This window comes from Pseudomonas delhiensis (assembly GCF_900187975.1).
Taxonomy (GTDB): domain Bacteria; phylum Pseudomonadota; class Gammaproteobacteria; order Pseudomonadales; family Pseudomonadaceae; genus Pseudomonas; species Pseudomonas delhiensis.
Window position 1 is genome coordinate 1 of sequence record NZ_FZPC01000009.1, and the last position, 55,242, is coordinate 55,242.

The window sequence follows — 55,242 nt, forward strand, 5'->3', positions numbered from 1 at the left end:
GTGTTACTTGTGATGCTGATAATCTTGCGATCACCAGTCTTAGCTCACAAGCACCCACACGAATTGCTTGATTCAACTTGTTAAAGAGCAGTTGGCTGATTCTTTCGTCTCAACCGAGGCCGCGCATTCTACAGCAACCTCTCTTTCCGTCAATACCTAATTTAAAAAATATTTTCTTTAAATTCAGCGTCTTAAGCAAAACCCCATGGGCTTTGCCAGTTGACGGGCGGCGAATTATATAGACACCGGAACAGCTGTCAATACCCTCTTTCAAAACGATGTTTCTCGACAGAGACCGAACCGGTTCAGACGCCCACTCCATATAGAGCACTGGCGTTGCAGCACAGATGGTCGCCTGCCCCTTGCCTGATCGCCGGCGCCCCGGCAGCATGCCCGGCGGCACCGCCAAGAGGGACTCCGGGCGGCTGCCACATCTCTATCGGCTTTTCCAAGGAACATTGGATATGGATATCAAGATCATCGCGTTCATCTGCCTGGCAGCCCTGGCACTGGAACTGCTGCGCGTCTACCGCAGCTCCACCGACAGGCGCCGGGGCCAGCGGGAAACAGGGCCGCAGGGCTGATTCCCCCACCCCACCGCTGAAGCATCGCCCGATGCCGGCGAGGCGGGGGAACCGCTTCTGTAGACAGCGCGACGGCAACAAGTTCCCCCTCCTCATATCCGCATATCCATGCGAAGGCGCATTGGCTCCGGCCCGTCTCGGGGCATATGGGTGTCACCGCCCCGGTGAACGGCGGCCGACTGCCGACCTCAGCCCAGCGGCCGCTCCACCCCGCGCAGGTGGGCCAGCACCTGGTCCGCCGCACGGTCCAGGCAGCCCTTGAAGAAGTGGTTGGCGCCGGCGAACAGGCTCACCGCGCGCTGTTCCGGGCGCGCCCAGTCCAGCAGGTTGGCCAGCGGCGCCATCTCGTCGGCCTCGCCATGCAGCAGCAGGCAGTCCGCCGGCAGCGCCATGGGCTCGTAGTGGCGGCCGCCAGGCACCGTGCCCACCGGCAACCCCATCAGTACCGTGGCCGCGGGTGGCTGCGCCAGGTCGCGGGCGGCGCGGGCGAACACGTAGGCGCCGAAGGAAAAGCCCACCAGCGCCAGCGGCAGGTCCGGGTAGCGTTCGCGCAGGTAAGCGGCCACCGCCTGGCTGTCCTGCGCCTCGCCGATGCCCTTGGCGTATTCGCCCTCGGTGCCGTCCACCCCGCGGAAGCTCGGCCGCACCGCCAGCCAGCCGGCCCTGCTCAGGCGCCGCGCCAGGGTCAGCGGCACCAGATGCCGCGGGCTGCCGCCGAGCAGCGGTTGCGGGTGACTGATCATCGCCACGCCGCGGACCGGGCCTGTGGGGGCGTCGATCAGCAGTTGGATCTTCCCGGCCGGGCCATCGATCAGCAACGGGTTGCGGTCGTCTTCGGGCATCGCGGTGTTCTCGTTCACAAAGCGGGCGGCCAGGGTACTGCAGGTGGGCGCGGGAACACGAGCGGACAACCGCCGCCGGCCCCAGCCGCCTCCCGGGCGAACTGATACACTGATCAACTGCCTCCGGCCCCGTGCCCGGCGGCCCGCCCCGGACGCCGGGGCAGCGAACAAGAAGTGAACGAGGACAGTATGAAAGCCGATTTCGCGACCACCCACCTGCAAGCGGCGGTGACAGCATGATCGAGGTAACCGAGGTTTCCATTGCCGAGCTGCGCGACGCGCTCGAATCCGGCCGCACCACCGCGGTCGAGCTGGTCAAGGCCTATCTCGCGCGGATCGACGCCTACGACGGCGCCGACACCCCCACCGCCCTGAACGCGGTCGTGGTACGCAACCCCGATGCGCTTGCGGAGGCCGAAGCATCCGACACCCGCCGCGCCCGCGGCGAGACACTGGGCCCGCTGGATGGCATCCCCTACACCGCCAAGGACAGCTACCTGGTGAAAGGCCTGACCGCGGCCTCCGGCAGCCCCGCCTTCAAGGACCTGGTTGCCTATCGCGACGCCTTCACCATCGAGCGCCTGCGCGCCGCCGGCGCCATCTGCCTGGGCAAGACCAACATGCCGCCCATGGCCAACGGTGGCATGCAGCGCGGCGTATACGGCCGCGCCGAAAGCCCCTACAACGCCGCCTACCTCACTGCGCCCTTCGCCTCCGGCTCGTCCAACGGCGCCGGCACGGCCACCGCGGCCAGCTTCGCCGCCTTCGGCCTGGCCGAGGAAACCTGGTCCAGCGGCCGCGGCCCGGCCTCGAACAACGGCCTGTGCGCCTACACCCCATCACGCGGGGTGATCTCGGTGCGCGGCAACTGGCCGCTGACGCCGACCATGGACGTGGTGGTGCCCTACGCCCGGACCATGGCCGACCTGCTGGAAGTGCTGGACGTGGTGGTAGCCGAGGATGCCGACAAGCGCGGCGACCTGTGGCGCCTGCAGCCCTGGGTGCCGATCCCCGACGTCGCCTCGGTACGCCCGGCCTCCTACCTGGAGCTGGCCGCCAAGGCCGATGCCCTGGCCGGCAAGCGCTTCGGCGTACCGCGCATGTTCATCAACAAGGACCCGGACATGGGCACCAGCGAGCACCCCGGCATCGGCGGCCCCACCGGGCAGAGAATCAACACCCGGCCCTCGGTGATCGCCCTCTGGGAACAAGCCCGCAAGGCCCTGGAGGCGGCCGGCGCCGAAGTGGTCGAGGTGGACTTCCCGCTGGTCTCCAACTGTGAGGGCGACCGCCCCGGCGCGCCTACCGTGTTCAACCGCGGCCTGGTGTCCGAGCAGTTCCTCCACGACGAACTCTGGGAACTCAGCGGCTGGGCCTTCGACGATTTCCTGCGGGCCAACGGCGATCCCAGGCTGAACCGCCTGGCCGACGTGCAGGGCGAGCTGATCTTCCCCCACGACCCCGGCACCCTGCCCAACCGCGAGGGCGACCTCGCCGCCGGCATGGACGAATACGTGCGCATGGCCCAGCGCGGCATCAGGCCCTGGGACCAGATCGCCAGCCTGCCCGACGGCCTGCGCGGCCTGGAGAAGACGCGCAAGCTCGACCTGGAGGACTGGATGGATGAACTCGGCCTCGACGCCGTGCTCTTCCCCACCGTGGCCGACGTGGGCCCGGCGGACGCCGACGTCAACCCGGCATCCGCCGACATTGCCTGGAGCAACGGCGTGTGGGTGGCCAACGGCAACCTCGCCATCCGCCACCTGGGCGTGCCCACGGTGACGGTGCCCATGGGCGTGATGGCGGACATCGGCATGCCGGTGGGCCTGACCTTCGCCGGCCACGCCTACGACGACTCGGCCCTGCTGCGCTACGCCGCGGCCTTCGAGTCGACCGGCAAGCGCCGCATGATCCCGCCGCGCACCCCGCCGCTGGCGCAAGGCTGACGGGGCACGGGCAGGGCCGGCGCGCAGACGTCGGCTCTGCCTGATACGGGACGGCGCCGAAACAAGGATGACGAACGGACGATGAACGGCAAAAAGACGCTCGCCCTGGCCACGCTTTGCGCACTTCTCGCCGCTGGCTGCTCGAACGCCCCGGCGGTCCATCACGGCGATGCCCCCTACCGCGTCACCCGCTACGTACTGCCCGACGGCCAGGCGCTGGATCTCTATCTCGAATACCCCATCTATCCCAGGGCGGCACTGGCGCAGCGCGTCGAAGGCGTCGTGGTCTTCGACATCGCTTTCTCCGGCGCTACCGGGGGCCCCACCGCCGTCGAGATCGTGTAGAGCCCCGACGATCAACTCGCCGAGGCAGTCAGGCGCGCCGCGCTGAGAGCCCATGTGTCCGGCGTATCGGCCCCGCTGAAAGACGCGCCCGTCAAGTTCCGCACCGAGTATCGCTTCGAGCTCGCCAGGCCACGCACGACCTTGCTCTGAGCAGCCGCCATGCCCCACGCCAAGCGCCTACGACGTTCCCCTTCAGCAGGAAATGAAAGCCCGGTCGCAGGGAACATCACGCCTCTGACACGCCGACCAGGCTCGCGCGTAGGGTGACCGCCGTCATCCGGAACGCCGATGCCCGACGATTCGCGCGCAGGGGCCAATCGCGGACGGAGTCCGCGCCTACGGATGCGGGAGATACCGTGCCTCGCAGTGATCTGTAGGAGCTGGCCCTGCCCGCGATTCGCGCGCAGGGCGCGCTCCTACATGGGGATGGCGGCGTAGGCGGATCCTATCCACGAATCACGCCGATACCTCCGGCTATCGCAAACAAACTCCGCTCCCCGGCAACACCGCCGCTCCCGTTCACGGCCGCCGCCCTGCCCCGCTGCGGGCGATCGGCTCGCCGCCCAGGCGCGGCTTGTAGAACAGGAAGTGCTCGGTGCGCGCCGTCCTCAGGTAGGTTCTCGCCCAGGACGGCCTGACATGGCGGTCGTGGAAGTACAGCGCGCCATGGGTACGGTCGCGCAGTTGGCGGTTGAGCGCCTGGCGGGCGATGTCGCGGGCCAGGTCGTAGCGTTTTTCCTCCACCACCTGGTCGGGACGCCCGTCGCACCACCAGGAGAACTGGCAGCTCTTGCTCTCCGAGCCCTGCTTGACCACGGCGCAGACGGTGTCCGGGAAGTCCTTGCTGGCCACCCGGTTCATCACCACGTTGGCCACCGCTTCCATGTCCCCGCGCGAGGCGCCCTTGGCCTCCCAGTAGATGGAGCGGGCCAGGCAGGTGATGGCGTCGTCCAGCGGCGCTTCCCCGGCCGGGTCCACGGCGCGGGCCTCGCTGCGGGTGATGGGCCTGACCTGGGCGGCCGTCCCGGTCGCCCCCTGCTCGGCCGCCTGCTCCTCGAGCACCTCGGCCTTGTTCTCCGCCACCGCGGCCTTCTGAGCGGCCTGCCCGGCGAATGCCGGGGCGCCGAACAGCAAGGCGACGATGCACGCTACCCTGACTGTCCAGCGCATATCGACCTCGCTCGCCGGCACCTGGCGCGCCGCGACGATTCGCGGCAGCCGGCCGGCTACACAGTGTCTGTAGACCGCCCCATGCCCCGATCATTCCCATTGATTTCGCTGCAGCCCACGGCTGGCGCGGCCTGTAACGCAACGGCGGGGGCTCGCGAAGGCTCTGGCGCGGCGGTAGGCAGGTTACTCAAGCCAGGAAGGCGCACACCTGCGCCAACACCTCGTCGGCCTTCTGCCGGTGCGGAACGTGGCCGCAGTCCGCCAGCAGCTTCATGCTGGCGGGCCCGGCGGCCTGGGCGACGAAGCGCTCGGGGTGGCGGGCCGAGCCGAACTCGTCCTGCTCGCCGTGCAGGCACAGCAGCGGGCATTGCAGGTGCGCCAGCCGGGCATCCAGGTTCCAGTCGGCGAAGGCCGGCGACAGCCAGGTATCCACCCAGGCCCGCAACACCCACCGGGCCTTGTCGCCGTGGTATTTCTCCAGGCGCGCCATCTGGCCCGGCCGGGCGAAGTCGCGCTCGGCGGCTCGAATGCCTTCCAGGGTGCGGTCCTCGACGAAGGCCTGGGCCGACTCCAGCACCAGCGCCTCGCAGGCCGGGCCGAAGGCCGCCGCGCAGCCCACCGCCATGCCGCCACCGACGCTGTGGCCGAAGGCGACGAAACGCTCCAGGCCCAGTCGCTCGCGCAGCGCGGCGAAGCCCTGCTGCGCCTCGTCCTCGACGAACCCCCGCGACAGCAGCGCCGGGTGGGCATCGGACTGGCCGAAGCCCAGGCGGTCATAGGCGATCACCTCGCGCCCGCTGGCCCGGGCCAGTTGCCCGGGGAACTCCCGCCACAGAGCCACGCAACCCAGGGAATCGTGGAACAGCACGACGGGCGCCGCCACGGCGGCCCCGGCCGGCGTCCAGCGCCGGGCGAAGAGCCGGCCGTGCGGGGTATCGATCCAGTGTTCGCGGGTGCTGACCGCTGTCATGGGTGTATTCCTCTGCTGCTCCGGTGGCCGACCACCGCCCGACGAGGCGACGGCACGCTGAAGGGATTCGCTTTTAGGCCGGCGGCGGGCGGAATGCAACCCCGCTGGAGATGCAGGACATCGGCTGCATCGGCGCAGCTAGCGAAGGTCCCTGGCCCTCCCTGGAGTGTCGGCCTCGGCCAGCGACAAGGGCGGCGCCACGGCCTCCAGGGCACGGCGCTCGGCCGCCACGCCCCACAGCGCCTGCACCAGCCCGGCGAACGCCATCAGGCCGGCGCCTATGCCATAGCCGATGAACAGGCTCTGCCGGCTGGCCGTCTCGATCAGTTGGCCGAACAGCAGCGGCCCGACAATGCCGCCCAGGCCGGTGCCCAGGGCATAGAACACGGCGATGGCCAGGGCGCGGATCTCCAGCGGGAAGGTCTCGGCCACCGTCAGGTAGGCCGAACTGGCCGCGGCCGAGGCGAAGAAGAAGATCAGCGTCCAGGCGATGGTCTGCTGCGTCGCGTCCAGCCAGCCGCGCAGGAACAGGTAGCCGCTGGCCAGCAACAGCACGCCGGACACCAGGTAGGTGGCGCTGATCATCACCCGCCGCCCCACCACGTCGAACAGCCGGCCCAGCAGCAGCGGCCCGCAGAAATTGCCCAGGGCGAACGGCAGAATGTACCAGCCGACCCGCTCCCCCGGCACGCCGTAGAACTCGCCCAGCACCAGCGCGTAGGTGAAGAAGATGGCGTTGTAGAAAAACGCCTGGGCGGTCAATAGCGTGAGCCCCACCAGCGAGCGGCGCAGGTGCAGGCGCAACAGTGTGTCGGCCACCTCCCGCAACGGCGTGTGGTGGCGCCCGCGCAGGCACAGCACCTGGCCGGGCGCCACCGGCGCCAGCACATGCCCCTGCGCGCGCAGGCGCGCCTCTATGCCTTCGACGATGCGCCGGGCCGCCCCGGGGTGGTTGTGGATCAGCAGCCAGCGCGGGCTTTCCGGCAGCCACAGGCGCATCGCCAGGATCACCAGGCCCAGCGCCGCGCCGATGCCGAAGCACAGCCGCCAGCCCAGGTCGCCGCCGAGCCATCGCGGGTCCAGCAGCACCACGGAGCCCAGCGCCCCCAGCGCCGTGCCCACCCAGAAGGTGCCGTTGATGGCCAGGTCCACCCAACCGCGGAAGCGCGCTGGCGTGAATTCCTGGATGGTCGAGTTGATGGCCGCATACTCGCCGCCGATGCCCGCCCCGGTGAGGAAGCGGAACAGCATGAAGCTCCACGGGTTCCAGGCGAAGGCCGTGGCCGCCGTGGCGCCGACATAGACGAACAGCGTGGCGAAGAACAACCGGCGGCGACCGAAGCGGTCCGCCAGCCAACCGAACAGCAATGCCCCCAGTACCGCGCCGGCGATGTAGATGCCGCCGGCCAGGCCGACCCCGGCATTGTCCAGGCGCAAGGCCGGGCTGGCCTTCAGCGCGCCGGCCACCGCGCCGGCCAGGGTCACCTCCAGCCCGTCCAGCAGCCAGGTGATGCCCAGCGCCACCACCAGCCGACTGTGGAAGCGCCCCCAGGGCAGGCGGTCCAGCCGCGCCGGCAGGTCGGTCCGGTACAGGGCTGCGGCGTCCGCGCCGATGGTCGCCGGCGGGCGAATGTGCTGCGGGGCGGGCGTGCTCATGCGGCCGTCCTCTTTCCTCCTGGTGGCGGGCAGCGCGGCGGCCCACGGCTGGCAGCCACGCCCTGTGCTGGGTAGAACCGCTGCGGCGCGACGGAGTTCAGTGCAAACACAGGCTGGGGGCGCTGCGCCCATCCCCAGGCCGGCCATCCCCTCGCCGCAGGAGAGGCTTTACAGGAATACTGTATGTACATACAGTATTTTCCACAGTACCCGTCAGCCACTTCCCAGACACCAGGGGGACACCATGCACGCCGACACCTACCAGCAACTCGCTGCCCGCGTTAACGCCCAGATCGCCGCCCATGACGCCCGCCAGCGCCCCGGCCTGACCCTGCAGCGCGTCCCCGGCGACGACGCCAAGGCCTGGGAACGGGTGCTGACGGAACTGCGCGGCACGGACAACCTCACCGTGCTGCCGCTGCGCGACGGCGCGGTGCGCCTGGCCTGGCACAGCTGGCTGGACTGAGCCGGGCCCCTACAAGCTGCCCTTGACCGCCTCCAGCCCCGGCCTGCCATCGACGGTGGCGACGTCCTTCAGCCAGGGCTCCAGGGCGTCCGGGTTCTTCCTGAGCCAGGCCCGGGCGGCGTCCTCGGGCTCCATCTTGTCGTCCAGGATGGAGCCCATGATGGTGTTCTCCATGTCTAGCGTGAAGCTGAGGTTCTTCAGCAGGCGACCCACGTTCGGGCATTCGTCCACGTAGCCCTTGCGGGTGCTGGTGTAGACGGTGGCGTCGCCGAAGTCGGGGCCGAAGAATGCGTCGCCGCCGGTGAGGAAGCGGATCCTGAAGCGGGTGTTCATCGGGTGTGGCTCCCAGCCCAGGAAGAGGATCGCGTTCTTCCGGCGGATGGCCCGGTCGACCTGGGACAGCATGCCCGACTCACTGGAAGCCACCACGCTGAAGCCGGCGTCCTTGAGGCCGAAGGCATTCTGCTCGATGGCCTTGAGCACGGCGTTGTTGCCGCCGTCGCCCGGTTCCAGGCCGTAGATCCTGCCGTTCAGCTCGTCCTTGAATTTCGGGATGTCGGCGAAGTCCTTCAGGCCCCGGTTCCACAGGTCTTCCGGCACGGCGAGGGTGTACTTGGCGTGCTGCAGGTTGGCCCGCACGATGTCGATGGTGCCGGCTTCGCGGTAGGGCTTCAGGTCCGGCTCCATGGTCGGGATCCAGGTGCCGAGGAAGACATCCATGTTCCGGCCTTCGGCCAGCGCCTTGTAGGTCAGCGGTACGCCGAGCAAAGTCACCTTGGTCTTGTAGCCCAGCCCCTTGAGCAGGGTGTTGGCGATGGCCGTGGTGGACTGGATGTCCGTCCAGCCGGGGTCGGACATCCGCACGGTCTGGCACTGTGCGGGCTCCGTGGCCTGGGCCAGAACGGGAAGACCGGCCAGCGCGCCCAGGAACAGGAACGATGCAGCTTTCATCTGATGAACCCTCAAGGCAGTGGTTGTCGTTTTGCTTGTTGTCCTGCCCCTGGAACAGGGGCCTGCATCAGCGCCGGATGGCGATGCGTCTCCCGCAGTAGCCGGGGTGACGGGCCCCCTGGTACTGCCTGAAGAGTTCGGAAACCCGGCGGTCCACCGCGTCGGCGAAGACGCAGGCGCGGCCGGCCTGGAAGTCGACGTTCATCAGCATCTGCTCGCTGACGGCCAGCGGTTCGTCGCTTCCCTCCCGGTGGAGGTCGTGGACGATGTGCAGGCGCTTGAGGTCGCGGTCGATGAACCGGGTGCGCACTTCCAGCGCGTCGCCCAGCTTCGCCTGCGCCAGGTAGTTGATGTGCGCTTCCAGGGTGAACAGCGTGTGCCCGGTGTCGGCGCGCCCCGCCTCGTCCAGGCCGATGCGCTCCATCAGCGCATCGGTGGCGTAGCTGAAGATCAGCAGGTAGAACGCATCGCGCAGATGCTCGTTGTAGTCGATCCAGTCACGCAGGACCGGCGTCCGGTAGGTCAGCATTGGGTCATTCCCCTGCGCTCAGAGATCCAGTTCCAGCGTGCCGGACAGCGCCCGCGACACGCAGACCATCATGCTGCCATTGCAACGCCTCTCGGCCTCGCTCAGCACGCTGTCGCGGTGATCGGGAATGCCGGCCAGCACGCGCGTCTCGCAGGATGCGCAGGTGCCCTCGCGGCAGGCGCTCTCGACCTGCACACCGTTGGCTTCCAGCACCTGCAGAAGGCTCTGGTCGGCGGGCACCTCCAGGCACCTGCCGCTGCGTGCCAGCTTCACCGTGAAAGCGGTGTCGGCCCCGGCCTTCTCCACCTGCCTGGGGGTGAACCATTCGAAGTGCACCTGTTCGGCGGGGAAGCCCCGGGCCGCCGCCTCGACGGCCAGCATCAGGGGCGTCGGCCCGCAGGTGTAGAGGTGCGCGCGCCCGGGCAGCCGGGCGACCGTGCCTTCGATGTCGAACAGCCCGCCGGCCTCTTCGTCCGCATGCAGGGTCACCCGCTCGCCGTAGGCCGCCAGCTGGTCGAGGAAGGCGGCCCGCTCGCGGCTGCGCACCAGGTAGAACAGCCGCCAGGGGCGCCGGTTGGCCTCGCACCAGCGGATCATCGGCAGGATCGGCGTGATGCCGATGCCGCCGGCGAAGAAGACGAACTCGCCGGCGTCCTCGAACAACGGAAAGTGGTTGCGCGGCGGCGTCACCCGGACCAGGTCGCCGACGTGCAGCGACTGGTGGATGTAGCGCGAACCGCCACGGCTGGCCGGCGCCAGCCCCACGCCGACGCGGTAGCTCTCCCGCTCCCGCGCATCGCCGCACAGCGAGTACTGGCGCACCAGGCCGCCGGGCAGGTGCAACTCGATGTGCGCACCGGCCGTGTAGGCCGGCAATTCGCCGCCGGCGGGGTCGCGCAGCTCGACGACGCGCACGTCCCTGGCGGCGCTGGCGATGTCCGTTACCTGCAGTGTCAGACGTTCGACCGACATGTTCACCTCTACTGCATCCGAAGTTGGGGCCCCTGCCCGCCCGCGGCCGGCAGGGAGCCATGCTTCCCCACCCGGCGTCACTTGCGCCGCAGGTTCGCGCTGGCCTTGAGCATCGCGGTGATCAGCTCGTCGCGTGCCTGCGAGAGCTCCGCCTGGCTGCCGTTGGCGGACTCGGCGGCCACGCCCCGCACCAGCAGCGCGGCGGTTTCGGCATCCAGGCGCGGGTCGCCCAGGTCTTCCCACCAGCGGTGGAAGCTCTCGGTGTACTTCTGGCAGAAGGCCTCCAGCCCACCGGGGCCGCCGCCCAGGTGGAACAGGAGGGTCGGGCCCATGGCCGCCCAGCGCAGGCCGGGGCCGGCCCAGACCGCGGTATCCACGTCCTCGACGCTGGCCGCGCCGATCTTCACCAGGTGGATGGCCTCGCGCCAGAGCGCCGCCTGCAGCCGGTTGGCCACATGCCCGGGGACTTCGCGGTGCAGGCGGATGGTCACCTTGCCAACCTGCTCGTAGAATCGCTCCGCGCCCTCGACGGCCGCCTGCGCGGTGCGCTGGTTGCCCATGACCTCCACCAGGGGGATCAGGTGCGGCGGGTTGAACGGATGGCCGAGGACGAAGCGCGACGGGTCCTTCCAGCCGGCCTGCATTTCGCTCAGCGGCAGGCCCGAGGCGGACGAGGCGACGATCGCCCCCGGCTTGAGCAGCGGTTCGATCTTCCCGTAGAGCGCATGCTTGAGCTGGATGCGCTCGGGCACGCTTTCCTGGATGAAGTCGGCGTTCTTCACCGCCTCGGCGGCGCTGCGGTAAAAGCTCAGTTCACCCGGTGCGCCGTGCTTCACCAGCCCCAGCTCCACCAGGGTCGGCCAGGCGTTCTTCACATAGTCGCGGACATCGCTTTCCATCCCCTCGGCGGGATCGAATACCGCCACGTTGCGGCCGGAAGCCAGGAACAACGCCGTCCAGCTGGCGCCGATGACGCCGGCGCCCAGTACCGCCACATTCTGGAATTCATTCATCAGAAGAACCTCGGTTGGAGTGGGGAGGCGGCGGTCAGGCCGCCGTCGATGACATAGCACTGCCCGGTGACGAACCCCGCCTGCTCGGAGGCGAGCCAGGCCACCAGCCCGGCGACGTCCCCGGGCCGGCCGAAGCGCCCGGCGGCATGCCGCGCCAGCGCATCGGCCTTGGCTTTGCCGGGGTCGCGGGCCTGGGCGAAACCGTCCTCGGCCATGGCGGTCATGATCCAGCCCGGGCATACGGCGTTGCAGCGCACCCGTGGGCCATGGTCGATGGCGATGGAGCGCGTCAGGCCATGGACGAAGGCCTTGGAGGCGTTGTACAGGGCCATGGACGGATCGGCGTTCAGCCCGGAGATCGAGCCGAGGTTGACAATGCTGCCGCCCCGCTCCGCCATGACCGGCAGCACGGCGCGGCAGAGGTTGAAGGTGCCCTTGGCGTTGACGCCCATGACCAGCTCCCAGTCCTCGTCGGAGGTCTGGTCGAGGGTTTTTTCCACCTGTACGCCGGCGTTGTTGACCAGCACGGTCGGCACACCGAAGTGCTCGAGGGTTTGCTCCAGCACGCGGCGGGCATCGTCGGTCCGCGAGACATCCGCCTGCACCCACAGCACGGCTTCGTCCAGGTCCGCCGGACGCATGCCGCGGCCGCAGGTGGCGACCCGCGCGCCCTGGGCGAGGAACTCGTCGACGATGGCGCGGCCGATGCCGCGCCCGCCGCCGGTGACTATCACGATGTCCTGGCTCATGGCAGTTCCCCATGGGCGAACATGACGTGGCGGACCGCGGTGTAGGCCTCCAGGGCGAACACCGACATGTCGCAGCCGTGCCCAGAGCCCTTCATGGCCGCCCAGGGCATTTCCGGCGTCGCCACGCCGTGGGTGTTCACCCAGGTGAAGCCGTAGCGCAGCCGGCTGGTAACGGCCATCGCCCGCGCGCCATCGCGCGTCCACACCGACGAGGCCAGGCCGTAGCGGCCGGCGTTGGCGATGGCCACCGGGTCCTCGTCGGCGCCGAAGCGCGAGACGCTGACCACCGGTCCGAAGACCTCGCAGGTGGCGATTTCGGCATCGTTGTCGACGTTGGCCACCAGCGTGGGGCGGTAGAAGAAACCCGGGCGATCCTCGGCGAAGCCGCCGGCCACCACCTCCGCCCGCCCGCGCGCACGTTCGACGAAGCCGGCCACACGCTGGCGATGCGCCTCGCTGATCAGCGGGCCCATCTGTGTGCCCGCCTCGCGCGGCGCACCAGTGCGGATCGAACCCACGGCGGCGGCCAGTTCGGCGACGACGCGGTCGTAGATCGCGTCGGCCACCAGCAGCCGGCAGGGCTGCGCGCAATCCTGGCCGGCGTTGAAGAAGGCCGTGGCTCGCAACGTGGCCACCAGCCTGTCGACGTCGGCATCGGCGTAGACGATCACCGGCGCCTTGCCACCCAGCTCCAGATGCACCTGGCGCAGTTGCCGCGAGGCCGCGCGCAGGGCGGCCGCTCCCGTGGCGGGGGAGCCGGTGATGCTGACACCCTCCATGCCCGGAGCATTGACAAGACGATCACCGACACTCGCTCCCTTTCCATTGATCACGTTCACCACGCCCCTGGGCACCACGTCCTGCAGCAGTTCGGCCAGGCGCAGGGTCGACAGCGGCGTGGTTTCCGAGGGTTTGAGCACCACCGTGCAGCCCGCCGCCAGGGGCGCGGCGAGCTTCCACGCGGCCATCATCAGCGGGTAGTTCCAGGGCGCGATGGCGGCCACCGGCCCCAGCGGGTCGCGACGGATCAGGCTGGTGTGCCCCGCCACGTATTCGCCGGCCGCCACGCCCGACAGCGTGCGCGCCGCGCCGGCGAAGAAGCGGAAGCTGTCGAGGGTCAGCGGCATTTCGTCGTCCAGCGCCGAGGGCCAGGGCTTGCCGGCGTTGGCGCTTTCCAGCGCAGCCAGCTCCGGCGCGTGGGCCGCGATGACATCGGCGATGTCCAGCAACAATGCGCAACGTTCGGCCGGCGTGGTCTTCGAGAACGTCTGGAAGGCCTCGTCGGCCGCTCGCGCGGCGGCGTCCACCTGTTCCGGGCTGGCCTCGTTGACCTGGGCGATGGGCTCGCCGCTGGCCGGGTCGATCACCGCCAGGGCCTCGCCCTCGCCCGCCACCAGTTCGCCGTCGATCAGCATTCGGGTTTGCATGGGCCTCTCCCCTCTCAGAACTCGACCTTGTCGCCGCCCTTGAGCCCGAGGCGCGCGCGGGCCTCGGCCGGGGTGGCGACCTGCAGGCCGAGGTTCTCGACGATCGAGCGGATCTTGCGCACCTGCTCGGCATTGCTCTTCGCCTTCTCGCCCGGCGCGATGTAGAGGCTGTCTTCCAGGCCGACGCGCAGGTTGCCGCCCAGTAGCGCGGCCTGGGTGGCGAAGTGCATCTGGTTCTTGCCGGCCGCCAGCACCGACCACTCGTAGTCCTTGCCGAACAGCTTCTGGGCGATGGTGTGCATGTGCATCAGGTTGTCGAGGTCGGCGCCGACGCCACCGAGCACGCCGAACACCATCTGCACGAAGAACGGCGGCTTGATCCAGCCCTGGTCGATGACCCAGGCCAGGTTGTAGAGGTGGCCCAGGTCGTAGCACTCGAATTCGAAGCGCGTGCCGTGGCCCTCGCCCAGTTCCTTCACGATGTATTCGATGTCGGCGAAGGTGTTGCGGAAGATGAAGTCGCGGGTGCTGTCGAGGAACGCCGGCTCCCACGCGTGCTTCCAGTTCGGGTACCTGGCCTTCATCGGGAAGATGCCGAAGTTCATCGAGCCGACGTTCAGCGAGGCCATTTCCGGGCTCAGGCTGACCGCGGCGCGCAGGCGCTCCTCGCGGCTCATGCCCAGGCCGCCGCCGGTGGAGACGTTGAGCACGGCGTCGCTGCGGTCCCTGATCCGCCCCATGAAGTCGCGGAACAGTTCGGGGCGCGGGTCGGGCTTGCCGGTCTCGGGATGACGGGCATGCAGGTGGATGATCGACGCCCCGGCCTCGGCCGCCTCGATGGACGAGCGGGCGATCTCGTCGGGGGTGATCGGCAGGTATTCCGACATGGTCGGGGTGTGCACGCCGCCGGTGGTGGCGCAGGTGATGATGACGGACTTGGGCATGATCGCTCTCACAGTTTCATTTGCTGGACTTGGGCGGTCAGGCCGCCATCGAGGACCCACAGTTGCCCGGAGGCGTACCGGGCTTCGTCGCTGGCGAGCCAGTTCACCAGGTTGGCGACGTCTTCCGGGGTGCCGTAGCGGCGCAGCGGGTGCACGTCGCGCACGGCCGCTTCCAGGCTGTGGATGTCGCCGTGGTCGCGGAAGAAGCTGCGCAGCATCGGCGTATCGACGTAGCCCGGGCAGACGGCATTGACGCGGATGCCTTCCGGGCCATGGTCGCAGGCCATGGCACGCGTCAGTGCGTGCACGGCGCCCTTGGTGGCGCAGTACGCCGCCAGGCCCGGGTCGGCGATGAAGCCGTCGTAGGAACCGAAGTTGACGATGCTCGCCGCACCGCTCCTGCGCAGCAGCGGCAGGGCGAATTTCGAGACGAGGAAGGTGCCGGTGACGTTCACCGCGAAGATGCGGTTCCAGTCGGCCAGGCTGGTCTGCTCGATGGTCTGTTCGATCTCGATGCCGGCGGCGTTGACCAGGATGTCGAGCTTGCCGAGCTGTTCCTGTACCACCGCCATGGCCTGGCGCACGCTTTCCTCCGAGCTGACGTCGAGCGGGACGAAGGTCGTGCCCGGCACGGCAGCGGACTCCTTCAGGTCGGCCGCGAACACCATGGCGCCTTCCCTGACGAAGCGCGCGCAGATGGCGCGGCCGATCCCGCCCAGGCCGCCGGTGACGAAGGCCACCTTTCCTTCCAGTGCCCCGCTCATGGCGCAACCCCTTTGCGGTAGGCATCCAGCACCAGGCCATGGAAGTGATGCAGCGCATGCTCGGACTTGCCCGAGCCGTTGGGGTCGGTGACGATGCGCCCCTGCTCGAAGGCCGGCGTGCGCATGCCGCGCTGGACGTTCTCCACCAGGGCGATGTCCTCCACCTGCAGCACTTCGTCGAGGTAGCGGATGGCTTCCTTCTCCATCTCGTTCGCCTCGGGCGTTTCGAGGAAGAAGTCGTAGGTCTCGTAGGTCAGGTCGGGGCCGGCCGGGATGATGTGCAGCACGATCATCGAGCTGCGCCCCGGGTAGCGCATCAGGCAGGTGTTGGGCCACAGCCACCAGACCGCATGGGTGCGCACCTTGGCCTGGGAGGTGTCGTAGGCGCTGTTCTGGCCGTTGCCGGCCTCGGCCATGTGGCTGGAGTAGATGCCGTGGGTCTGCACGCGGTAGGTGTCCATGTCCACCAGGGTGCAGAAGTCCTTGTGCGCCGTCGGGCAGTGGTAGCACTCGAGGAAGTTGTCGACGACGTTCTTCCAGTTCGACTGGATCCTGTAGGTCAGCCGGTGGCCGAAGGTGAGGTTCGCCACGTCCGGCGCCCAGTGCAGGATTTCCGCCTGCAGCTCGCCGGCCTGCTCGCGCAGCGGCCGCGCGGCGGGGTCGAGGTTGACGAAGACGAAGCCGCAGAACACCTCGACCTGCACCGGGCTCAGGTGGATCTCGCCCTTGTCGAAGTCCTTCAGGCCGCCGACATGGGGCGCGCCGGTGAGCTGGCCGTCCAGGCCATAGCACCAGGAGTGGTAGGGGCAGATGATGCGCCTGACCTTGCCCTCGCCGGCCAGCACCGGATGCGCCCGGTGCTTGCAGACGTTGTAGAACGCCCGCAGGTTGCCATCGTGGTCGCGCACCACGGCGATGGGGTTGCCGGCGATTTCCGTGGTGGTATAGGTGCCCGGTTCGCGGACCTTCTCCTCGTGGCAGACCCACTGCCAGGAGCGGGCGATGATCTGTTGCTGGTCGAGGCGGAACCACTGCGCGTCGACATAGGCCTCGGCACGCAGGGATTGCGAGACCAGAGGGTCGGGGTGGTAACCCCGGGCGATGTTCTCGAGCTGGGTTTTCGAGATGACTTCAGACATATCGGCGGCCTTCCCGTACAAGCATTTCCTGGGTTTGTGTTCTTGTCTCGGAGCCGATAGTGGTCGTCGCGGCGGGGTGAAAATATTCAGGATTGGCCGCGATTTTTTCTTTTTTCGCCAAGGTCGCTTTTGGGCATGAGCATCCCGTTTACGACCGCCGCCGGGCGCACACGCAGCCCTTCACCGCCCGCGCGGGGCGGGATGCAGGGCATCAGAAAAGGTTTTTTGGCGGACGTCGTCAGGGCGTGACCTGGTGCATCGGCCAGGCCCGGAACTCGAACGGGATGCGCCCGTCCAGGCGGTCGCGGCGCGGCGTCAGGCCGAAGCGCTCGCGGTAGATGCGGCTGAAGTGCGACTGGTTGGCGAAGCCCGATGCCACGGCGATCTCCATCAGCGACATATCGGTCTGGGTCACCAGGCAACGGGCGCGATCCAGGCGGATGTCGCGGTAGTAGAGCGCCGGGCTCTTCTGCACGATCTGGTTGAACAGGCGGTCGAGCTGGCGCTGGGAGATGCCGATGCGCTCGCAGATGTCCGGGATCGGCACCGCCTCCTCCAGGTTCTGCTCCATGATGCGGATGGCCTGCTTCACCAGGTCCGGCACTGTGTTGCCCAGCGGCTGTGGCGCCTCGGGGTTCTGCTGCGTGCCCAGCGGGCGCAGGCGCTCGTGGAACAGGTAGCGGGCCGTCTCGTTGGCCAGGGTATCGCCGTGCAGCGAGCGGATGACGTGCAGCGCGCAATCGGTGGACGCGGCGCCGCCGCAGCAGGTGATGCGCTTGCCGTCCATCACCAGCATGTCCTCGCAGATCTCCACCTCCGGATACAGCTCCTTCAGCGAATCGATGTGCTCGTAGTGCCCGGTGGCGCGCTTGCCGTTGAGCAGCCCGGCCTCGGCCAGCAGGTAGACGCCAGTGTCCAGCGCGCCGAGCACCACCCCTTGCCTCGCCCACAGGCGCAGCGCGGCGCTCAGCGCCGGGCTGTGCAGCGTCTCCGGGTTCCAGCTGGAAGACAGCATCACCAGGTCGGGCACGCCCTGCACCTGGGCCAGCGCCCGGGTGCCGGTGCTCATCGCATTGCTCGCCACCACCGGACCGCCGGCCATCGACACGACTTCCCAGTGGAAATGGGTGTGCCCGCTCAGGTAGTTGGCCGCGCGGAACGGGTCGATGAAGGCCGTGGTGGCCGCGAGGTTGTAGTGCGGGAACACCAGGACGAGGATCGAGAACGGCGCGGCGGCTTCGGCGGGCATTGGGGGTCTCCGTAGCGGCCCGGAGGGCGGGGCTGCCGGGGAGAAATAGCACAGATCGCCGGGGCCCGCGCGGTCGAAACGACATCGCACGACGCAATGAAAAAAGCCCACCGCCAAGGTTGGGCTTCCAGGCACCGCCCAGGCCTCAGAAAGGCAACGGCAGCTTGGCCGTGCGGCCGCCGTCCACGACTATCACCTGGCCGGTGATGAAAGCCGCAGCGTCGCTGGCCAGGAACACGGCGACGCCGCCGATGTCCCCGGGCTCGCCGGTGCGGCCTGCCGGGTGCAGCTTCAGCAGGCCTGCGTGTGCCAGTTCGGGTTGCGGCTGGGCCTGGATGTACGCCTGGCTCAGTTCCGAGTTGATCCAGCCCGGGGCGATGGCATTGCAGCGGATGCCGTCGCGCCCCAGGTCCACGGCCATTGCCCGGGTAAAGCCGTGCACGCCCGCCTTGGAGCCGCAGTAGGCCGTGTGCCAGGGGTTGGCGCCGAGGCCCTCGATCGAGCCGATGTTGACGATGCTGCCACCGCCACGCCGGCGCAACTGGGGCAGCAGCGCCTTGGCCAGGAATACCGGGGCGCGCATGTTGACGGCCAGCATGCGGTCCCAGTCGTCCTCGTTCATGTCGTCCAACGACTTCTCGAACATGAAACCTGCGTTGTTGACCAGCACGTCGGCCCCGCCGAAATGCGCCTCGACGGCCCGGGCGATGGCATAGGGCGCCTCGCGCTCGCCCAGGTCGGCCTGGCACCATGCCACCCGCGGGTTGGCGCTCAGGTCCTCATCCAGCGGCTGGCGCTGGGCGACCAGCACGCGAGCGCCGGCCTCCAGCAGCTTGTCGCTGATCCCGCGGCCGATGCCGCGCCCGCCGCCGGTCACGACGGCTACCTTGTCATTGAGCAGCATGCTGGCCTCCTCAGCCCGAAACCGGTTTGGCGCCGGTGACTTCGAGCGTTTCCGCGGCGATGTAGCGCGCCTGGTCGGAGGCAAGGAAGGCGATCACGTCGGCGATGTCCTCCGGTTCCGCGATGCGGCCAAGGGGCACGGTCCTGTTCAGTTCCTCGATGGCCTTCTGCGGGTCCAGGCCACGGCGCTCGAAGCCGCTGCGGATCATCGGCGTGTTGATCTCGTGCGGGCACACGGCGTTGACGCGGATGCCGAAGGGCGCGGCATCCCGGCCCAGGTTCCTGGTCAGCGCGGCCACCGCGCCCTTGCTGGTGCAGTAGGCGACATGTCCGGGCCCCGGATAGATGCCCCACACCGAGGAAGTATTGACGATGGCGCCGCCGCCGCGCCGCTTCATGTGCGGTATGGCCGCGCGGCAGAGGAAGAACACGGCGTTGAGGTTGACGTCCATCGCCGTGAACCACATCTCGTCGGTGGTTTCCTCGACCGTGCCGCGGGGGATGATGCCGGCATTGTTGAGCAGGATGTCGACGCCGCCGAAGCGCTCGACCGCCCGGGCGACGATCGCCTCGCAATATTCCTTCTCGCGCAGGTTGCCGGCCAGGCATTCGGCCTCGGCGCCCAGGGCGCGTGCCTCGTCGACCATGGCCTGGCAGCCCTCGGTATTGATGTCCGAGATCATCAGCCGAGCCCCTTCGGCGGCGAACAGCCGTACCAGCGCCTGGCCCACGCCGCCGGCACCACCGGTAATCACGACAATCTTGTTTTCGAACCGCATTGCCTTGTACCTCAGTGGGATGTGTGAGGCAGATGATCGACAGGCCGGGGGCCGGCGACAAACGACTTCTGCGGCGCATTCGATTGACTTTTGATTAACCGAAAACCCATGCATGGGAAGAAAACGATAAAGTACTGCCCTGTACACTTGAGTTTTGCTTAACTGCCCAGGCGTCCTTCCAGAGCGGGTGAACCTCCATGGGCAACCTCCGGCATTCGCTGCCGCCACTGAATGCGCTGCGGACTTTCGAGGCCGCAGCCCGCCACGGCAGTTTCAAGATGGCGGCGCAAGAGCTCTACGTGACCCAGGCGGCGGTCAGCCGCCAGATCCAGGTGCTGGAGGAGTTCTACGGGCTCAAGCTGTTCCTGCGCGGCAACCGCAGGGTCGAACTCACCGACGATGGGCATGCGTTGTACCTGGCCGCGTCATCGGCCCTGCACCACATCGCCAATGCCTCCAGCGACCTGCTGCGGCGCAACGGCCAGGATCATCTCGCCCTGATCACCACCACGGCCTTCGCCCAGCTGTGGCTGATGCCGCGGTTGAAGCAGCTGCGCGCGCAATATCCCGAACTGCAGCTGCACCTGATCAGCACCGAGGGCAACCCCGACTACCAGGAGAACTTCACGGCGGCGGTGACCCTGGGGCTGGAAGAGCACCCGCGCTACGTGGCCGAGTACCTGTTTTCCGAGGAGGTGTTCCCGGTCTGCACCCCGGGCTTTCTCGAGCAGCATCCCCAGGTCGCGACGTTGCCGGGCCTGCTGGACGCCACCCTGCTCAACCTCAGCGCGAGCCACTGGAAAGCCAGGCTGTGGGCGCCCATCGACTGGGCGTTCTGGCTGCGGCAGTTCGGCCTGGACGCATCCAGAAGCCGGGAGACCATGAACTTCAGCCACTTCTCCATGCTCATGGACGCGGTGCACCAGGAGGTCGGCGTCGGCCTGGCCTGGCGCCACCTGGTCCAGCCGCAGCTGGACAGTGGCAGGCTGGTGCGCCCCCTGCAGGAAACCTGCTTCGCCGACGACAGGAAGCACTACTTCGTCTGCCGCCGCGACCTGGCCGGCTCGACGGGCATCCGCATGCTGCGCGAGTGGCTGCTGGCGCAGACCCAGGCGCTGAGAAGCCCTGCCCCGTAGCAGGGCGCCGCCTGGCGCTGGGCAAGGCGGCGACCATCGCGGTGAAGGCCATCGCTACAGACGATGGCCATCCGGCCGCGGGGTTCAGGCGCCCTGCCCGGCCGCCTCGAACAGCAGCCCGAACAAGCCTTCGCAATCGGCGCTGCTGGGCAGCGCCGCTATCGCCCCGGCGATCTCCTGCCGGAGGGCCTCGTCCAGGGTGATGCCGGCCAGCAGGTCGAACTTGGCGCGGAACTCTTCGCGGCTCATGGCGGTGGCAGGGTCGCCCTTGGCCGCGGTCACCGGACTGGTGAAGACCTGGCCGTCCTTGAGCGACACCGAGACCCGCGAAAGAATCTCGTTGGGGAAGCGCGCGGAAAGCTCGTCGCTTTCGACGATGTCGACGCGCTGGCTGACGGCCAGGATGTCCGAGGCGTGCACCGCGCCCCCGGTCACTTCCAGCGGCCCCACCTGGCCGCGCACGGCCAGGGCCGCCAGCGGGAAGGCCAGGGCGTACTGCGCCTCATCGGCGTTGGCCGGCGTGTGCCCCTGCAAACGCATGGATTCGTGGAAGGTCTGCACCTTGATGCGCTCGATGTTCTCGCCACGGATCTGCGGGTGCTCGGCAATCAGTGCGGTCAGTGCGGTCAGCGCCGGCTGGGCCCAGCGGCACACCGGCCAGGGCTTGAAGTACTGGGCGTCGATCTCCCAGCGCTGGCCCAGGTCGCACCAGTGGTCGGCGACCTCGTCGAATTCGACCGTCTCGGCTGGGGCCCCGGTGACGCCGGCCTCGGCCAGCAGCAGCGCGTTGAGGCCGGCGAAGGCGCCGGCGCCATGGGCGTCCCGCAGCATGGAGGGGTGGTCCACCAGGCGCATCATCGGGCAGCGCGGGCCGAAGTATTCAGCAATGCCCAGGGCGTGGCGGAACTGCTGTTCGTCGAAGCCCAACAGGCGCGCGCCGCCACACACCACGCCGATGCCGGAGAATGCGCCCGAGGCGTGGTATTGCGGTGCCGTGGCCATGAGCGCGGCGCCGGCGCGCAGGGCGGTTTCGTAGCCGATGGTCAGGGCGCTGAGCAGCTCCGCGCCGCTGATGGTGCGTCCCTGCTGGCGACAGGCGTCCACCAAGGCCAGCAGCGCCGGCACCACGGTGGCGCCGGCGTGGCCCTTGGAGGTGAAGTGGCCCTCGTGGGCATCCAGGCTGTCGACGCAGAAGCCGCCGGCCCAGGCCGCGCCCAGCGGGTGCACCGCGCGGCCGTCGAACAGCAGGCGGCTGGAAAGCACGCCCGCCGGGTAGTGGTTCAAGGCATAACGGCGCAGCGCCTGGTTGGTGGCGTTGTCGCGGGCGCCGGCGGCGACGCCGAGGATGTCCAGCAGGCAGGTCTGCATGAGTTCGCGGGTGTGCGCGGGCGCCTGCTCGAAGCGGAATTCACGGACGAACGAATAGAGCGACATGTGGGGCTCCACAGACGGGTATCGGGAATCGGAGGAACGGGTGCCCGGCGGCGGGCACCCGTTGGCGTCACTGCTTGGCCTGGCTGGCGACCGCGCGCGAGGCCTGCAGCCAGCCGTCCCACTGCTGGCGGTGGGCAGCGATCCATTCCTGGGCGTGGCGGCGAACGTCGGCCGGCTTGTTCTCACCCTTCTGCATGCGCAGGTTCTGCTGGCTTTCGTCGTCGGCGCTGATCTGCAGCTGCGAAAGGAACTTGAGCGCGACCGGGTTCTTGTCGGCGAAGTCCTTGTTCAGCAGCGCCTCCACCTTGTCGATGGCGAAGCCCAGGTTCTTGCCCTGGTAGGTGGTGTTCACGTCGTTGTTGCCGTCGGGCAGGTCGGTCTTGGGCACCTCCAGCCAGACCACGTCGCGGCCTTCCACCAGCACGCCGGCGATCCACTGCGGCACCCAGGTGAAGTAGAGGATCGGCTGGCCCTGCTTGTAGCGGGCGATGGTGTCGGCCATCAGGGCGAAGTAGGAGCCCTGGTTGACGTTGACGCTCTTCTCCAGGTCATAGGCCTTCATGTGGTGGGAGATCACCAGTTCGCAGCCCCAGCCCGGGTTGCAGCCGGTCAGGTTGGCCTTGCCGTCGCCGTCGGTGTCGAACAGCTTGGCGATCTCCGGTTTCTTCAGGTCGGTGATGTAGCGGATGTGGTACCGCTCGGCGGTCTTCTTGTCGATCAGGTAGCCCTGCAGCACACCGGGGATCACGTCGCCGGCCTTGACCAGCGTGTGCGGCCCGTCGACCTTCTGGTAGAAGGCGTCGTGCAGCTTGTCCCAGAAGTGCACGGTGAAGTCCGCGTCGCCGTAGGACAGCGCCACCATCATCGCCGCGTATTCGGTTTCCTTCGGCTCCTGCACGTCGTAGCCCAGCTCGCGCAGCCCGGCCATGGCCAACTCGCCGCGGAAGCGCTCCTCGGCGATCGGCGGGAAGATCGGCGTGACCTTCACGCCCTCCCCCGGCTTGTCCGCCGAGGCGGCCATCCCGTACAGCGACACCATGCCCAGGGTGATGGCCGCGGCACAGTGCACAAGCTTGTTCTTGAACGTCTCGAAATGCATCGCTGTATACCTCTTGTTCTTTTCGTTGGGTCGGCAGAATGAATGCAAAGCAGCGGCGGCTCGTTCAGGCCGCCTTGTGCGGCACCGGCTGGCTGCCGAACAGACGCAGCAGCAGGCCCACCGGGCCGCTGTGGTACCAGCGGCGGCTCGGGTCGGAACGGGTGCGTTCGCCCATGGCCTGGGTCAGGCGGTCGAGGAAGATCGCCAGCAGCACCAGGCCGACGCCGCCGACCGTGGCCAGGCCCATGTCCAGGCGGCCGATGCCGCGCAGGACCATCTGGCCGAGCCCGCCGACGGAGATCATCGAGGCGATCACCACCATCGACAGCGACAGCATCAGCGTCTGGTTCACTCCGGCCATGATGGTCGGGGTGGCCAGCGGCAGCTGGACGCGCATCAGCATCTGCCGCGGCGTGCAGCCGAAGGCGCGGGCCGCCTCGATCTTGTCTTCGGGCACCTGGCGGATGCCCAGGTTGGTCAGGCGCACCAGCGGCGGCACGGCGAACACGATGGTGACCAGCACGCCCGGCACGTTGCCGATGCCGAACAGCATCACCACCGGCACCAGGTAGACGAACGCCGGCAGCGTCTGCATGGCATCGAGCAGCGGGCGCACGATGCGCTCGATACGGTCGCTGCGGGCGGAGAGGATGCCCAGCGGGATGCCGATCACGGCGCAGAAGAGTACGGAAGTCAGCACCAGCGAAAGCGTGGTCATCGACTCGGACCACACGCCGATCAGCCCCAGCAAGGTCAGGGTGACGGCGCACAGCGCGCCCATGCGCGGCCCGGCGAGCTGCCAGCCGAACAGCGCCGCCAGCACGATGGCGATCGTCGGCGGAACGCTCTGCAGCACGTACTCGAAACCGTTGAGCACATGGTCGATGGGCCAGCGAATGGCGTGGAAGACATCGCGGAAATTGCGGACCAGGAAATTCAGGCTGGTTTCGACCCAATCGCCCAGCGGAATGACCGCGTTCTGGAAGGGATCGAGGAAACTGGACTCGGACATGCTCGCTACCTGCTTCTAGGAATGACGAGGACGGCTGTTGCGCAAGGCTGCGCTCAGTGCCGGCTGAGGGTCTGCAACAGCTGGTTCTTGGAGATGGTGCCGTGCAGCGCGCCGCTGCGGTCCAGAACCGGCACCGGGTAGGGCAGCTCGGCGACGATGTCGAGCACGTCGTGCAGCGGCGTGTCGGTGTAGACCGGGCGCTGCTCGTGCAGGGTGTAGTGCCCCTCGCCTGCGGCGCCGCCTTCGGCGCCCATGACGCCCATCAGTTGGTTCCGCTCGTTGACCAGGTAGCTGTACGGCACGCCGGCCCTGGGTTGCGGCCCCTTGCCGTTGAGGCGACAGAGCAGCGCCTGGTCGAGCTCGGCGACGTCGCCGGCCTTGAGCACCCGCGAGCTGTCGAAGCCCTTGAAGAAGGTCCTGACGTAGTCGTTGGCGGGCTGGTTTAGCAGCTCCTGGGGAGTGCCGATCTGCACTACGCGGCCGCCTTCCATGATCGCGATGCGGTGGCCGATGCGGATGGCTTCCTCGATGTCGTGGGAGATGAAGATGATGGTGCGCTGCTGCTCGGCCTGCAGGCGCATCAGCTCGCCCTGCATCTCGTTGCGGATCAGCGGGTCGAGCGCCGAGAAGGCTTCGTCCATGAGCAGGATGGTGGGGTCGTTGGCCAGCGCCCGCGCCAGGCCGACGCGTTGCTGCATGCCGCCGGAGAGCTGGTGCGGGTAGCTGTGCTCGTGCCCCTCCAGGCCCACCTGGCGCAGCGCCTCGCGGGCCCGGCTGTGGCGTTCCTGCTCCCCTACCCCGGCGATCTCCAGGCCGAAGGCGGTGTTCTCCAGCACGCTCATGTGCGGCATCAGCGCGAAGGACTGGAACACCATGCCCATTTCCTTGCGCCGCACGTCGAGCAGGGCCTTGTCCGACAGCCCGGTGATCTCGCGGCCGTTGAGGTGGATGCTGCCGGAGGTGGGCTCGATCAGCCGGTTGAACAGGCGCACCATGGTGGACTTGCCGGAGCCGGACAGGCCCATGATGACGAAGATCTCGCCACGCTTGACCGAGAAGCTGGCATCGAACACCCCGACGACATGCCCGGACTTGCGGAATATCTCGTTCTTGTCAGCGCCCTTGCGCAGCATCTCCATCGCCTCGTTCGGGCGCGGCCCGAAGACCTTGAAGATGTTGCGTACCGAAAGGATATCGTCGGTCTGACTCATACGTTCCTCACCTTATGCTTATTCTTGTGGCCAAGGTCTTGCTGCGGGGGACCTTACGGCCTCGTAGCACCGGTACCGTCGGAAGAATCACGGCCGCTGTGGTGAGGCGGCCCTTCCGTTCTGCAGAAGCTCCTGCAAGGCTTTACAGCGGCCGTCGAAGGCGACGGCGGCGTGTCTTCAAATTAGGGTTCTGCCTGTCGAGCGTCCAACGACATTTGTTCGCTCAAAACCATAACTTGATGTTATTGATCCGGGCCCGCGCCCTGCGCCACGGGCGTTTGCGGTGTTTGCGCCGGCCCGATGAAGCCGGGCTACCCTCGCGAATTCCCCCGCCACGGAGGCCCGCCCCGAGGGGTACGTCCCTGTAGCCCACCGGGGCTCTCGCGACATCCATGCCGCATGACCTCCTGAGCGCCGGTTTCGCTTGGCCTTCTGAAGGGGCGCTCCGGTGCGCGAGAAGGTTTCTCTGGAAGTCCGTAGGGCGCCGGCCACGCCGGACGCCCCGACGGCACGGCCGATCAGTCAGCCAGGCGGCCGGCCATCTGGGTGCAGTACCAGTCCACGAACTGGCAGACGCCGTTCTCGGCAATCGAGGAGTACGGACCGGGCTCGTACGCCGGCGAGTTCACCCCCGCCTGCGCGCCCTCGACCAGGCGCCGGTCCTGGTCGTTGGTGGCGATCCACACGCGGGTCAGGCGTTCCAGGTCGTAGTCGATGCCTTCCTGGGCATCCTTGGGCACCAGCCACTTGGTGGTCACCAGTGTCTCGTTGGGGCCCTGGGGCAGCACGCGGAAGCTCAGGGCGTGATCGCCGAGGAAATGGTTCCAGGTGGAGGGGTAGTTGAAGTACAGCAGCGCGCCGATGTTCGGCTCGCCGCTCTTGTCCAGGCGCCGCGCCACCGCCGGCTTGCCGTCCATGGTGTAGCTCACGGCGCCGGCCGAGAGCGGGATGCGCGTCATGCGGAACTGCCCGGCTTCGTCCATCACCAGGCGGCTGGGCAGGCCGGCGGCCTCGCAGCGGTCCCAGTGGGCGCTCAGCTCGGGGTCTTCCTCGCCGCCCACGCCGGCCACGGAAAGGTTCTCGACGAAGGAGTTGAGCAGCTCCGGGTGGGTGCCGTCGCAGTGGTAGCACTCGCGGTTGTTCTCGAACACCAGCTTCCAGTTGCCGCGCTCGACCAGGTTGGATTCGAAGGCGACCTTGCAGTCTTCCAGGTTGTGCGGCCCGATGAAGGGCGAGACTGCATCGCGGAAGCGCGCAAAGTCCGGCGCGGCTTCGGCGACGCACACGTAGATGTAGGTGTTCACCACCTCGCAGTGCGCCAGCTTCAGGCCGTAGTCGGCCGGGTTGAACTCCGGGCCCATGTTGCCGGCGAACAGCAGCTTGCCGTCCAGGTCGAACACCCATTTGTGGTAGGGGCAGACCAGCTTGGCCACCTTGCCGCTGTTCTCCGTGCACACCTTGGAGCCACGGTGCCGGCAGGCGTTGTGGAACGCCCGGACCTGGCCATCGCCGCCGCGCACCACGGCGATGGGATAGTCGCCGATCTGCAGCGTCAGGTACTGGCCCGGCTTCTCCAGCTCGAAGGTGTGGCCGGCGAAGATCCACTCCTTGTGCCAGAGCTGCTCCAGGTCCTGGCGGTACACCTCGGGATCGCTATAGACCGCGCGGGGCAGCGCGTGGCGGGCCTTGCGTTGGCGAATCAGGTCGAGCACAGCGGCTTTCTTATCCATTGTTGTATGCACTCCAGAACAGACGCGGTTTGTATCGGTGCATGCGTGGATCGGCCAGCGGCGGCGTCCGGCGCTGGCAGAAGGGCCCTGCGGCGCGGAGGCTTTCTGTCGTCGGTCGCTTCGGCTAACCTCCATCCACGGAGCCTGCCAGCCCGCCGCGATCACAGCATTTGCGGCAGTCTAGGACCGGGGCCGACGCGAAAGAACCGACATTTTTTCCAAGGTCTTGATTACCTGAAGTTATGGTCAAACACACCGAACCCGATCAGACGCTGATCAAGATGCCGTCGCTGCGCGCAGTGAAGTCCTTCGTGGCCGCGGCCAAGTACCAGAACTTCACCCGGGCGGCCGAGGCGCTGTGCGTCACCCAGGCTGCGATCAGCCGGCAGATCCGCGAGCTGGAAACCTACCTGGGCGCCGACCTGTTCAAGCGCGTGGGCCGCGCGGTGGAGCTGACCCCGGCCGGCTCGATCTTCTTCGACGCCGTGCAGCTGTCGTTCGTCAACATCTCCCAGGCGGCCGAACGCATCCGGCACAACAGCACGTCCAAGTCGATCGTCACCCTCTGCTGCTCACCGGCCTTCTCGGCGCTCTGGCTCGCCCACCGCCTGCCGGGCTTCTTCGAGGCCAACCCGGACGTGGAGCTGAACCTGATCACCACTCAGAACTTCCTCTCCATGGAGCCGGGAACCCGGCCCGACATCTTCATCACCAAGATGGCGAGGATCCGCGAGGGCTACCGCAGCTACCCGCTGGTCCACGACGTGATCTACCCGGTGTGCAGCCCGGCCTACCTCGCCCAGCATCCGGAGATCGCCAGCCTGGAAGGCCTGTGCGAAGGCGTGCTGCTCAACCTCAGCCCCTACGGCCGCTCGCAGGTGGCCGAGCACGTCGACTGGAGCGTATGGATGGCCTTCCAGAACATCGACCTGGACAACGGCACGGGCAAGCGCCCGCACTTCTTCAACGCCAACGACTACAACCTGCTGGTGCAGATGGTCCTAAGCCACCAGGGCGTGGCGCTGGGCTGGAACCACCTGGTGGGGCACCTGGTGGCCGAGGGTTCGCTGGTGCGCCCCGTGGAGCAGGAAGTGGTGCTGCACGACAGCCAGCACTACCTGACCTTCAACGAGGACAAGGAAAACGACGACGCCTGCCTGCGCCTGCGTGACTGGCTCATGGCGCAGTTCTGAGCGGCCGGGCCCGGCGGCCCGCCCCGCTACTTCGCCCTGCCGGAGCGCACGCAGCCGTGGCGGATTTCCTTCGACGGCGGGTAGCCGAAGAACGAGGTGTAGCACTTGCTGAAGTGGCTCGGCGAAACGAAGCCGCAGGCCAGCGCCGCCTCGACCAGGGACAGGTCCGAGTGCTGCAGCAGGCGGCGGCTCTCGGTGATGCGCAGCTCCAGGTAGTAACGCACCGGCGAGGTCCCCATCTGCTCCTGGAACAGGCGTTCGAGCTGGCGCTTGGAGCGGCCGACGCACTGGGACAACTGGTCGGTGCTCAGCGGCTCCTCGATGTTCGCGCTCATCAGGTTGAGCACGTCGCGCAGCGGTTGCGACATCTTCTCGTGCAATGCCGGGCGGGTCCGCCGGTAGCGGGATTCCTCGAAGGCCAGGATGTCCACCACGCCGTCGACCAGCTCGCGGCCATACAGGCGGTTGATCCATTCCAGCACCATGTTGAAGGCGCCGGTCGGGCTTCCCGCGGTCAGGCGGTTGCCGTCGACGATGTAGCTCTCGGCGGTCACCACGCTGTTCCTCGCCACCTCGGCGAGGGCCGCGCGGTTTTCCGGGTGCACCGCGCATTTGTGGCGGTCCAGCAGCCCCGCCTTGCCGAGGAACCAGGCGCCGTTCCACAGGCCGGCCAGCCCCACGCCCCGGTCATCGGCGAGCTGCAGCAGGCGGTTGAGCGAAGGCAGCTCGCGCAGCGGCGTGCGCAAGCCGCCGCAGACCACCAGCAGGTCCAGGTCCAGGTGGCGGCTCTCCAGGGCCGCGGAGGGGCAGATGACCAGGCCCAGGTCGCTGGTCACCGGCTCGCCGTCCAGGCTGAAGGTGCGCGTCGAGAAGGCGCCCTCACGGATCAGGTTGGCGGTGACCAGCGTATCCAGCGCCTGGGTGAAAGCCGGCAGTGAAAAGTGTTCCAGCAGGACGAAGCCCACGCGCCGCTGGCGCTGCGGCTCCGCCTTCTTCTCGGCCATGAAGCGGAGATTCTTGCCTTGCATGGCTTCGCTGAATTGTCGTCTTTCCACCGTTGGGCAGCCTCTATGAGTTCTTGTGGGCAGTTGCGGCGTTCATCAGCCTCGCGGTGGGCCTGGCAGGGCGGCGCGGCGAGGGCTGTTCTGTATACCGTCCGTAGGCAAATGTTATACAGGCGGTCTGCCTCCGACCACTCCCCCACGCGGCCCACAGGCACGCGCAAACCCTCGATCCCGGTCATGGCCGGCCCCCGAGCGGCCTCGGCTCGCGCCGACCCCGCTCGCGTCATAGCAGGCAGGAACCCCCGCCCCGGCAGTGGAAACGCCTGTGTCCGCAAAGAAAACCCAGTGATTTCCAGCTGGGAAATGCCGGGCCGACAGAGGCGCCAGGGGCCCTCGCCAGCGCCTCTTCGGCGCCCGAAACCCGCTGTATGCGTATGAATTGATCCCAGAAAATGTAATTAGACACCCCATCGGCGCGCTCCCTATAGTCATTCCACGAACGGCAGGGATCGCCGGCAACGGGCAGGAGGTCCTGCCCGCGCCCCGCATGCGCGGATGATCGACAGCAACCAACGACACGACCCGCAAGCCACAGCGGACATCTTCAAGGCGTCCTTCGAAGCGTCGCACAGACGCCGGCATCGAGGCCGCGCCGCAACAGTGAAACTCGGGTAATCCCCCGGCTCTGGTTTTCTCGCGTGAGTGAGTCACTCCACGCAACGGATAGCTATTGGCTGAAATAAATAGAACAGGCCCCTGAAATGACGAAGATCACCCATTTACCTGCCGATGACAAAAGCTGTGGCTGGTACCACCTGAGCAAGGCCAGACAACCCAGGCCCGCGCATACCGGCCAGACTTCGGCGCCTTGGGTGATCGTCGGAGCGGGCTTCACCGGGCTGGCCGCGGCGCGCCAGCTGGCGTTGCACTTCCCCCATGAGGAAATCGTCCTGGTCGAGGCCCAGGAAGTGGGCTTCGGCACCTCCGGGCGCAATGCCGGCTTCGCCATCGACCTGCCCCATGACATCGGCGCCGACGACTACATCGGCGACATCGACATCGCCAGGACCAGCCTCAAGCTCAACCTGATGGGCCAGGACCTGCTGCGCGATCAGGTGGAACGGCACGGCATCGATTGCCAGATGAAAGCCTGCGGCAAATATCAGGCGGCCATCGAGGACCGCGGCATCGCCGTGCTGGAAGCCTATCGCCGCGGCCTGGACCGGCTCGGCCAGGCCTACGAGATGATCGAGGCCGACGCGCTGCCCGAGCACATCGGCACGCATTTCTACCGCAAGGCCCTGTTCACCCCCGGCACCGTGCTCATCCAGCCCTCCGCCCTGGTCAAGGGCCTGGCGGACAGCCTGCCGGCGAACGTCAGCCTCTACGAGAACACCCCCATCACCGAGGTGGAGTACGGCGACAAGGTCGTGCTCCGGCACGCCCATGGCAGCTTCGTCGCCGACCGCCTGGTGCTCACCAACAACGCCTTCGGCATGAGCTTCGGCTTCCTGCGCGGCAAGATGCTGCCGATCTTCACCTACGCCAGCATCACCCGCCCGCTGACCGCCGAGGAACAGGCGAGCCTCGGCGGCAAGCCCTACTGGGGCGTCATCCCGGCGGACCCGTTCGGCACCACCGTGCGCCGCACGCCCGACAACCGCCTGCTGATCCGCAACAGTTTCAGCTTCAACCCCGACGGGCGCAGCAACGCCAAGTACCTGGAGCGCTTCGTCAACCGCCACCAGGCCTCCTTCGCCAACCGCTTCCCGATGCTGCCCGAGGTCGATTTCGAATACACCTGGGGCGGCGCGCTGGCCCTGTCGCGGAACCATTCGGGCTACTTCGGGCAACTGGCCGCCAACGTCTATGGCGCGCTTTGCTGCAACGGCCTGGGTGTTACCCGCGGCACGGTCACCGGCAAGCTCCTGGCCGACTGGCTGGCCGGCGAGCGCAGCGAGCTCATCGACTTCCTGCTGAACTCGCCGGGCCCCAATGCCAACCCGCCGGAGCCGTTCCTCTCCGCGGGCGTCAACCTGAACCTGAAATGGGGGCAATACCGCGCCGGCAAGGAAAGCTGAGCCCCGCCGGTCATTTGCCAGGGAACGTCCGGCCGAGATTGGCCGCACGACACGATTCCCGGCGTGCAGACCTGAAGCCGCAGCGATGCGTACCCGCCGGCCGAAGCGCCTTCGGCTGCCGGGCGCGCGCTGCGGCTTCCGGGAAACCTGAAACGAGGAAAACAATGACAATTACGACTCCATCCATCGAAGACGTTCCCCTCAACGGCTTCCACAAGCTACTGACGATCCGCTCCGGCGGCGGCTCCTTCGTCGATGGCTACGTGCTCAGCATCATCGGCGTGTCCATGGTGCAGATGACCACGGCCCTGGGCCTGAGCGCGCTCTGGCAGGGCCTGATCGCCGCCGCGGCGCTGATCGGGATCTTCTTCGGCGGCTTCGTCGGCGGCTGGCTGACCGACCGCTTCGGGCGCAAGCGCATCTTCTTCGTCGGCCCTACCCTGTTCATCCTCAGCTCGGTGGCGCAGTACTGGGTGGACTCGGCCCTGGCGCTGTTCCTGCTGCGCCTGCTCATCGGCGTCGGCGTGGGCATCGAATACCCGGTCGCCACCTCCCTGCTGGTGGAGTTCCTGCCGAAGAAATACCGCGGCCCCCGCCTGGCCACCCTGACCATCCTCTGGTTCGCCGGCGCCGCGCTGGCCTACATGGTCGGCAACTACCTGCTCAAGCATGGCGGCGACGACGCCTGGCGCCTGGTGCTGGCCAGCGCCTCGGTGATAGGCGCGGCGCTGTTCCTGGTGCGCCTGGGCACCCCGGAGTCGCCGCGCTGGCTGCTGGGCAAGGGCCGCGCGGCCGAGGCCGAGCAGGTCATCAAGGCGGTCTACGGGCCGGCCTTCTCGCTGAAGAACCTGCCCGAGCAGCCCAAGCAGAAGAAGCTCTCGGTGTGGAACCTGCTGCACTCGGGCTATGGCAAGCGCATGCTGTTCGTCAGCATGTTCTGGACCTGCTCGGTGATCCCGGTGTTCGCGGTCTACGCCTTCGCGCCCAAGGTCCTGCTGGCGCTGAACCTCGCGGGTGACTGGGCCGCCTTCGGCTCGGAGGCCATCACCCTGCTGTTCGTGGTGGGCTGCATCATCGCCACCAGGCTGATCAACGTCGTCGGCCGGCGCAGCATGCTCATCTACAGCTTCCTCTGGTCCGGCCTGGCGCTGCTCGGCCTGGGCGCCTTCCACGCCTCGTCCGAAGTGGTGATCCTCGTGCTGTTCGGCGCCTACGCCCTGTTCATCGGCGGCGCCCAGGTGCTGCAGCTGGTCTACCCGAACGAGCTGTTCCCCACCGAGATCCGCGCCTGCGCGGTCGGTGTCGGCACCTCGCTGTCGCGGGTCGGCGCCGCGGTCGGCACCTACCTGGTGCCCATGTCCCTGGACGGCCTGGGCATCGCCCAGACCATGTACGCCGCCGCGATCGTCACCCTGGTCGGCCTACTGTTCGCCTGGGCGCTGGCCCCGGAAACCCGCTCGCTCAACCTGCAGCAGGCGGCCTCGCTCACCTGATACCGGGCCGCCGCGCCGGCAGGCGCGGCGGCCGACCACCACAACCCCACTGGAGAACACGGCATGAAATTCGAAGGCATCTACACCCCGGCAATCACCCCCCTGGCGGCCGACGGCCAGATCGACCACCAGGCCTTCGCCGAAGTGCTGGAATACCTGATCGCATCGAAGGTCCACGGCATCATCATCGGCGGCTCCACCGGCGAGTACTACGCCCACACCGCCCAGGAGCGCTTCGACCTGGCCGCCAAGGCCAGGGACGTCATCAACGGCCGCCTGCCGCTGATCGTCGGCACCGGCGCCATCCGCACCGAGGACTCGGTGGCCTACGCCAAGGCGGCCAGGGAGATCAAGGCCGACGCCATCCTGGTCGGCTCGCCGCCCTATGCCCTGCCCACCCAGCAGGAAATCGCCGACCACGTGCTGGCCGTCGATGGCGCCGCCGGCCTGCCGATCATGCTGTACAACTACCCGGGGCGCATGAGCGTGGACATGGGCGAGGAGTTTTTCGCCGCCGTCGCCGGCTGCCAGAACATCGTCGCCATCAAGGAAAGCTCCGGCTCCACCGCCCAACTGCACCGCCTGGCCTGCAAGCACCCGCGGATCGCGCTGTCCTGCGGCTGGGACGACCAGGCCCTGGAGTTCTTCGCCTGGGGCGCGCGCAGCTGGGTCTGCGCCGGCTCCAACTTCATCCCCAGCGAGCATGTCGCCCTGTACGAAGCCTGCGTGCTGCAGAACGACTTCACCAAGGGCCGCCGCATCATGGCGGCGATGATGCCGCTGATGGACTTCCTGGAAAGCGGCAAGTTCGTCCAGTCGATCAAGTACGGCTGCGAGCTGGCCGGCCTGCGCAGCGGCGGCGTGCGCGCCCCGCTCAAGGGCATGACCGAGGCCGAGAAGGCCGAGCTGAAAGAGATCGTCGCCGTACTCAAGCGCGAAGTCGCGCGCATCACCGAGGGCACCCACAATGGCTGAACTGCTGAGCAAGGCGGAATACGCCGCCATCGCGGCCGAACTGCGTTTCCCCACCCGGGCTTTCATCGACGGCAACTTCCGTGACGCCGTCTCCGGCCGCACCTTCGCCACCACCAACCCGGCCACCGGCGAGTTGCTTGCCAACATCGCCGCCTGCGATGCCGAGGACGTCAACCTGGCCGTGGCCGCCGCGCGCCTGGCCTTCGAGGACGGCCGCTGGAGCAAGCGCTCGCCGGGCGAGCGCAAGGCGGTGATGCAACGCTTCGCCCAGCTGCTCGAAGACCACGCCCACGAGCTGGCGGTGATGGAGAGCCTGGACAGCGGCAAGCCGGTGCGCGAATGCCAGAACATCGACGTGCCGGAGACCATCCATACCCTGCGTTGGCACGCCGAGCTGATCGACAAGATCTACGACAGCACCGCGCCGGTGGGCTCCGGCGCCGTGACCATGGTGGTGCGCGAGCCCATCGGCGTGGTCGGCCTGGTGCTGCCGTGGAACTTCCCGCTGCTGATGCTGGCCTGGAAGATCGGCCCGTCGCTGGCCGCCGGCTGCTCCATCGTGGTCAAGCCGGCCAAGGAGACCACCCTTACCGCCCTGCGCGTCGCCGAGCTGGCGCACCAGGCCGGCATCCCCGCCGGCGTGTTCAACGTGGTGCCCGGCGGCGGCAAGGACGCCGGCGAGCCCATCGGCCGCCACCCGGACGTGGCCATGGTCAGCTTCACCGGCTCCACCGAGACCGGCCGCCTGTTCCTCAAGTACGCCGCGGAATCCAACCTCAAGCGCGTGGTGCTGGAGTGCGGCGGCAAGAACCCGGCGGTGGTGATGAACGACGTGGAAGACCTCGACCAGGTCGCCCAGCACGTGGTCAACGGCGCCTTCTGGAACATGGGCGAGAACTGCTCGGCCTCCTCGCGCCTGATCGTCCACGCCGACATCAAGGACGCCCTGCTCGAACGCATCGGCGTGCACATGCGCGAGTGGAAACTGGGCGACCCGCTGGACCCGCAAAACCGCCTCGGCGCCCTGGTCAGCAAGGCCCACTTCGAGAAGGTGCGCTCCTACATCGAGCAGGCCCGCAACGAGCGCCTGGACTTCGTCTACGGCGGCCAGACCCAGGGCGACATCTTCGTCGAGCCCACCGTGGTCGACGACGTCGACCCGCAGAGCCGGCTGTTCCGCGAGGAAATCTTCGGCCCGGTGCTGTCGGTCACCCCCTTCACCGACATCGACGGCGCCATCGACCTGGCCAACGACACCGTCTACGGCCTGGCCGCCTCGGCCTACACCGGCAGCCTGCGCAACGCCCTGCGCCTGGCCCGGGAAATCCGCGCGGGCATCGTCACCGTCAACTGCTTCGGCGAGGGCGACGCCTCGACGCCCTTCGGCGGCTACAAGGAGTCCGGCTTCGGCGGGCGCGACAAGTCGGTCTGGGCCCACGACCAGTACACCGAGATCAAGACCATCTGGATCGACGCCTCGTGATACCCGCGACACCCCCTTGAACCGACCCGCAGTACAGCCCCCAGCGCCGCCCGGCGCCGGGGGCGTTTGCCCTGCGGATGGGGCTCGGACGTTTCTCTGGAAATCCGTAGGGCGCATGACTGCTCGCGGTTATCCGCCGTCGGCCGTGCTACCGGGGTGTTCGGCGTGGCCGGTGGGGCCAATCGCGGACAGAGTCCGCTCCTACGTCCGTGCTCGACCGTAGGGCGAATAACCGTTCGCGGTTATCCGCCGTTGGCCGGAACGCCGGTGCCCTACGGGTTGGAAAGAGGCGGCGCAGCCTGCAAGGCAGTTGCTCCTACGGCCAACCGTAGCTGCCTTGCCGGCGAGGACGGGAGGCCGGCCCCGGCCTCCCGTCGCCGCTCACGCGGATATCAGGCGCCCTGCTCCACCGCGCCGGAGCGCGCGGCTGCCGCGGCATGCCGGCGGGCGTTGATGTTGCCGACCAGCAGGATGACCACCGCCAGCGCCAGCGTGGAAGTCACCTCCAGGCGGTGTTCCGGCATCACGAACATCACCCCCAGGGCGAACACGATGAAGCCGATGACCGCCCAGGTCAGCCAGGGGAACAGCCACATCCTGAAGGCGATCTCGGCGTTGCGCTTTTGCAGCAGCGAGCGCATGCGCAACTGGGAGAAGGCGATGACCAGGTACACCAGCAGGGCGATGGAGCCGGAGCTGGCCAGCAGGAAGGCGAACACCTGGGCCGGGGCGAAGAAGTTCACCGCCGTGGTCAGCATGCCGATGAAGGTGCTGGCGATGACCGCCGCCCGCGGCACGCCGGCCGCCGAAGTGCGGCGGAGGAAGGCCGGCGCATCGGAACGCTTGGCCAGGGAGAAGATCATCCGCGAGGAAATGTAGATCGACGAGTTCAGGCAACTGGCCACCGCCACCAGCACCACCATGTCCACCAGGAACTTCGCGTAGGGGATGTGCATCACCTCCAGCGCGCGCTGGTAGGAGCCCTGCACCGGCAGCAGCGGGTCGTTCCAGGGCACCACCGAGATGATCACGAAGATCGACAACAGGTAGAACACGCAGATGCGCCAGATCACCGAGCGGGTGGCCTTGGCGATGTTCCGCGCCGGGTCGCTGGACTCGGAGGCGGCGATGGTCACCGCCTCGGTGCCGAGGAAGCTGAACATGGTGGTCAGCAGCGCGCCGATGATCGCCGTCCAGCCATTGGGCATGAAGCCGCCGTTGCTCGCCATCAGCTGCGCCAGCCCGCTCACCTCGCGGCCGGGCAGGCCGCCGGCCAGGGCCGCGCAGCCCAGGGCGATGAACAGCACGATGGCGATCACCTTGAGCATGGCGAACCAGAACTCGAATTCGCCGTACTTGGCCACGCTGAACAGGTTGGTGGTGGTCAGCAGCACGGTCATCGCCAGGGCGAAGAACCAGGCCTCGACCTGCGGGAACCAGTTGTTCAGCACCACGCCGGCGGCGATCGCCTCGATGGGGATCACCAGCACCCAGAACCACCAGTACAGCCAGCCGATGGTGAAGCCGGCCCAGCGGCCGATGGCCTGGTCGGCATAGGTGGAGAAGGAGCCGGTGTCGGGGCTGGCCACCGCCATCTCGCCCAGCATGCGCATCACCAGCACCACCAGGGTGCCTGCCAGCACGTAGGCCAGGATCGCCGCCGGCCCGGCAGCGGCGATCGCATGCCCCGAGCCGACGAACAGCCCTGCGCCAATCACCCCGGCGATCGAGAGCATGGTGACGTGCCTCGGCTTGAAGCCTTGCGCGAGTTCGCCATTACGGATTTGCGTTCTTGTCGTTGTCATCCTGAGGCCTCTTTGGTCTTGTTATATCCATGTGCAAGACCGGCCGCCGGGGCCGCATTGCACGAACCCAAGCTAGTTCACGTTCGCAGCCGTGCAGTTGTTCAAACACGCCACTTCCTTGACCAGTCCCGACATGGACGGCCGCAGCGAAGCGTCGCCACCCTCCCCGCGCCCTGCCCCGCGCTCTGGAAAAACCTTTTATCTCTTTTAAAACAAATACATAGCCACGCGTATATCCACCGGCATATGGACACCCCCCAGGGCCTGTCCCTAGCGTGGAACCCCACGGCAATCCCACACCAACGACAAGCAGGAGAAACCCATGGGACGACTGAACGGCAAAGTGGCGCTGATCACCGGTGGCGCGGGCGGCTGCGGCCTGGCCGCTTCCGAACTCTTCGCCCGCGAGGGCGCCAAGGTCGCCCTGCTCGACCTGCCGCGCAGCGACGGCAAGGCCGTGGCCGAGCGGATCAACGCGGCCGGCGGCACGGCGCTGTTCGTGCCCGCCGACGTCTCCGTCGCCGAGCAGGTCGAGCGCGCAGTGGCGCAGGTGGAGGAACGCTTCGGCGCCATCACCGTGCTGATGAACCACGCCGGCACCCTCCACGTCGGCCCCTTCCTGGACACCCGGGAGAGCGACTGGGACCGGCTGATGAACATCAACGTCAAGAGCATGTTCCTGGTGACCCGCGCGGTGCTGCCGAAGATGATCGAGGCCGGCGGCGGCAGCATCATCTGCACCTCGTCCATCTCCGGCGTGGTCGGCACCCCCATGGAGGTCCTGTACTGCACCACCAAGGGCGCCTGCCACATGTTCGCCCGGGCGATCTCGGTGGAGTTCCGCGACCGCAACATCCGCAGCAACGCCATCTGCCCCGGCTTCATCGGCACCGCCCACGGGCGGCGCGAGCTGGACCTGCTGCGCGAGTTCGGCACCGAGGTCTCCGACGAGGCGCTGCAGGCCATGCAGGGGCGCCTGTGCGACCCCCGCGAGGTAGCCTCGGCGGCGCTGTTCCTGGCCAGCGACGACGCCAGCTTCGTCAACGGCGCCCACCTGTTCGTCGACAACGCCTACACCGCGGCCTGACCGCCCCGAGCCCGGGCGCGCGCAACTCCAACGACACCCGGCTCGCGAACACTTAGCTCTGCCAATAGACAATAAACCTACAAGAGACAGAGGCAGCTAATGGAAAACATCGGCACGTACGTCATCTACATCATCATGGCTTGCGCCGTGGTCGGGGCCATCGCCTCCCTGCTCGACGCCGAGTCGGAACTGGGCAAGGAATTCAACGCCGGCATCCACAGCATCGGCCCGATCTTCATCCCCGTCGCCGGCATCATGGCCGCGATCCCCTTCATCTCCAGCTTCATCAGCCACTACGTGGGCCCGCTGTTCACCGCGCTGGGCGCGGACCCGGGCATCGCCGGGGCGATCTTCATCGCCTCGGACCTGGGCGGCTACCAGCTGGCGCAGGCCCTGGCCCACGACCCGGAAGGCTGGATACTCGGGCTGATCACCGGCTTCCAGTCCGGCTCGACCATCATCTTCGTCATCCCGGTGGGCCTGGCCATGCTCGCCAAGGCCGACCACAAGTACATGGCCCTGGGCATCATGGCCGGGCTGCTGAGCATCCCCATCAGCATCGTGTTCATCGCCATGGGCATGCAGTTGCTCGGCCTGGGCGTGCGCCCGGACATCGCCACCAGCGGCGCCGCCACCCTGCAGCTGCACTTCGACCTGGCGATGCTGCTGCGCAACCTGCTGCCGCAGATCCTCTTCTGCATCGCCCTGGCCGCCGCGCTGCGCTACGTGCCGGGGCTGATGGTGCGGCTGTTCCTCAGGCTGGGCAGCATCATGTACGCGGCGGTCACGCTGATCCTGGTGGCGTCCATCGTCGAGTACTTCACCGGCTTCTTCAGCGCCAACTTCGGCAGCTGGGGCTTCGCCCCCATCATCGCCGACAAGCAGGACCAGTTCCGCGCGCTGGAGATCGCCGGCTACGTGGGCATCATGCTCTGCGGCGCCTTCCCGATGGTCTACCTGATCAAGCGCTTCCTCTCCCGCCCCATCGAGCACGTGGCCTCGCGCCTGGGCCTGTCGCCGGTGGGCGCGGCGGGCATCCTCGCCGCCTCGGCGAACATCCTCGCGATGTTCCGCCTGGTGGCCGACATGCCGCCCAAGGACAAGGTCCTGGTCATCGCCTTCGCGGTCAGCGCGGCCTTCACCTTCGGCGACCACCTGGCCTACTCGGCGAACTTCCAGCCGAGCTTGATCCTGCCGCTGATCGTTGGAAAACTCGCAGGTGGCCTGGTCGGCATGCTCCTGGCCTACTGGCTGGCGGTGCCCAAGGCGCAGCAGCTGGGCAGCCAGGAAGCACCGCAGGACGCCCTGCGCGCCTCGGCCGGGCTGTCCTGAGGCACCCGCGCAGGGGCGCCCCGCGGCGCCCCTGCCAGGCCCTGGCGCCCGCCGCCCGCAACCCGGGCGGCGCGGCAATACCGGCTCACCACAGGCAACACGGCGCCATGACGCAGCCCTCCATGAACAGCCAGGACGCGAACAAGCTGGCGGACGCGATAGCCGCCGTCGGCACCGAAAAGCTGGGGCATGCCCTCTGCTCGCTGCTGAGCGGCGACATCGGCTTCGACATGAGCTGCGCCTACCTCTTCCGCTTCGACCGCAACGCGCAGCTGCTGCACGACGGCTACAACGGCCAGGTGTCGGCGAAGACGCTGGAAGCCTACGCCCGCGGCGGCTACCTGCTCGACCCCTTCTACGTGGCCAGCATGAACCGCCACCCGGCCGGCCTGTGGCGCATGAGCGACCTGGCGCCGGACAGCTTCTTCTCCTCCGGCTTCGCCATCTCCCGCGACCTGCACCCCTGCGTGTCCTCCACCCACGGCACCCTGGTCGAGGAAATCGGCTACATCATCCACCTGCAGCCGCGCACGGCCATCGTCTTCTCGCTGATGAAGGCCCAGGACCACGGTCCTTTCGACCCCGCGGAAATCCAGCGGCTCGAAACCCTCTCGCCGGTCATCGGCTCGCTCTGGGAACTGCACTGGCGCAACGCCCCGAAGAGCGCCGACGCCATCGCCGACAACCCCGAAAGCGAACTGGAAAGCGCCTTCGTCGACATCCTCCAGGGCCAGCTGACCGACGCCCAGCGCTACATCGCCAAGCTCCTCCTGCAGGGCCACAGCAACGCCTCCATCGCCCGCCTGCTGGGCATCTCCGAAGGCACCGTGAAGGTCCACAAGCACAACATCTACCAGCGCCTGGAAATCTCCAGCAACTCCGACCTGTTCCGGTTGTTCATCGGCTACATCGCGCAATCGGCGAGGTAGGTAGTGCTCACCCTGCCGGTGGGGAAGGCGCCCGGCCCCGTAGGGCGCATGACGCCTACGGCGTTATCCGCCATCGTCCGCGGGCTTCAGGCGTAGTCGATGATGCCAAGCTGCTTCGCCATGAACAGTTCGTTCCGCTCGACGATTTCCTCGACAACCTTCCCCTGTGCGTCGAAGCGGAAGTACGTCAGGGCCGTCCAGGCCACGTCCTTGCCTTCAACATCGTAACCATGCCATGTGTTGGAGCCGGTAGCGTTATGCGTCAAGGCGACAACGACGACATCCTCCGTGACGACCTCCTTGGAAAATCTGGTCGTTATCGTCTCGTAGCGGTCGAGAACATTTTCGCTCAAGGCTTGCTTGAAGTTCTCCAGGCCACGAATCGGAGCGTCGCAATCAGGCCGATGTACAACGACATCAGCGGCAAAGTAATCAGCGACCCTCTCCACGTCTTTCCCATCGACACAATATTTGAAGTAGTTCTTTACGGCTTCCAGATTCTTGATACTCATGCAGTATTACCTCCGTATTCCAGAAATAGAAAAGACAGCCGCAACCACGCATGCATGCAGCCTTGAAGTGCTGAAGACATGCATTGCCTGCAGTACTTTGATTTCCACGCGGTTAATTCACCCGGGCAAGCGCCAGTGCGGCCGGCACATTCTAAAAGTGCATTTTGATATTCGTAAATACATATTATAGTTAACGTGATATCGGCTTCAGGAATACCACATGACACTGGAAAGGCTGGAAAGATGGGCAACGGTCAGGCACTTCCGCCTGGCGATCGCGCTCTTCGAATACGGGAGCGTCTTGCACGCCGCGCGCTCGCTCAACCTCTCCCAGCCAACGGCGAGCAAGCTGCTGCAGGACCTCGAGGAAGCGGTGGGCTCCCAGCTCTACGTACGCAACCGCAGGGGCGTTACGCCCACCGACCTGGGCCGCGCGTTCGTGGAACGCAGCCGGATGGTCCTGGCGCAGTTGGACCATGTTTCCCAGGCGATCGAGGCCCTGGGAAAAGGGCATGCAGGACGTGTCGCGATAGGAAGCGTGTTGACCGGGTCGAGCTACCTGGTGCCGGCAGCCATCGCGCGGCTTTGGGCAAGCCGCCCGAGCGTGCGCCTCAAGATCGTCGAGGGGGTCAGCGGCGAACTCATTCCCCGGCTGATATCGGGTGAACTGGACTTCCTGGTTGGCAGGCTTTCCGATGTCAGTTCAAGTGCCGTCGTTGCCCAGGAGGCACTGTTCAGCGAGAACGCCATTATCGTTGCGCGGCGTAGCCACCCGCTCGCCCGGCAATCGAATGTCGAACTCGGGGAACTCGCTCGCGCAGCATGGATTCTCCCACCCCTGGAAACTACCCTGCGAAAGCAATTCGACAACATCTTCTACCAGGAAAATATCGAGCCACCCCACGCGACCATAGAGACGACGTCCTTCTTCAACATACTCTGGCTGTTGAAGCAGACCGACCTGCTCGGCATTCTCCCGCAGTCGGTGGCCTTCGACCCGGCGCACAGCAAGGACCTCGTTCGCCTCCCCGCCCTCGAGCCCCTGGTCCTGGAGCAGATTGGCATTTCACGCCTGGCGGGCACCGCCCTGTCGCCTGCCGCGTCGGCCCTGGTGGAGGCACTGCGGGAAGTGATGCGCAACACCTCGAAACCCCGAACCGATCCTTCCCCGGAGCAGCAGCCTTGATCAAGACGGGTACCTGACGGGCTGGATCCAGGCCATGGAGGATGTGCGAGGCGTGTCTTGCGCATCCTTGATCTGGGGCGATTGGCGTCGCGGGGCACTTTACTACTGAACAGTTGTTCAGTTATAAGTTCGCAACCTTCCGGCTCTGCGCGGCACCACCCTGCGGGGTCGATTTCCTTTGCCCGGCTCGGCTTGCCCGCCCTGTGTCGTGAATGAACTGGAGTGCTCCCATGCGAAGCCCATTGTTCAAGACCCGCATCACTGAAATGCTCGGCATTCGCCATCCCATCCTTTGCGGAGGCATGGGGCCCGGTCTCTCCGACGCGACCTATGTCGCGGCTGTAGTCAACGCCGGCGGAATGGGATTTATCGTGGCCGCCGGCTTCCCTGATCCGGAAGAATTTCGTGAGCAGCTGCGGAAGTGCCGCCAGCTGACTTTCGGAAAGCGGTTCGGCGTGAACCTCTACATTTCAGGGCAAGCCAAGGCGGCTGGGCGTCTGCAGGAGCAAGTGAAGATTCTCGCGGAAGAGGATGTCCTCTGCGTCGAGACTTCTGGCGCAAGTCCCGAAGGTATTCTTCCAGCCCTGCGGGATGCGGGTATCAAGGTGCTGCACAAGGTTCCCGCGGTCCGTTACGCGCGATCGGCTGAACGGCTTGGCGTGGATGCAGTGATCGTCGTCGGCAATGACTGTGGAGGCCATCCGGGGACTTATGGCATCAGCAGCATGGTCCAGGCGCCCCATGCCTCAAAGGAGATATCCATCCCGCTGGTGATTGGCGGAGGAATGGGAACCGGCCGCCAGTTGGCTGCCACGCTCATGATGGGGGCGGACGCCGTCCTGATGGGTTCGAGGATGCTGGTCTCCGAGGAACTGTGGATCCACCGCCGATACAAGGATCTGCTGGTTGAAAGCGATGGTACCGATAGCGTCGTTGTAAAGACCGGGCTGCGGCAGCATCACAGGGTGCTGAACAACGAAAGCGCAAAAGCAGTTGCAGCCCTGGATGCGACGGGCACCAGCGACTTCGAACGCTACCGCCCACACGTCATGGGGGCGCTGACCACCCAGGCATACCTGACCGGCGACAGTAGCCTTGGCATGCTCGACTATGGCCCGTCAGTGGTATTTGCCGATGCCGTACAGCCGGTGGAAGCCATCTTCGATGAAGTTCTCGACGATGCGCGGCAGGCGATGCTTCGCTTTGAAGGGCTCTGCCGCCAGGCCTGAACGTCCGCTGCGGGTCGAAACCAACGTCAACAATCGATCCGCCCGCCCCTTCGTTGAGCGCCCACGCAGGTACGGCGAGAACGCCGGATACCCGCGGGCGTTACCCATGCGCCGGCATTTCTGCCGTTGCATCGAAGGCCGAGATCTATGCCCCAGGGCTAATCAACCGCCGCAGCCATGTCCACATTGGCAGCCATCTTTCTTGCGCAGAATTTCGTAGAGTTCGTCCTTGAGCTGCAGCTTCTGCTTCTTCAGCGACTCGATGGTGTCGTGGGTTGCGGGAGTGATGCCAGCTTCCATGTTCTTGATCTCCTGGTCGAGATCGTTGTGGCTGTGGAAGAGCTTTGCAAAATGCGGATCCTCGGTCTTGAGGCGGGAAATCTTTTCGCGGAACTCGGGAAACATGAGGGTTCTCCAGGAGAGTGAAAAAAGCACTTTGCAGGATCCTGGTTGGGCCAGTGTTGAGGTAGATCACTGAAGACGCCGCAAAGAAAAGGCGTGTCCGCGCCTGGCCGGTTTCCGCCGGCCCCCACCGACTGCCTCGAGCCGAAAACCAGAGCCAACAATCGATCCGCCCTCCCCGTCGTTGAGCGCCCACGCAGATACGGCGAGAACGCCGGCTGCCCGCGGGCGTTACAATGGCGCCAACGCCGATTTCCCGATCGGGCATGCCCGGAGCCAGCTTCAGATGTTCACCCTTGCAAACCTCGACACGCCGCCGCCCGAATCCCTGAAGAGCCAGGTTCTGCAGATGGTGGTGGACTACTTCAGCGACATCAGCCCGGTGCCGCTGACGCCCAGCAATCCGCTCTATCAGTTGTACCAGTACGTGATCGGCTACGAGGTGCACCTGTACCTGCAGGCCATGAACGGCACCCCGGAGGGCCCCGCGCGGCTGATCCTGGCGCTGGACGACGACGATCCCTCCCGGGTGCTGGGTTTTGCCCTGTACCTGCCGAGCCGGGATGATGCCGAGGCCTGCACGCTGGCCTACCTGGCCGTCAAGGCCAGCCACCGCCGCCGCGGCATTGCCCGGGCCATGTTGCGGCGGATGGTCGAGCACCGGCCCCACGCCGAGCTGGCCTGCGTAGCGGGCAAGGTGCCGGTCTTCGAGTCGATGGGCTTCCGGGTACTGGCGGCGCAGGGGCCGCAGGTGCTGCTGAACACCCGCGACCACCGCTCGGACGGCATGGTGGCGGTACAGGACCTGGCGCCGATCTACCAATCCAGGGAAGTGCGGCAGATCCACGCCTACCTGCTGCAGCAGCGCGGCAAGAAGGCCATGAGCGACGCCGAGGACAAACGCGACCGCCTGCTCGACCAGTTGGCGTATCAGGCTCAGGCATTGGTGGAAGAGCGTTTCCCTACGCTTCACTGAGGGGTGATTGTCCTGACTTGAATGTCCGTTTCCGGCCTGAAGCGGACATACAGCAACTGCAGGGTTTACCCAATCCCGGCACAGCCCAAACGGCTTTGTAGCCTCACTCCAACCCGTCCTTCGCCCTGATGCGGCGCTTCGAGAGAGTGGTGACTGATGAACAGGAAGTGTTTGCGACGCCCGCGGCGTAGACACAGAGCCCGCGTAGGCTAGTTACTCATAGGCAGGAATCAACATGTCATGGATGTCTAGATACGCTCCTGCAGTTACTCCTCCCGCAGTTTTCCTTGCGATCTGGAAGCTAGGAACGTTCGCCTATCACCACTTTGATTGCCATGGGAGCATCAAAGGCCTCGCCCCTTGCTCAGCGGGCAGCTTTGACCTATTGCCTTGGCTAGGCCTCGGCATGTTCTGGAGCCCAATCCTATTTTGGCTATCGCTACCTGTTTCGGCATTCTTCCTGATAGATGCAGGGGCAAAACATATTGGCTCAAGGCGGGGCGTACAATAAAACGCAACTGAGTGAGTCCGCTCTGGGTCGATTGCTACCGGTGACCATGGTTCGCCCTGGATAAACGAACCATGCGCCGCTTTCCGCCAGAACCCGCCCGTCATCCGGGCCTGGGGGACTCAAGGTGCCCTGGCACTGCCACCCCGACAGCGCGTTCGATTGGGGATGGCACGAAGAATGTCCCGAACCGGAGCCCCACAATCAGCCTCTGCACCAGCAGTTCGAACAGCCTGGCCAGGCACGGCAGGTCGAAGTGCGCGGTCATGCGTTCGGTCGAATCCCAGTACCCGGTGAGGATCCAGGTGTCGCCAGGGCCGCTTTTGCAGGCCAGGCGGTAGGCAGCACAGCCAGAGGTGCGGTTCAAGTTCGCCAGCAACGCTTCCAATCTCGTTCGCAGCACCGCTGCCGAGCCGCTGGCTGGCCTGATCTCGACGGTGCTGATTGCAACTAGGCACATGGACGTCATCTCCTGCCGCTTACCGGCCCAGTAACTTGCGCGCCAACTCCAGGCCTTCCTCCCGGGTAGCGACGACCAGCAATGGGTAGCCCCAGAACGCTTCGAACTTGCCCGCAAACAGTTCGGCTGCCTTCTGCCTGGCGAGATCCGGCTCGATGAAAATCTGCGCCTTGACGAACGACCGCAAGGCGGCCTTGTGGCGTTTCATCCAAAGGGACAACTGTTTTCTTTCTTCGTGGGAATGTTCGTGCTCCTCCTGTTGCGCTCGTTCATCCAGCAGGACGAAGGGTTCCGCACGCGCCAGCAATGCTTCGAAAGCCTTGAATCCCTCGTCGTCGGTGTGAATCCCGGATGCGCCAACCTTCATCCAGACCAGCGGAAAGTGTGTGGAATCGATAACCATGCGAGCCGTCCCCTGCGTTGAGGTGGGTGGCGCCCTGGACACAGGGCGCCATCAATTCACCTGCAAGATAACTAGCCCGGCTGAAGTGCGTCATTGCACAATCTAGCCACACTGTTTCTCATTTCAGCCAACAGCTTCGGGGAAGCGTCATGGACTCCACTACCGCTGAGGACCCATCGCTCACGTGGGACATCGATAGCATCGCGCGCCAGGTCACTGCGCTGAATGCATCGCAGGTTGCCAAGGACTGGGAGCATGCGCTTCACCACCATCGCAAGGCGCAGTTGATCTATTCGGTGCGCGGGATTCTCAACTGCGAGGTGGACAGGGGCGTGTGGATCGTTCCGCCACAGTGCGCAATCTGGATTCCCGGAGACATGCCGCATTCGACCCGGGGCTCGGGAGAAACCGAGTGCTATTGCCTGTTCGTCGAACCGGACGCGATCGAAGGCCTGCCTACCCAGTGCTGCACCCTCTCGGTCTCGCCCCTGCTGCGCGAGCTGCTGCTCAAAGCGACGGGATTCGAGCAGCTGTACGCCGAGAACGGCCCGGAGGCGCGCTTGATCGCCGTGTTGCTGGACGAGTTGCGAGATGCCCCCATCGAGCACCTGCATTTGCCGATGCCGCAAAACCAGCGCCTGCGCCAGCTCGCGCAAATGCTGCTTGCCGATCCTTCGAGCAAGACGTCGATGGCTGAATGGGCCAAATGCATCGGCATGAGCGAACGCAGCATGAGCCGCCTGCTGATGCAGGAAGTCGGCATGAGTTTCGGCCGGTGGCGCCGGCAGTTGCACATCATCCTTTCGCTGCGGCGCCTGACCAACGGGGAGAGTGTGCAGGCGGTTGCACTGGACCTGGGCTACGAAAGTGCCAGCGGCTTCGTGACCATGTTCCGCAAGGCGATGGGCAAGCCACCGGCGCGCTACCTGCTCGAGCGTGCAGCCACTGCGGGGAGCGCTGGTGATGCCACGCCTGGGAGTGGCATCGTGCTGGCGCCTTGAGCGTCGGGTTGGGCAGGTTAAGCGTCACGATCGACGGTTCGTCCTGGATAAGCAAACCATGGTTCTCTTTCGTCAAAGTGCGGACGTCGCGAACCCGTACCGATAGAAGAAGAAAGCCAACTGGGCCTGCATCGCCGGGAATGGGGTATGTTGCTGCCTCTATGCTTTCGCACCGGCCCGCCATTACCGCTTGAGTATTCGATGCTGATCTCCACCCTTTCCAACGGTCGATCAATAACAGCCTCCCCACAGGTCGAACCCCGTGTGCCATGGTGGAGTTTCACCAAAACGGTGTTAGCCGCGACCGCCCTGACCTTGGTACGCGACGGTCGACTCGCTCTGGATGCTGCGCTTCCTGAAGCCGCCTACACATTGCGTCAACTTCTACGCCACGAAGCAGGCCTCGCTGACTATGGCGAGCTTCCCGAGTACCACGCCGCCGTTGCCAATCATGAACCGGCGTGGCCCGCGGACGAGATGATGCAGCGCCTGGATGGCCACCGGCTCCGCTACAGCCCTGGAGCTGGCTGGCGCTACTCGAATGTGGGTTTCATGCTTGTCGCCAGGCTCATCGAACGTGCCGCAGACCTGCCGCTTGAAGAAACGCTCCGGCAGCAAGCCCTGGCCCCGCTCGGCATCTCGGCGGTTCGCTTCGCAACGGAACGCGCAGACCTGAACGGGGCGTACCTCGGCAATTCGTTGAATTACGACCCCGGCTGGGTCTACCACGGATTGCTGACGGGCCCTGTTTCGCAGGCCGCCCTTTTCCTGGATCGCCTGCTCGCCGGAGAACTGCTCCCTGCCAACCTGCTTCAGGAAATGCAGGCGACACGGACATTGGGTGGCCCAATGGCCGGCCGGCCGTGGGTCACGCCAGGATATGCCCTGGGCCTGATGCGAGGGACGATCGAGGGCGGCCTGACCCTGGCCGGGCATACCGGGTGTGGCCCCGGAAGCGTGGTGGCGGTCTATCGATGCGCAGTTGGAGAAACAGCCGCCTGCTGCGCAGTTTTCTCGACGGGGTCGGATGAGGGAAGTGTCGAAGCGCGGGCCGTACAGGAAATACGCGAGGCACTTGAGGTGGTGCGCTGAGACTTCGCAGGGTCTTGTCCGGTTTCCGATGAATATCACCCGCTCGCCCGATTCAACGTTCGCTCTGGGTCGTGAGCCGCCGCGGGCAGATGTCGCCCTGGCTCTTCTACCTGCCATGCATGGCGTTGGGAGGGGTGACTACGGCCCCGGTTCACGTCTACCATACGCCCACCCCGTATTGCCGCGGCTGCTGAACCCCGGTATTCACGAGGATATGACCATGGAAAGAACACGCGCCTGGAGACGCTCGCAGGCCCGCAGGCATGCTCCCGAAAAGGCGTTTCGCCCGCCGCGGCCCCGGCCGGAAAAGAACTGGAAGCTGTTGTACACCCGTGCCGACAAGCTGCTCAGGGCCCGCCAACTTGGCCTGGGTTATCCCATCCGCAGCATCCGCCAACTGCTGGATCAAGAGTGACCAGACTCCTTTTCATCTGCAGCCGAAATCAATGGCGTAGCCCCACCGCGGAAGCTATCTGGCGCCGCCGGCCCGGCTTCGAAGCGCGTTCGGCGGGCACCAGCCCGAACGCCCGCAAACCCATCGGCCCGGCGGATATCCGCTGGGCCGATGTGATCTTCGTGATGGAGCGCAAGCACCTGAATCGTCTACGGGCGGAATACGCCCGGCTGCTCGAACACAAGCGGCTTCACGTTCTGGATATTCCCGATGACTACCGCTTCATGGATCCTGAACTGGTGGACATGCTCGACGATATGGTGACGTCCTGCCTTGCCGTCCGCGACTAGACAGGCTGTACCCGAACCCCGGCGCTGAAGCCCATGCATACCCTGCTCCACTTCAAGGAAGAAGCCCTCGCCGAGTACCTGAACTCGGCGCTGAGAAGGCACGGGCTGGACTCGTATGTCTTCAATACCGGCGTCGGCCCGGATGGTGAGGCCATGTTCTCCATCGTCTGCCCCAATGTGAGTGAACTCGGGCAGGCGAGGTTTCTGATCTACAGCAGCCGGCACTTTCTCCGGGACATACATCCGGAGGCGGCGCGGGAGTTGCTGGAGATACGCCGGCAGAACAGGCAGCTTTTCCTGAAGCTGGCCACTTCCAGGCCCGCCCTGGTGGTGGCTGCGCTGGCCATGGCGGCCGCTGTGCTGGGCTACCTCTTCGGCCTGTGACGCGGGTTGCGGATTCACCTGAAATTTCCCACCCACATTCTCCCTTGTGGACCTACAAAGGCCGTCGCTAGATTCGCTCCCTGTCACGGTCAATCCCGTGGCCGGAGTGTCGCAGCCCCGTGTACCGTTGTATGTGCATAAAGCGCCAGAGCATGCTTGCACAGGCGCTTTTTCTTGCCTGCTGCATAGTGCAGCCATGGCGGATCGTGTGGGGCAGGCTTCGGCCTGGCCGGTTATATGCGCATCAACGGTGCCGGTACTGCGACCCCCGCACGGTCCGCCGCCCTCCTTCCGGGTTGGCGGCTCCTCCCCTCCCAGAAGGAGCAACGGAAATGCACTGCCGTTCTTGCCTTGCTGTGTTCGCCTTGCCGTCCTCCCTGCCCTGCGCCCCCGCCCTGGAGGTGTGCCATGGCTGATCGGAAACTGGTGCCGCTGCACCATCAGTCCTTCGACGATGTTCTGTTCGTGAATACCGGTGCGCCCGCGGCGCATCTGTACGATGCCGCCGTGCGCCGCCTGGCGGCGCTGGAAGACCTGTTGCACGTGCTGGAGTGCCACGATGGCGACGACGTGCTGGTGCAGGAGACTTCGCGGCTGGCTTCCGCGCTGGTGCCGCTGGCCGGTGAGGCGCGGCACCTGTACGAGCTGGCCCAGCTGCGGCTCGAGCATGGCGCCGGCTGATCACGCCGGTGCCTGCCCGCATGGCCAAAGGCCGGGGCCTGCACTTCTCCTGCGGGAGGTGGCGGGCCCCGGCCTTCGGCTTCATGAAGTCGGCGATCGCCGGGTCATTTCGGCTCGACGGCGCCCACGAGATGCCGCTCCAGCCGCACCCCCGGCATCATCTGCCGCAGGCCCTCGACCAGGCGCTCGCCGGCCTCGTGCAGGGCCTCCAGCGGCATGGCCGGCAGGCTTTCGAGGATGAACCACATCTGCCGGGCCTCGGCGCTCAAGCGCGTGCGCACGCCCTGGCGCCAGTTCCAGCGGCGGCAGGTGGCGCCCAGGTCGTCGCGCCAGATGACTTCGCCGGGCAGCGGCGGGTCGTTGGCCGGCTGGCCTTCCTTGAAGGTGTCGAACGGCTCGCTGCCGTCGGCGAGGGTCAGCCGCGGCGTGCCGACGTAGGCCGCCAGGTTCTCGCCGCCCACCGGCAACGCGTACTGGATGCTGATGGCGTTGTAGAGGTCGACCACGGGGTCGATGCTTGGCAGGCTGCCGTCGCGCAGCACGCGCTTGCGCAGGGCCTCCACCGAACAGGGGGTGCGCTGGGGCTTGGCGCCGAAGCCGCGGAATACCTCGGCCCAGGCGGCGATATGGGCTTCGGCCCAGGCCGGGCCGCCATCGAGCAGCACCCGGCAGGCGCGCTCCACGGCCTGGCCGGCCACCGCCGGGTGCAGGATGGGCGCGGCCTCCACCGTCAGGCTCAGGGCGCGGAAGCCGGGTGCCAGGGTGGCGACCCGGGGGTCGATCCGGGGGAATACGGGTTGCATTGTGGCGTCTCCATGTCGGTGGTCGAACGCGCCAAACCTGGGTGACGCGGGCCCTTTCTAGCACCGCGGGGCGGGCGGGTTCCATATCGATTCCGATGATTTCAGCGAATGCACGATCAGTTTTGCTAATAGGCCCGGCAGGCACCGCTGCGGCATGCAACCCGCCAGGAACGACAGCCCCCTTCCCGCCGAGCTGGCCGTTCGGACAAGATAGGCGCGCCCCGCCGGGGCGCTTTCGCGCGCCTCCCCTTCCCTTTGCTGCCGGTGCCCCATGCAACCTCGCGATCTCGTCGCCTACCTGTATCTCGCGCTGGCCTGGGGCCTGTCGTTCCTGGTGCTGCTCAAGGCGATAGCCGGCTTCGGCTGGGTGGGCGCGGTGAGCTTCCGCGCGCTGATCGCCAGCCTCACCCTGCTGGCGGCGGCGCGGCTGAGCGGCCGGGTGCTGGACTTCCACGGCCTGTGGCGGCCGCTGTGCGTGGTGGGCGCGACCACGGTGGCCGGCCAGCTGATCGGCATGACCTTCGCCACCCCGCTGATCGGCACCGCCATGGCGGCGATCTTCGTGGCGGCCATCCCGCTGTTCTCCATGGTCATCGGCCGCCTGTGGGGGCTGGAGCGCATCACCCTGGCCGGGCTCACCGGCCTGGCCCTTGGGCTGCTGGGCATGTTCCTGCTGGTGGGCTTCCCGGCGGTGCCGGTGACGCGCGCCTTCGTGCTGGGCTGCGCCGGCTCCATCTTCGGCGCGCTGTGCGCGGCCTACGGCAGCAACTACGCGGCGCTGCGCCTGCGCACGGCGGGCTCCTGGGAGGTGACCTGCGGCGCCTTCCTGGTGGGCGGGCTGCTGACCCTGCCGCTGCTTTACTGGGTGCCGCCACCGGGCGTGCCCTCGGCGCTGGACGTGTTCTACCTGCTGCTGTGCGGCTGCATGATGAGCGCCTTCAACTACGTGGTGTACTTCCGCCTGGTATCACGCATCGGCGCCACCCGCGCCATCAGCGTGGAGTTCGTGGTGACGGTGGTGGCGGTGCTGGTGGGGGCGCTCTGGCTGCACGAGCCGCTGTCGCTGGTGCAGGGGCTGGGCGCGCTGATCATCCTGGCGGGGTGTGCGTTGGTGCTGGGGTTGGTGCCTGGGGTGCGGCGGCGGGGGACGGGTTGAATTTGGGGCTTCAGGCTTCAGGCTTCAGGCTTCAGGCTTCAGGCTTCAGGCTTCAGGCTTCAGGCTTCAGGCTTCAGGCTTCAGGCTTCAGGCTTCTTCAGGTTATGGTAGGGGCGAGCTTGTTTGCGAATGGTGTTTGCCGGTGGTTGTGGCATTTTGGATTAACTCCGCTCCCTCTCCCTAACCCTCTCCCTGAAGGGAGAGGGGACCGTTGGGCAGGGTTTGGTGTCATGGTGTCAGCCGGCAAGCACGGTGATATCCGGCTGGAACCATTCATTCTCTCGGCACGGACAAGCCCCCTCTCCCTTCAGGGAGAGGGCTGGGGAGAGGGAACGGTGTCACCCCAGGTACCGCAGCCGCCAGTGAACACCATTCGCGAGCAAGCTCGCTCCTACAAAAGCCCTTCACCTCAGGACAAGCTACGCACCGCCTCCCCCACCGGCGCCACGCCGGTGTCCACTTCCTCCATCTCCAGATACGCCGTCTCGCGCAGGGTGAACGAGCAGACCGCCACCAGGGCCATGATGGCCGCGCCGAAGATCATCACCGTGCGGCGGCCGTAGCGGTAGCCCAGGCGGCGAAGGCCACCAGCACAGCGGTCAGGCGGTCCATGCCGGGGAAGAACAGCTTGGGGAAGACCAGCGCCGCGGCATAGCCGTAGATGACGAAGTCGTAGAACTCCAGCGCTATGCCCATGCCGGAGACGCAGAAGGTTTTGAACGCCGAGCGCGAGCCGGGCTGTGCGGGGGTGTGATCGATCATGGTGTCTGCTCTTGTTCTTGTGGCAGCAGTGGCCCGTGCGGCGGCCTGGGGGCCGCCGCCGGGTGTCTTTCGCGGGTGGCGCGGCGCTAGGTCAGAAGCGCAGGAAGCCGTCGCGGGCCAGGGCCTTGGGGTTGCCGGCGACGTACTCCAGGTTGCAGCCGACGCTGTCCAGGCCGATGGTCAGCAGGGTTTCCCAGCGCTCGGTGTCCGGCTGCGACAGGTCCGGGTGGAAGCACACCACCGCCTGCTCGCCGGCGTCGCCGCAGAAGGCCTCGGCGCGGGCCGCCAGGTCCTCGCGGGCCATGCCCGGGGCCATGGCCGCCAGGTGGTCGAAGCGCGCGTAGGTGGTGGAGACGTCGGCAGTGCGCTCGCCCCTGGCCTGCTGCGGGTCGACGAAGTGGTTGGTGTGCAGCACCCAGCCATCGGCGCGCGGCGGCACCACGGCGGTGGCCGCCGGGCTCATCTCGATGCTGGCGGCGCGCAGCTCGGCGTCGTCGCGGCTGAAGCAGGTCAGCACGGTGGAGGCGCTGACGCGGGCCGAACCCACCAGTTCGATGGCCTCGGCCACGCTGGTGGCCTCTTCCAGCACGCGGCGGGCGATGGCGTGCACCGGCACCCCGGCCTCGGCGTTGTCGCCGGCGTGGTGGAGGATGTTGAAGTGCATGCCCAGGCCGGCGCTGTTGACGCCGATCTTGCCGAGCATGCCGAACTCGGTGAACAGCTTGACCGTCAGGCCGCTGCCGGCGGCCAGCTGCAGCAGCAGGCCGTGGGGCACCAGGCTGTCGTGCCAGTCCCAGGTCTGGATGCTCAGCGGCGCGGCGGCGCCATGGGGCGCGTAGACCGCGGTGGAGCACTCGCCTTCCAGCGGTTGCGCCGGCATCACCGCGAGGATTTCGGTGCGCGCATTCAGCGCCGCCAGTTGCCACAGCGGCAACCCCACGCCGGCGGCCAGGCCCTCGATCTCCCGGGCCAGGGCCGGGCACCAGGCGTCCAGCGCGGCCAGGCTGGCCTCGCCGATGCCGCGCGCCTGCCCGGCGGGCACGCCCACGCGGGGGAAGAAGTCGAGGTACAGCGCCACGCTGCGCCGAATCTGTTCCGCCCACCGCTCTCCAATCTGCCGCCCGCGCTCGAACGGCTCGCGGGTTTCGCTCACGAAGGAATGGATGATCACTGCAAGGCTCCTTTGTCGATTTGGAAAGAAGCGACTTTCGCCGCGTCCACCTTGGCGAGTATCAGCATGGCCACCGCCTGCTGCAGGCCCTGGCCGGGTTCGGCGGTGTAGACCTTGCCGCCGTGGAGGATGAGGTCGGCCGCGGCCATAGTTTCCGCTGAGGAAAAAACTCAGGCCATGGACACCAGCGCCGGAATCTGGTGGGTCAACCGCGACGGCGAACGCATCCGCCTGAAGCAGCCGGTGCCGCGCCTGGCCAGCGACAACTACGACTTCCTCCTGGCCTGCCTGCTGGCCGGCCAGGGCGTGCAGTTCCTCCCGCAATGGAGCGCGCGGCCCTACCTGGAGCGCGGCGAACTGGTGGAACAGCTACCGGACTGCTGGCGCGACCAGAGCGCCTTCGGCGCCACCATCCACGTGCTGTTCCTGCCGCACCGGCGCAATACGCGCAAGGTGCGGGTGTTCATCGAGGGGTTGAGGGCGCACCTGCGGGCGCAGGGGTTGGGCTGAGGGACATGCCGCCGGCGCTTTTCGTAGGGCGCATAACGCCTACGGCGTTATCCGCCATGATCGCGGACGGAGTCCGCTCCAGTTCAAGGAAGCACCGTCGTAGGAGCGGACTCCGTCCGCGATTGGATTCACCGGCCACGCCAGACACCCCGGTAGCACGGCCAGCGGCGGATAACCGCGAACGGTTATACCTACGGTTGCACCACCGTAGGAGCAACTGTCTATTGGGTTCCCGCGTTCGTTCGCGAGCAGGCTCGCGCCTACGGGAGGCCGGCGACACCAGCCGGCCCTAGAGCGGCAACTGCCCCGCCACCTCGGCGATCTGCTGGCGCAACCACGCGTGCGCCGGGTCCTGCTGGTTGCGCCGGTGCCATACCGCGCGCACCACGGAAATCGGCGCCTCGTAGGGAACGGCGCGGGCGAGGAAAGCACCGTCGCGAGCGAACTCGGCGGCCAGTTGGGATGGCACCAGGGCGACCATGTCGGTATCGCGCAGCAGCGCGGGAATGGCCAGCGAGTGGGCAACGGCGATGCGCACGCGGGGCGCCGTGCCGGCGTCCGCGTAGGCATCCTCCAGGGCCTGGCGGCCGAACATCTCCGACTGCCGGGCGAGGCCGCGCTCCATGATGAAGCCGCCGACCGCGCCCTCCTCCTGGCCACCCAGGGACACGGTGACCAGCGGGTAACCGGCCAGGGCCCGCCTGTCGATGCCGCGGTCCGCCAGCGGGTGGCCCTTGCGCAGCACCAGGGATTCGCCTTCGCGCCACAGCTCCAGGGCCTGGAAGCGCACCGGCAGGTCGGCGAAGACGCCGACGGCGATGTCGATGTGGCCGATGTCGATCTGGCTCGCCAGGTCCAGG

General features: G+C 66.9%; 54 protein-coding genes and 2 pseudogenes (1 of these 56 only partly in view). 23 read left to right on the forward strand and 33 right to left on the reverse strand.

Going from position 1 to position 55,242, the window contains the following annotated elements:
- Positions 1-772 precede the first annotated feature (772 nt).
- The gene (locus CHC02_RS09665; RefSeq protein WP_089391261.1) at positions 773-1,426 is read right to left on the reverse strand and encodes an alpha/beta hydrolase; all 654 of its coding nucleotides are present in this window, start codon (positions 1,424-1,426) and stop codon (positions 773-775) included.
- Between the two features lie 236 nt (positions 1,427-1,662).
- Here CHC02_RS09665 and CHC02_RS09670 point away from each other — a divergent pair, with 236 nt between their 5' ends.
- On the forward strand, positions 1,663-3,372 hold the full coding sequence (locus CHC02_RS09670) for an amidase (protein ID WP_089391262.1): 1,710 nt from the start codon (positions 1,663-1,665) through the stop codon (positions 3,370-3,372).
- Positions 3,373-3,453: 81 nt separating this feature from the next.
- The gene (locus CHC02_RS09675; protein ID WP_089391263.1) at positions 3,454-3,717 is read left to right on the forward strand and encodes a hypothetical protein; all 264 of its coding nucleotides are present in this window, start codon (positions 3,454-3,456) and stop codon (positions 3,715-3,717) included.
- Positions 3,718-4,236: 519 nt separating this feature from the next.
- On the opposite strand, the gene CHC02_RS09680 is transcribed toward CHC02_RS09675, so the two are convergent.
- From CHC02_RS09680 to CHC02_RS09690, 3 genes are all read right to left on the reverse strand, one after another.
- A complete protein-coding gene (locus CHC02_RS09680; RefSeq protein ID WP_089391264.1) occupies positions 4,237-4,887 on the reverse strand; it encodes a cell wall hydrolase in 651 nt (216 codons plus the stop codon).
- A gap of 187 nt (positions 4,888-5,074) precedes the next feature.
- The gene (locus CHC02_RS09685) at positions 5,075-5,857 is read right to left on the reverse strand and encodes an alpha/beta fold hydrolase (protein WP_089391265.1); all 783 of its coding nucleotides are present in this window, start codon (positions 5,855-5,857) and stop codon (positions 5,075-5,077) included.
- 138 nt (positions 5,858-5,995) lie between these two features.
- Positions 5,996-7,513 carry an MFS transporter gene (locus CHC02_RS09690; RefSeq protein WP_167364813.1) on the reverse strand — a complete coding sequence of 506 codons (1,518 nt, stop codon included), beginning with the start codon at positions 7,511-7,513 and terminating at the stop codon, positions 5,996-5,998.
- Positions 7,514-7,757: 244 nt separating this feature from the next.
- Between CHC02_RS09690 and CHC02_RS09695 the strand changes: the two genes are divergently transcribed.
- Entirely contained in the window at positions 7,758-7,979 is a 222-nt protein-coding gene (locus CHC02_RS09695; RefSeq protein WP_089391266.1) for a DUF1654 domain-containing protein, read from the forward strand.
- Between the two features lie 9 nt (positions 7,980-7,988).
- Here the strand turns inward: CHC02_RS09695 and CHC02_RS09700 are convergent, their stop codons facing one another.
- The 12 genes from CHC02_RS09700 to CHC02_RS09755 form a co-directional block, all read right to left on the reverse strand.
- Positions 7,989-8,930 (reverse strand): choline ABC transporter substrate-binding protein, encoded by a 942-nt coding sequence (locus tag CHC02_RS09700; protein ID WP_089391267.1) that lies wholly within the window; start codon positions 8,928-8,930, stop codon positions 7,989-7,991.
- A 67-nt stretch (positions 8,931-8,997) separates the two neighbouring features.
- Positions 8,998-9,459 carry a thioesterase family protein gene (locus tag CHC02_RS09705; protein ID WP_089391268.1) on the reverse strand — a complete coding sequence of 154 codons (462 nt, stop codon included), beginning with the start codon at positions 9,457-9,459 and terminating at the stop codon, positions 8,998-9,000.
- Between the two features lie 18 nt (positions 9,460-9,477).
- The gene (locus CHC02_RS09710) at positions 9,478-10,431 is read right to left on the reverse strand and encodes a PDR/VanB family oxidoreductase (RefSeq protein WP_089391269.1); all 954 of its coding nucleotides are present in this window, start codon (positions 10,429-10,431) and stop codon (positions 9,478-9,480) included.
- A 77-nt stretch (positions 10,432-10,508) separates the two neighbouring features.
- Positions 10,509-11,444 carry a 3-hydroxyacyl-CoA dehydrogenase NAD-binding domain-containing protein gene (locus tag CHC02_RS09715; protein ID WP_089391270.1) on the reverse strand — a complete coding sequence of 312 codons (936 nt, stop codon included), beginning with the start codon at positions 11,442-11,444 and terminating at the stop codon, positions 10,509-10,511.
- Positions 11,444-12,193 (reverse strand): SDR family NAD(P)-dependent oxidoreductase, encoded by a 750-nt coding sequence (locus CHC02_RS09720; protein ID WP_089391271.1) that lies wholly within the window; start codon positions 12,191-12,193, stop codon positions 11,444-11,446. Before CHC02_RS09720 ends, CHC02_RS09715 begins: the two co-directional genes overlap by 1 nt.
- A complete protein-coding gene (locus CHC02_RS09725) occupies positions 12,190-13,620 on the reverse strand; it encodes an aminobutyraldehyde dehydrogenase (RefSeq protein WP_089391272.1) in 1,431 nt (476 codons plus the stop codon). Before CHC02_RS09725 ends, CHC02_RS09720 begins: the two co-directional genes overlap by 4 nt.
- A 14-nt stretch (positions 13,621-13,634) precedes the next feature.
- The gene (kce, locus tag CHC02_RS09730) at positions 13,635-14,564 is read right to left on the reverse strand and encodes a 3,5-dioxohexanoate:acetyl-CoA acetone transferase (RefSeq protein ID WP_089391273.1); all 930 of its coding nucleotides are present in this window, start codon (positions 14,562-14,564) and stop codon (positions 13,635-13,637) included.
- An 8-nt stretch (positions 14,565-14,572) separates the two neighbouring features.
- On the reverse strand, positions 14,573-15,328 hold the full coding sequence (locus CHC02_RS09735) for an SDR family NAD(P)-dependent oxidoreductase (protein ID WP_089391274.1): 756 nt from the start codon (positions 15,326-15,328) through the stop codon (positions 14,573-14,575).
- The gene (locus tag CHC02_RS09740) at positions 15,325-16,467 is read right to left on the reverse strand and encodes an aromatic ring-hydroxylating oxygenase subunit alpha (protein WP_089391275.1); all 1,143 of its coding nucleotides are present in this window, start codon (positions 16,465-16,467) and stop codon (positions 15,325-15,327) included. The genes CHC02_RS09735 and CHC02_RS09740 overlap by 4 nt, the downstream gene beginning before the upstream one ends.
- 238 nt (positions 16,468-16,705) lie before the next feature.
- Positions 16,706-17,716 carry a GlxA family transcriptional regulator gene (locus CHC02_RS09745; RefSeq protein ID WP_089391276.1) on the reverse strand — a complete coding sequence of 337 codons (1,011 nt, stop codon included), beginning with the start codon at positions 17,714-17,716 and terminating at the stop codon, positions 16,706-16,708.
- A gap of 145 nt (positions 17,717-17,861) precedes the next feature.
- Positions 17,862-18,620, reverse strand: coding sequence for an SDR family NAD(P)-dependent oxidoreductase (locus tag CHC02_RS09750; protein WP_089391277.1), 759 nt, complete (start codon positions 18,618-18,620; stop codon positions 17,862-17,864).
- A 10-nt stretch (positions 18,621-18,630) separates the two neighbouring features.
- Positions 18,631-19,398 carry an SDR family NAD(P)-dependent oxidoreductase gene (locus tag CHC02_RS09755; RefSeq protein WP_089391278.1) on the reverse strand — a complete coding sequence of 256 codons (768 nt, stop codon included), beginning with the start codon at positions 19,396-19,398 and terminating at the stop codon, positions 18,631-18,633.
- A 197-nt stretch (positions 19,399-19,595) separates the two neighbouring features.
- On the opposite strand from CHC02_RS09755, the gene CHC02_RS09760 reads away from it, so the two are divergent.
- A complete protein-coding gene (locus CHC02_RS09760) occupies positions 19,596-20,534 on the forward strand; it encodes a LysR substrate-binding domain-containing protein (protein ID WP_089391279.1) in 939 nt (312 codons plus the stop codon).
- Positions 20,535-20,618: 84 nt separating this feature from the next.
- Here CHC02_RS09760 and CHC02_RS09765 read toward each other — a convergent pair whose 3' ends face one another.
- From CHC02_RS09765 to CHC02_RS09785, 5 genes are all read right to left on the reverse strand, one after another.
- Complete coding sequence (locus CHC02_RS09765) at positions 20,619-21,968, reverse strand: MmgE/PrpD family protein (RefSeq protein ID WP_089391280.1); 1,350 nt, start codon at positions 21,966-21,968, stop codon at positions 20,619-20,621.
- Between the two features lie 67 nt (positions 21,969-22,035).
- Positions 22,036-23,067 (reverse strand): glycine betaine/L-proline ABC transporter substrate-binding protein ProX, encoded by a 1,032-nt coding sequence (proX, locus tag CHC02_RS09770; protein ID WP_089391281.1) that lies wholly within the window; start codon positions 23,065-23,067, stop codon positions 22,036-22,038.
- A 64-nt stretch (positions 23,068-23,131) separates the two neighbouring features.
- Entirely contained in the window at positions 23,132-24,079 is a 948-nt protein-coding gene (proW, locus tag CHC02_RS09775) for a glycine betaine/L-proline ABC transporter permease ProW (protein WP_009620115.1), read from the reverse strand.
- Positions 24,080-24,132: 53 nt separating this feature from the next.
- Positions 24,133-25,290, reverse strand: a complete 1,158-nt coding sequence (locus CHC02_RS09780; RefSeq protein ID WP_089391282.1) for a quaternary amine ABC transporter ATP-binding protein — start codon at positions 25,288-25,290, stop codon at positions 24,133-24,135.
- Positions 25,291-25,808: 518 nt separating this feature from the next.
- Positions 25,809-27,020, reverse strand: coding sequence for an aromatic ring-hydroxylating oxygenase subunit alpha (locus CHC02_RS09785; protein ID WP_089391283.1), 1,212 nt, complete (start codon positions 27,018-27,020; stop codon positions 25,809-25,811).
- Positions 27,021-27,262: 242 nt separating this feature from the next.
- Here CHC02_RS09785 and CHC02_RS09790 point away from each other — a divergent pair, with 242 nt between their 5' ends.
- Positions 27,263-28,213, forward strand: coding sequence for a LysR family transcriptional regulator (locus CHC02_RS09790; protein WP_089391284.1), 951 nt, complete (start codon positions 27,263-27,265; stop codon positions 28,211-28,213).
- A gap of 26 nt (positions 28,214-28,239) precedes the next feature.
- Here CHC02_RS09790 and CHC02_RS09795 read toward each other — a convergent pair whose 3' ends face one another.
- Positions 28,240-29,268, reverse strand: coding sequence for a GlxA family transcriptional regulator (locus CHC02_RS09795; protein ID WP_244160946.1), 1,029 nt, complete (start codon positions 29,266-29,268; stop codon positions 28,240-28,242).
- A gap of 710 nt (positions 29,269-29,978) precedes the next feature.
- Between CHC02_RS09795 and CHC02_RS09800 the strand changes: the two genes are divergently transcribed.
- The 4 genes from CHC02_RS09800 (at position 29,979) to CHC02_RS09815 (ending at position 35,249) form a co-directional block, all read left to right on the forward strand.
- Positions 29,979-31,298: an NAD(P)/FAD-dependent oxidoreductase gene (locus CHC02_RS09800; protein WP_089391286.1), complete on the forward strand. Its 1,320-nt coding sequence runs from the start codon at positions 29,979-29,981 to the stop codon at positions 31,296-31,298.
- Positions 31,299-31,462: 164 nt separating this feature from the next.
- The gene (locus CHC02_RS09805) at positions 31,463-32,791 is read left to right on the forward strand and encodes an MFS transporter (RefSeq protein WP_089391287.1); all 1,329 of its coding nucleotides are present in this window, start codon (positions 31,463-31,465) and stop codon (positions 32,789-32,791) included.
- Between the two features lie 63 nt (positions 32,792-32,854).
- Positions 32,855-33,766, forward strand: coding sequence for a dihydrodipicolinate synthase family protein (locus CHC02_RS09810; protein WP_089391288.1), 912 nt, complete (start codon positions 32,855-32,857; stop codon positions 33,764-33,766).
- Positions 33,759-35,249, forward strand: a complete 1,491-nt coding sequence (locus CHC02_RS09815) for an aldehyde dehydrogenase (protein ID WP_089391289.1) — start codon at positions 33,759-33,761, stop codon at positions 35,247-35,249. The genes CHC02_RS09810 and CHC02_RS09815 overlap by 8 nt, the downstream gene beginning before the upstream one ends.
- A 392-nt stretch (positions 35,250-35,641) precedes the next feature.
- Here CHC02_RS09815 and gabP read toward each other — a convergent pair whose 3' ends face one another.
- Entirely contained in the window at positions 35,642-37,054 is a 1,413-nt protein-coding gene (gabP, locus tag CHC02_RS09820) for a GABA permease (RefSeq protein WP_089391290.1), read from the reverse strand.
- 322 nt (positions 37,055-37,376) lie between these two features.
- Here gabP and CHC02_RS09825 point away from each other — a divergent pair, with 322 nt between their 5' ends.
- From CHC02_RS09825 to CHC02_RS09835, 3 genes are all read left to right on the forward strand, one after another.
- A complete protein-coding gene (locus CHC02_RS09825) occupies positions 37,377-38,141 on the forward strand; it encodes an SDR family NAD(P)-dependent oxidoreductase (protein ID WP_089391291.1) in 765 nt (254 codons plus the stop codon).
- 99 nt (positions 38,142-38,240) lie between these two features.
- On the forward strand, positions 38,241-39,473 hold the full coding sequence (gene eutH, locus CHC02_RS09830; protein WP_089391292.1) for an ethanolamine utilization protein EutH: 1,233 nt from the start codon (positions 38,241-38,243) through the stop codon (positions 39,471-39,473).
- 122 nt (positions 39,474-39,595) lie between these two features.
- Positions 39,596-40,402, forward strand: a complete 807-nt coding sequence (locus CHC02_RS09835; RefSeq protein ID WP_089391293.1) for a helix-turn-helix domain-containing protein — start codon at positions 39,596-39,598, stop codon at positions 40,400-40,402.
- A gap of 86 nt (positions 40,403-40,488) precedes the next feature.
- Here the strand turns inward: CHC02_RS09835 and CHC02_RS09840 are convergent, their stop codons facing one another.
- A complete protein-coding gene (locus CHC02_RS09840; protein WP_089391294.1) occupies positions 40,489-40,914 on the reverse strand; it encodes an ester cyclase in 426 nt (141 codons plus the stop codon).
- A gap of 220 nt (positions 40,915-41,134) precedes the next feature.
- Between CHC02_RS09840 and CHC02_RS09845 the strand changes: the two genes are divergently transcribed.
- Positions 41,135-42,100: a LysR family transcriptional regulator gene (locus CHC02_RS09845; RefSeq protein WP_089391295.1), complete on the forward strand. Its 966-nt coding sequence runs from the start codon at positions 41,135-41,137 to the stop codon at positions 42,098-42,100.
- Between the two features lie 230 nt (positions 42,101-42,330).
- A complete protein-coding gene (locus CHC02_RS09850) occupies positions 42,331-43,329 on the forward strand; it encodes an NAD(P)H-dependent flavin oxidoreductase (RefSeq protein ID WP_089391296.1) in 999 nt (332 codons plus the stop codon).
- Positions 43,330-43,491: 162 nt separating this feature from the next.
- Here CHC02_RS09850 and CHC02_RS09855 read toward each other — a convergent pair whose 3' ends face one another.
- A complete protein-coding gene (locus CHC02_RS09855) occupies positions 43,492-43,734 on the reverse strand; it encodes an HP1242/YdcH family protein (RefSeq protein ID WP_058488385.1) in 243 nt (80 codons plus the stop codon).
- Positions 43,735-44,017: 283 nt separating this feature from the next.
- Between CHC02_RS09855 and CHC02_RS09860 the strand changes: the two genes are divergently transcribed.
- The gene (locus CHC02_RS09860; protein WP_089391297.1) at positions 44,018-44,707 is read left to right on the forward strand and encodes a GNAT family N-acetyltransferase; all 690 of its coding nucleotides are present in this window, start codon (positions 44,018-44,020) and stop codon (positions 44,705-44,707) included.
- A 611-nt stretch (positions 44,708-45,318) separates the two neighbouring features.
- On the opposite strand, the gene CHC02_RS09865 is transcribed toward CHC02_RS09860, so the two are convergent.
- Both CHC02_RS09865 and CHC02_RS09870 read right to left on the reverse strand, forming a co-directional pair.
- Positions 45,319-45,675, reverse strand: a complete 357-nt coding sequence (locus tag CHC02_RS09865) for an antibiotic biosynthesis monooxygenase (protein WP_089391298.1) — start codon at positions 45,673-45,675, stop codon at positions 45,319-45,321.
- A gap of 19 nt (positions 45,676-45,694) precedes the next feature.
- On the reverse strand, positions 45,695-46,078 hold the full coding sequence (locus CHC02_RS09870; RefSeq protein WP_089391299.1) for a hypothetical protein: 384 nt from the start codon (positions 46,076-46,078) through the stop codon (positions 45,695-45,697).
- Positions 46,079-46,227: 149 nt separating this feature from the next.
- On the opposite strand from CHC02_RS09870, the gene CHC02_RS09875 reads away from it, so the two are divergent.
- From CHC02_RS09875 to CHC02_RS09900, 6 genes are all read left to right on the forward strand, one after another.
- Positions 46,228-47,079, forward strand: coding sequence for an AraC family transcriptional regulator (locus CHC02_RS09875; RefSeq protein WP_089391300.1), 852 nt, complete (start codon positions 46,228-46,230; stop codon positions 47,077-47,079).
- A 201-nt stretch (positions 47,080-47,280) separates the two neighbouring features.
- The gene (locus CHC02_RS09880) at positions 47,281-48,171 is read left to right on the forward strand and encodes a serine hydrolase domain-containing protein (RefSeq protein ID WP_089391301.1); all 891 of its coding nucleotides are present in this window, start codon (positions 47,281-47,283) and stop codon (positions 48,169-48,171) included.
- Between the two features lie 220 nt (positions 48,172-48,391).
- Positions 48,392-48,586, forward strand: a complete 195-nt coding sequence (locus CHC02_RS09885) for a hypothetical protein (protein WP_176450317.1) — start codon at positions 48,392-48,394, stop codon at positions 48,584-48,586.
- A complete protein-coding gene (locus CHC02_RS09890) occupies positions 48,583-48,915 on the forward strand; it encodes a low molecular weight protein tyrosine phosphatase family protein (protein WP_089391303.1) in 333 nt (110 codons plus the stop codon). Before CHC02_RS09885 ends, CHC02_RS09890 begins: the two co-directional genes overlap by 4 nt.
- 33 nt (positions 48,916-48,948) lie before the next feature.
- The gene (locus tag CHC02_RS09895) at positions 48,949-49,299 is read left to right on the forward strand and encodes a hypothetical protein (RefSeq protein ID WP_089391304.1); all 351 of its coding nucleotides are present in this window, start codon (positions 48,949-48,951) and stop codon (positions 49,297-49,299) included.
- Between the two features lie 408 nt (positions 49,300-49,707).
- Positions 49,708-49,980, forward strand: a complete 273-nt coding sequence (locus CHC02_RS09900) for a hypothetical protein (protein ID WP_089391305.1) — start codon at positions 49,708-49,710, stop codon at positions 49,978-49,980.
- A 104-nt stretch (positions 49,981-50,084) separates the two neighbouring features.
- Here the strand turns inward: CHC02_RS09900 and CHC02_RS09905 are convergent, their stop codons facing one another.
- The gene (locus tag CHC02_RS09905) at positions 50,085-50,783 is read right to left on the reverse strand and encodes a B3/B4 domain-containing protein (protein ID WP_089391306.1); all 699 of its coding nucleotides are present in this window, start codon (positions 50,781-50,783) and stop codon (positions 50,085-50,087) included.
- Between the two features lie 271 nt (positions 50,784-51,054).
- On the opposite strand from CHC02_RS09905, the gene CHC02_RS09910 reads away from it, so the two are divergent.
- The gene (locus tag CHC02_RS09910; RefSeq protein WP_089391307.1) at positions 51,055-51,939 is read left to right on the forward strand and encodes a DMT family transporter; all 885 of its coding nucleotides are present in this window, start codon (positions 51,055-51,057) and stop codon (positions 51,937-51,939) included.
- A 409-nt stretch (positions 51,940-52,348) separates the two neighbouring features.
- On the opposite strand, the gene CHC02_RS30185 is transcribed toward CHC02_RS09910, so the two are convergent.
- From CHC02_RS30185 to CHC02_RS30190, 4 genes and pseudogenes are all read right to left on the reverse strand, one after another.
- Positions 52,349-52,486, reverse strand: a complete 138-nt coding sequence (locus CHC02_RS30185; RefSeq protein WP_167364812.1) for a hypothetical protein — start codon at positions 52,484-52,486, stop codon at positions 52,349-52,351.
- A 23-nt stretch (positions 52,487-52,509) separates the two neighbouring features.
- Positions 52,510-52,701: pseudogene (locus CHC02_RS09915) on the reverse strand (MFS transporter); the annotation flags it as partial.
- Between the two features lie 91 nt (positions 52,702-52,792).
- Positions 52,793-53,872: a C45 family autoproteolytic acyltransferase/hydrolase gene (locus CHC02_RS09920; RefSeq protein WP_089391308.1), complete on the reverse strand. Its 1,080-nt coding sequence runs from the start codon at positions 53,870-53,872 to the stop codon at positions 52,793-52,795.
- Positions 53,869-54,021: a hypothetical protein gene (locus CHC02_RS30190; protein ID WP_167364810.1), complete on the reverse strand. Its 153-nt coding sequence runs from the start codon at positions 54,019-54,021 to the stop codon at positions 53,869-53,871. The genes CHC02_RS09920 and CHC02_RS30190 overlap by 4 nt, the downstream gene beginning before the upstream one ends.
- A gap of 49 nt (positions 54,022-54,070) precedes the next feature.
- On the opposite strand from CHC02_RS30190, the pseudogene CHC02_RS09930 reads away from it, so the two are divergent.
- Positions 54,071-54,382 (forward strand): annotated as a pseudogene (locus CHC02_RS09930) (LysR substrate-binding domain-containing protein); the annotation flags it as partial.
- Positions 54,383-54,671: 289 nt separating this feature from the next.
- On the opposite strand, the gene CHC02_RS09935 reads toward CHC02_RS09930, so the two are convergent.
- Positions 54,672-55,242 carry the 3' portion of a LysR family transcriptional regulator gene (locus CHC02_RS09935; protein WP_089391309.1) on the reverse strand. 401 nt of this gene lie beyond the right edge of the window, so 571 of the gene's 972 nt are visible here — the last part of the coding sequence; the start codon falls outside the window, past its right edge — the gene reads right to left on this strand; its stop codon occupies positions 54,672-54,674.

Coding starts and splice junctions, on each gene's coding strand:
- CHC02_RS30190 (WP_167364810.1), bottom strand. CDS start 54,021: ATGGCCGCGGCCGACCTCATCCTCCACGGCGGCAAGGTCTACACCGCC.
- CHC02_RS09800 (WP_089391286.1), top strand. CDS start 29,979: ATGACGAAGATCACCCATTTACCTGCCGATGACAAAAGCTGTGGCTGG.
- CHC02_RS09745 (WP_089391276.1), bottom strand. CDS start 17,716: ATGCCCGCCGAAGCCGCCGCGCCGTTCTCGATCCTCGTCCTGGTGTTC.
- CHC02_RS09725 (WP_089391272.1), bottom strand. CDS start 13,620: ATGCAAACCCGAATGCTGATCGACGGCGAACTGGTGGCGGGCGAGGGC.
- CHC02_RS09735 (WP_089391274.1), bottom strand. CDS start 15,328: ATGAGCGGGGCACTGGAAGGAAAGGTGGCCTTCGTCACCGGCGGCCTG.
- CHC02_RS09755 (WP_089391278.1), bottom strand. CDS start 19,398: ATGCGGTTCGAAAACAAGATTGTCGTGATTACCGGTGGTGCCGGCGGC.
- CHC02_RS09750 (WP_089391277.1), bottom strand. CDS start 18,620: ATGCTGCTCAATGACAAGGTAGCCGTCGTGACCGGCGGCGGGCGCGGC.
- CHC02_RS09710 (WP_089391269.1), bottom strand. CDS start 10,431: ATGTCGGTCGAACGTCTGACACTGCAGGTAACGGACATCGCCAGCGCC.
- gabP (WP_089391290.1), bottom strand. CDS start 37,054: ATGACAACGACAAGAACGCAAATCCGTAATGGCGAACTCGCGCAAGGC.
- CHC02_RS09695 (WP_089391266.1), top strand. CDS start 7,758: ATGCACGCCGACACCTACCAGCAACTCGCTGCCCGCGTTAACGCCCAG.
- CHC02_RS09840 (WP_089391294.1), bottom strand. CDS start 40,914: ATGAGTATCAAGAATCTGGAAGCCGTAAAGAACTACTTCAAATATTGT.
- CHC02_RS09690 (WP_167364813.1), bottom strand. CDS start 7,513: ATGAGCACGCCCGCCCCGCAGCACATTCGCCCGCCGGCGACCATCGGC.
- CHC02_RS09885 (WP_176450317.1), top strand. CDS start 48,392: ATGGAAAGAACACGCGCCTGGAGACGCTCGCAGGCCCGCAGGCATGCT.
- CHC02_RS09870 (WP_089391299.1), bottom strand. CDS start 46,078: ATGGTTATCGATTCCACACACTTTCCGCTGGTCTGGATGAAGGTTGGC.
- CHC02_RS09880 (WP_089391301.1), top strand. CDS start 47,281: ATGCTGATCTCCACCCTTTCCAACGGTCGATCAATAACAGCCTCCCCA.
- CHC02_RS09785 (WP_089391283.1), bottom strand. CDS start 27,020: ATGGATAAGAAAGCCGCTGTGCTCGACCTGATTCGCCAACGCAAGGCC.
- CHC02_RS09685 (WP_089391265.1), bottom strand. CDS start 5,857: ATGACAGCGGTCAGCACCCGCGAACACTGGATCGATACCCCGCACGGC.
- CHC02_RS09790 (WP_089391284.1), top strand. CDS start 27,263: ATGGTCAAACACACCGAACCCGATCAGACGCTGATCAAGATGCCGTCG.
- CHC02_RS09835 (WP_089391293.1), top strand. CDS start 39,596: ATGAACAGCCAGGACGCGAACAAGCTGGCGGACGCGATAGCCGCCGTC.
- kce (WP_089391273.1), bottom strand. CDS start 14,564: ATGCCCAAGTCCGTCATCATCACCTGCGCCACCACCGGCGGCGTGCAC.
- CHC02_RS09780 (WP_089391282.1), bottom strand. CDS start 25,290: ATGAGTCAGACCGACGATATCCTTTCGGTACGCAACATCTTCAAGGTC.
- CHC02_RS09705 (WP_089391268.1), bottom strand. CDS start 9,459: ATGCTGACCTACCGGACGCCGGTCCTGCGTGACTGGATCGACTACAAC.
- CHC02_RS09895 (WP_089391304.1), top strand. CDS start 48,949: ATGCATACCCTGCTCCACTTCAAGGAAGAAGCCCTCGCCGAGTACCTG.
- CHC02_RS09910 (WP_089391307.1), top strand. CDS start 51,055: ATGCAACCTCGCGATCTCGTCGCCTACCTGTATCTCGCGCTGGCCTGG.
- CHC02_RS09850 (WP_089391296.1), top strand. CDS start 42,331: ATGCGAAGCCCATTGTTCAAGACCCGCATCACTGAAATGCTCGGCATT.
- CHC02_RS09715 (WP_089391270.1), bottom strand. CDS start 11,444: ATGAATGAATTCCAGAATGTGGCGGTACTGGGCGCCGGCGTCATCGGC.
- proX (WP_089391281.1), bottom strand. CDS start 23,067: ATGCATTTCGAGACGTTCAAGAACAAGCTTGTGCACTGTGCCGCGGCC.
- CHC02_RS09815 (WP_089391289.1), top strand. CDS start 33,759: ATGGCTGAACTGCTGAGCAAGGCGGAATACGCCGCCATCGCGGCCGAA.
- CHC02_RS09900 (WP_089391305.1), top strand. CDS start 49,708: ATGGCTGATCGGAAACTGGTGCCGCTGCACCATCAGTCCTTCGACGAT.
- CHC02_RS09740 (WP_089391275.1), bottom strand. CDS start 16,467: ATGTCTGAAGTCATCTCGAAAACCCAGCTCGAGAACATCGCCCGGGGT.
- CHC02_RS09760 (WP_089391279.1), top strand. CDS start 19,596: ATGGGCAACCTCCGGCATTCGCTGCCGCCACTGAATGCGCTGCGGACT.
- CHC02_RS09700 (WP_089391267.1), bottom strand. CDS start 8,930: ATGAAAGCTGCATCGTTCCTGTTCCTGGGCGCGCTGGCCGGTCTTCCC.
- CHC02_RS09720 (WP_089391271.1), bottom strand. CDS start 12,193: ATGAGCCAGGACATCGTGATAGTCACCGGCGGCGGGCGCGGCATCGGC.
- proW (WP_009620115.1), bottom strand. CDS start 24,079: ATGTCCGAGTCCAGTTTCCTCGATCCCTTCCAGAACGCGGTCATTCCG.
- CHC02_RS09805 (WP_089391287.1), top strand. CDS start 31,463: ATGACAATTACGACTCCATCCATCGAAGACGTTCCCCTCAACGGCTTC.
- eutH (WP_089391292.1), top strand. CDS start 38,241: ATGGAAAACATCGGCACGTACGTCATCTACATCATCATGGCTTGCGCC.
- CHC02_RS09680 (WP_089391264.1), bottom strand. CDS start 4,887: ATGCGCTGGACAGTCAGGGTAGCGTGCATCGTCGCCTTGCTGTTCGGC.
- CHC02_RS09865 (WP_089391298.1), bottom strand. CDS start 45,675: ATGTGCCTAGTTGCAATCAGCACCGTCGAGATCAGGCCAGCCAGCGGC.
- CHC02_RS09825 (WP_089391291.1), top strand. CDS start 37,377: ATGGGACGACTGAACGGCAAAGTGGCGCTGATCACCGGTGGCGCGGGC.
- CHC02_RS09855 (WP_058488385.1), bottom strand. CDS start 43,734: ATGTTTCCCGAGTTCCGCGAAAAGATTTCCCGCCTCAAGACCGAGGAT.
- CHC02_RS09675 (WP_089391263.1), top strand. CDS start 3,454: ATGAACGGCAAAAAGACGCTCGCCCTGGCCACGCTTTGCGCACTTCTC.
- CHC02_RS09845 (WP_089391295.1), top strand. CDS start 41,135: ATGACACTGGAAAGGCTGGAAAGATGGGCAACGGTCAGGCACTTCCGC.
- CHC02_RS09765 (WP_089391280.1), bottom strand. CDS start 21,968: ATGTCGCTCTATTCGTTCGTCCGTGAATTCCGCTTCGAGCAGGCGCCC.
- CHC02_RS09905 (WP_089391306.1), bottom strand. CDS start 50,783: ATGCAACCCGTATTCCCCCGGATCGACCCCCGGGTCGCCACCCTGGCA.
- CHC02_RS09670 (WP_089391262.1), top strand. CDS start 1,663: ATGATCGAGGTAACCGAGGTTTCCATTGCCGAGCTGCGCGACGCGCTC.
- CHC02_RS09860 (WP_089391297.1), top strand. CDS start 44,018: ATGTTCACCCTTGCAAACCTCGACACGCCGCCGCCCGAATCCCTGAAG.
- CHC02_RS09665 (WP_089391261.1), bottom strand. CDS start 1,426: ATGCCCGAAGACGACCGCAACCCGTTGCTGATCGATGGCCCGGCCGGG.
- CHC02_RS09810 (WP_089391288.1), top strand. CDS start 32,855: ATGAAATTCGAAGGCATCTACACCCCGGCAATCACCCCCCTGGCGGCC.
- CHC02_RS09875 (WP_089391300.1), top strand. CDS start 46,228: ATGGACTCCACTACCGCTGAGGACCCATCGCTCACGTGGGACATCGAT.